54 protein-coding genes and 1 tRNA gene are annotated in these 56,541 nt (G+C 59.6%); 41 read left to right on the top strand and 14 right to left on the bottom strand.

Annotated features, from left to right (window positions below):
- The first annotated feature begins 229 nt into the window (after positions 1-229).
- From sppA to trmB, 27 genes are all read left to right on the top strand, one after another.
- On the top strand, positions 230-1,183 hold the full coding sequence (sppA, locus tag ACQZ5N_RS12535; protein ID WP_035259534.1) for a signal peptide peptidase SppA: 954 nt from the start codon (positions 230-232) through the stop codon (positions 1,181-1,183).
- Between the two features lie 2 nt (positions 1,184-1,185).
- Positions 1,186-1,512, top strand: a complete 327-nt coding sequence (locus tag ACQZ5N_RS12530; RefSeq protein WP_219256707.1) for an integration host factor subunit beta — start codon at positions 1,186-1,188, stop codon at positions 1,510-1,512.
- Between the two features lie 64 nt (positions 1,513-1,576).
- A complete protein-coding gene (locus tag ACQZ5N_RS12525; protein WP_448733066.1) occupies positions 1,577-1,918 on the top strand; it encodes a LapA family protein in 342 nt (113 codons plus the stop codon).
- A gap of 202 nt (positions 1,919-2,120) precedes the next feature.
- Positions 2,121-3,254, top strand: coding sequence for a class I SAM-dependent methyltransferase (locus ACQZ5N_RS12520; protein ID WP_448733065.1), 1,134 nt, complete (start codon positions 2,121-2,123; stop codon positions 3,252-3,254).
- Entirely contained in the window at positions 3,251-4,111 is an 861-nt protein-coding gene (locus ACQZ5N_RS12515; protein WP_448733064.1) for a TrmH family RNA methyltransferase, read from the top strand. Before ACQZ5N_RS12520 ends, ACQZ5N_RS12515 begins: the two co-directional genes overlap by 4 nt.
- A complete protein-coding gene (gene lspA / locus ACQZ5N_RS12510) occupies positions 4,111-4,599 on the top strand; it encodes a signal peptidase II (protein WP_448733063.1) in 489 nt (162 codons plus the stop codon). Before ACQZ5N_RS12515 ends, lspA begins: the two co-directional genes overlap by 1 nt.
- 55 nt (positions 4,600-4,654) lie before the next feature.
- Positions 4,655-6,901, top strand: a complete 2,247-nt coding sequence (locus ACQZ5N_RS12505) for an ATP-binding response regulator (RefSeq protein WP_448733062.1) — start codon at positions 4,655-4,657, stop codon at positions 6,899-6,901.
- A gap of 94 nt (positions 6,902-6,995) precedes the next feature.
- A complete protein-coding gene (olsB, locus tag ACQZ5N_RS12500; protein WP_003520073.1) occupies positions 6,996-7,877 on the top strand; it encodes a l-ornithine N(alpha)-acyltransferase in 882 nt (293 codons plus the stop codon).
- Between the two features lie 190 nt (positions 7,878-8,067).
- A complete protein-coding gene (gene mutS / locus ACQZ5N_RS12495) occupies positions 8,068-10,719 on the top strand; it encodes a DNA mismatch repair protein MutS (RefSeq protein ID WP_448733194.1) in 2,652 nt (883 codons plus the stop codon).
- 96 nt (positions 10,720-10,815) lie between these two features.
- The gene (locus ACQZ5N_RS12490; protein ID WP_448733061.1) at positions 10,816-13,644 is read left to right on the top strand and encodes a [protein-PII] uridylyltransferase; all 2,829 of its coding nucleotides are present in this window, start codon (positions 10,816-10,818) and stop codon (positions 13,642-13,644) included.
- 7 nt (positions 13,645-13,651) lie between these two features.
- On the top strand, positions 13,652-15,241 hold the full coding sequence (gene murJ / locus ACQZ5N_RS12485; protein ID WP_448733060.1) for a murein biosynthesis integral membrane protein MurJ: 1,590 nt from the start codon (positions 13,652-13,654) through the stop codon (positions 15,239-15,241).
- Positions 15,241-15,645 (top strand): VOC family protein, encoded by a 405-nt coding sequence (locus ACQZ5N_RS12480; RefSeq protein WP_448733059.1) that lies wholly within the window; start codon positions 15,241-15,243, stop codon positions 15,643-15,645. The genes murJ and ACQZ5N_RS12480 overlap by 1 nt, the downstream gene beginning before the upstream one ends.
- Before the next feature lie 103 nt (positions 15,646-15,748).
- Positions 15,749-16,813, top strand: coding sequence for a tryptophan--tRNA ligase (trpS, locus tag ACQZ5N_RS12475; protein WP_448733058.1), 1,065 nt, complete (start codon positions 15,749-15,751; stop codon positions 16,811-16,813).
- Between the two features lie 114 nt (positions 16,814-16,927).
- Entirely contained in the window at positions 16,928-17,419 is a 492-nt protein-coding gene (locus ACQZ5N_RS12470; protein WP_003503758.1) for a universal stress protein, read from the top strand.
- Positions 17,420-17,563: 144 nt separating this feature from the next.
- Complete coding sequence (locus tag ACQZ5N_RS12465; protein ID WP_059759355.1) at positions 17,564-18,127, top strand: NifU family protein; 564 nt, start codon at positions 17,564-17,566, stop codon at positions 18,125-18,127.
- 19 nt (positions 18,128-18,146) lie between these two features.
- Entirely contained in the window at positions 18,147-18,815 is a 669-nt protein-coding gene (tsaB, locus tag ACQZ5N_RS12460) for a tRNA (adenosine(37)-N6)-threonylcarbamoyltransferase complex dimerization subunit type 1 TsaB (protein WP_448733057.1), read from the top strand.
- Between the two features lie 52 nt (positions 18,816-18,867).
- Complete coding sequence (locus ACQZ5N_RS12455) at positions 18,868-19,362, top strand: GNAT family N-acetyltransferase (protein ID WP_059759360.1); 495 nt, start codon at positions 18,868-18,870, stop codon at positions 19,360-19,362.
- Between the two features lie 64 nt (positions 19,363-19,426).
- The gene (locus ACQZ5N_RS12450) at positions 19,427-19,855 is read left to right on the top strand and encodes a Fur family transcriptional regulator (protein WP_003503749.1); all 429 of its coding nucleotides are present in this window, start codon (positions 19,427-19,429) and stop codon (positions 19,853-19,855) included.
- Between the two features lie 30 nt (positions 19,856-19,885).
- Positions 19,886-20,680, top strand: a complete 795-nt coding sequence (olsA, locus tag ACQZ5N_RS12445; RefSeq protein WP_174035507.1) for a lyso-ornithine lipid O-acyltransferase — start codon at positions 19,886-19,888, stop codon at positions 20,678-20,680.
- A gap of 65 nt (positions 20,681-20,745) precedes the next feature.
- Positions 20,746-22,149, top strand: coding sequence for a tRNA (N6-isopentenyl adenosine(37)-C2)-methylthiotransferase MiaB (gene miaB / locus ACQZ5N_RS12440; RefSeq protein ID WP_065654573.1), 1,404 nt, complete (start codon positions 20,746-20,748; stop codon positions 22,147-22,149).
- Between the two features lie 40 nt (positions 22,150-22,189).
- Complete coding sequence (locus tag ACQZ5N_RS12435) at positions 22,190-23,245, top strand: PhoH family protein (protein WP_020812441.1); 1,056 nt, start codon at positions 22,190-22,192, stop codon at positions 23,243-23,245.
- Positions 23,246-23,254: 9 nt separating this feature from the next.
- Entirely contained in the window at positions 23,255-23,761 is a 507-nt protein-coding gene (ybeY, locus tag ACQZ5N_RS12430; RefSeq protein WP_448733056.1) for an rRNA maturation RNase YbeY, read from the top strand.
- Positions 23,762-23,776: 15 nt separating this feature from the next.
- A complete protein-coding gene (locus ACQZ5N_RS12425; RefSeq protein WP_448733055.1) occupies positions 23,777-24,922 on the top strand; it encodes a hemolysin family protein in 1,146 nt (381 codons plus the stop codon).
- Between the two features lie 221 nt (positions 24,923-25,143).
- Positions 25,144-26,733: an apolipoprotein N-acyltransferase gene (gene lnt / locus ACQZ5N_RS12420; RefSeq protein WP_448733054.1), complete on the top strand. Its 1,590-nt coding sequence runs from the start codon at positions 25,144-25,146 to the stop codon at positions 26,731-26,733.
- A gap of 133 nt (positions 26,734-26,866) precedes the next feature.
- Positions 26,867-27,286, top strand: coding sequence for a helix-turn-helix domain-containing protein (locus ACQZ5N_RS12415; protein WP_003520055.1), 420 nt, complete (start codon positions 26,867-26,869; stop codon positions 27,284-27,286).
- Between the two features lie 190 nt (positions 27,287-27,476).
- Positions 27,477-28,739 (top strand): methionine adenosyltransferase, encoded by a 1,263-nt coding sequence (metK, locus tag ACQZ5N_RS12410; RefSeq protein WP_003520054.1) that lies wholly within the window; start codon positions 27,477-27,479, stop codon positions 28,737-28,739.
- Between the two features lie 171 nt (positions 28,740-28,910).
- Positions 28,911-29,609 carry a tRNA (guanosine(46)-N7)-methyltransferase TrmB gene (gene trmB, locus ACQZ5N_RS12405; protein ID WP_448733053.1) on the top strand — a complete coding sequence of 233 codons (699 nt, stop codon included), beginning with the start codon at positions 28,911-28,913 and terminating at the stop codon, positions 29,607-29,609.
- A 12-nt stretch (positions 29,610-29,621) separates the two neighbouring features.
- Here the strand turns inward: trmB and ACQZ5N_RS12400 are convergent, their stop codons facing one another.
- Both ACQZ5N_RS12400 and ACQZ5N_RS12395 read right to left on the bottom strand, forming a co-directional pair.
- Positions 29,622-30,521: a ribokinase gene (locus tag ACQZ5N_RS12400; protein WP_448733052.1), complete on the bottom strand. Its 900-nt coding sequence runs from the start codon at positions 30,519-30,521 to the stop codon at positions 29,622-29,624.
- A gap of 53 nt (positions 30,522-30,574) precedes the next feature.
- Entirely contained in the window at positions 30,575-31,768 is a 1,194-nt protein-coding gene (locus ACQZ5N_RS12395; RefSeq protein WP_162935936.1) for a DNA recombination protein RmuC, read from the bottom strand.
- 148 nt (positions 31,769-31,916) lie between these two features.
- Between ACQZ5N_RS12395 and def the strand changes: the two genes are divergently transcribed.
- The 3 genes from def to truA are packed head-to-tail and all read left to right on the top strand — an operon-like array spanning position 31,917 to position 34,213.
- Positions 31,917-32,429, top strand: a complete 513-nt coding sequence (def, locus tag ACQZ5N_RS12390) for a peptide deformylase (RefSeq protein ID WP_003503724.1) — start codon at positions 31,917-31,919, stop codon at positions 32,427-32,429.
- 45 nt (positions 32,430-32,474) lie between these two features.
- Complete coding sequence (gene fmt / locus ACQZ5N_RS12385) at positions 32,475-33,410, top strand: methionyl-tRNA formyltransferase (protein ID WP_080852739.1); 936 nt, start codon at positions 32,475-32,477, stop codon at positions 33,408-33,410.
- Positions 33,410-34,213 carry a tRNA pseudouridine(38-40) synthase TruA gene (gene truA / locus ACQZ5N_RS12380; protein ID WP_080852738.1) on the top strand — a complete coding sequence of 268 codons (804 nt, stop codon included), beginning with the start codon at positions 33,410-33,412 and terminating at the stop codon, positions 34,211-34,213. The genes fmt and truA overlap by 1 nt, the downstream gene beginning before the upstream one ends.
- Positions 34,214-34,235: 22 nt before the next feature.
- Here the strand turns inward: truA and ACQZ5N_RS12375 are convergent, their stop codons facing one another.
- From ACQZ5N_RS12375 to dapD, 3 genes are read right to left on the bottom strand one after another with little or no spacing between them, the layout of a single operon-like run.
- Entirely contained in the window at positions 34,236-34,832 is a 597-nt protein-coding gene (locus ACQZ5N_RS12375) for a hypothetical protein (protein ID WP_448733051.1), read from the bottom strand.
- Entirely contained in the window at positions 34,816-36,012 is a 1,197-nt protein-coding gene (gene dapE / locus ACQZ5N_RS12370; RefSeq protein WP_003520046.1) for a succinyl-diaminopimelate desuccinylase, read from the bottom strand. The genes ACQZ5N_RS12375 and dapE overlap by 17 nt, the downstream gene beginning before the upstream one ends.
- A 15-nt stretch (positions 36,013-36,027) precedes the next feature.
- Positions 36,028-36,882, bottom strand: coding sequence for a 2,3,4,5-tetrahydropyridine-2,6-dicarboxylate N-succinyltransferase (gene dapD / locus ACQZ5N_RS12365; protein WP_059759385.1), 855 nt, complete (start codon positions 36,880-36,882; stop codon positions 36,028-36,030).
- 138 nt (positions 36,883-37,020) lie between these two features.
- Here dapD and ACQZ5N_RS12360 point away from each other — a divergent pair, with 138 nt between their 5' ends.
- On the top strand, positions 37,021-37,887 hold the full coding sequence (locus ACQZ5N_RS12360; RefSeq protein ID WP_003520044.1) for an LOG family protein: 867 nt from the start codon (positions 37,021-37,023) through the stop codon (positions 37,885-37,887).
- A 166-nt stretch (positions 37,888-38,053) separates the two neighbouring features.
- Positions 38,054-40,387: a methyl-accepting chemotaxis protein gene (locus ACQZ5N_RS12355; RefSeq protein ID WP_448733050.1), complete on the top strand. Its 2,334-nt coding sequence runs from the start codon at positions 38,054-38,056 to the stop codon at positions 40,385-40,387.
- A 71-nt stretch (positions 40,388-40,458) separates the two neighbouring features.
- Here the strand turns inward: ACQZ5N_RS12355 and ACQZ5N_RS12350 are convergent, their stop codons facing one another.
- Positions 40,459-41,403 carry a nucleoside hydrolase gene (locus ACQZ5N_RS12350; RefSeq protein WP_448733049.1) on the bottom strand — a complete coding sequence of 315 codons (945 nt, stop codon included), beginning with the start codon at positions 41,401-41,403 and terminating at the stop codon, positions 40,459-40,461.
- 206 nt (positions 41,404-41,609) lie between these two features.
- Here ACQZ5N_RS12350 and ACQZ5N_RS12345 point away from each other — a divergent pair, with 206 nt between their 5' ends.
- On the top strand, positions 41,610-42,035 hold the full coding sequence (locus ACQZ5N_RS12345; RefSeq protein WP_080791469.1) for an Hsp20 family protein: 426 nt from the start codon (positions 41,610-41,612) through the stop codon (positions 42,033-42,035).
- Positions 42,036-42,091: 56 nt separating this feature from the next.
- Positions 42,092-42,349: a BQ00720 family protein gene (locus tag ACQZ5N_RS12340; RefSeq protein WP_003520040.1), complete on the top strand. Its 258-nt coding sequence runs from the start codon at positions 42,092-42,094 to the stop codon at positions 42,347-42,349.
- Positions 42,350-42,390: 41 nt separating this feature from the next.
- Here ACQZ5N_RS12340 and ACQZ5N_RS12335 read toward each other — a convergent pair whose 3' ends face one another.
- Together ACQZ5N_RS12335 and ACQZ5N_RS12330 are read right to left on the bottom strand one after the other, a co-directional pair.
- The gene (locus ACQZ5N_RS12335; RefSeq protein WP_448733048.1) at positions 42,391-43,008 is read right to left on the bottom strand and encodes an EF-hand domain-containing protein; all 618 of its coding nucleotides are present in this window, start codon (positions 43,006-43,008) and stop codon (positions 42,391-42,393) included.
- Positions 43,009-43,108: 100 nt separating this feature from the next.
- Positions 43,109-43,822, bottom strand: a complete 714-nt coding sequence (locus ACQZ5N_RS12330) for a pyrimidine 5'-nucleotidase (RefSeq protein WP_448733047.1) — start codon at positions 43,820-43,822, stop codon at positions 43,109-43,111.
- Between the two features lie 106 nt (positions 43,823-43,928).
- Here ACQZ5N_RS12330 and ACQZ5N_RS12325 point away from each other — a divergent pair, with 106 nt between their 5' ends.
- The gene (locus ACQZ5N_RS12325) at positions 43,929-44,846 is read left to right on the top strand and encodes a DMT family transporter (RefSeq protein ID WP_137452434.1); all 918 of its coding nucleotides are present in this window, start codon (positions 43,929-43,931) and stop codon (positions 44,844-44,846) included.
- Positions 44,847-44,892: 46 nt separating this feature from the next.
- On the opposite strand, the gene argB is transcribed toward ACQZ5N_RS12325, so the two are convergent.
- Positions 44,893-45,777 (bottom strand): acetylglutamate kinase, encoded by an 885-nt coding sequence (argB, locus tag ACQZ5N_RS12320; RefSeq protein WP_003503698.1) that lies wholly within the window; start codon positions 45,775-45,777, stop codon positions 44,893-44,895.
- A 271-nt stretch (positions 45,778-46,048) separates the two neighbouring features.
- Between argB and ACQZ5N_RS12315 the strand changes: the two genes are divergently transcribed.
- Complete coding sequence (locus ACQZ5N_RS12315; protein ID WP_020812283.1) at positions 46,049-46,426, top strand: hypothetical protein; 378 nt, start codon at positions 46,049-46,051, stop codon at positions 46,424-46,426.
- A 12-nt stretch (positions 46,427-46,438) separates the two neighbouring features.
- On the opposite strand, the gene yihA is transcribed toward ACQZ5N_RS12315, so the two are convergent.
- Genes yihA through rpmH form a run of 4 tightly spaced genes read right to left on the bottom strand, consistent with a single transcriptional unit; the run spans position 46,439 to position 49,448 of the window.
- Positions 46,439-47,092, bottom strand: a complete 654-nt coding sequence (gene yihA, locus ACQZ5N_RS12310; protein WP_035263945.1) for a ribosome biogenesis GTP-binding protein YihA/YsxC — start codon at positions 47,090-47,092, stop codon at positions 46,439-46,441.
- Positions 47,089-48,891: a membrane protein insertase YidC gene (yidC, locus tag ACQZ5N_RS12305; protein WP_448733046.1), complete on the bottom strand. Its 1,803-nt coding sequence runs from the start codon at positions 48,889-48,891 to the stop codon at positions 47,089-47,091. The genes yihA and yidC overlap by 4 nt, the downstream gene beginning before the upstream one ends.
- The gene (gene rnpA / locus ACQZ5N_RS12300) at positions 48,891-49,274 is read right to left on the bottom strand and encodes a ribonuclease P protein component (RefSeq protein ID WP_003520031.1); all 384 of its coding nucleotides are present in this window, start codon (positions 49,272-49,274) and stop codon (positions 48,891-48,893) included. The genes yidC and rnpA overlap by 1 nt, the downstream gene beginning before the upstream one ends.
- A gap of 36 nt (positions 49,275-49,310) precedes the next feature.
- Positions 49,311-49,448, bottom strand: a complete 138-nt coding sequence (gene rpmH, locus ACQZ5N_RS12295) for a 50S ribosomal protein L34 (RefSeq protein WP_003493611.1) — start codon at positions 49,446-49,448, stop codon at positions 49,311-49,313.
- Positions 49,449-49,799: 351 nt separating this feature from the next.
- Here rpmH and ACQZ5N_RS12290 point away from each other — a divergent pair, with 351 nt between their 5' ends.
- The 5 genes from ACQZ5N_RS12290 to ACQZ5N_RS12270 all read left to right on the top strand — a co-directional run bounded on the left by ACQZ5N_RS12290 (position 49,800) and on the right by ACQZ5N_RS12270 (position 56,033).
- The gene (locus ACQZ5N_RS12290) at positions 49,800-51,848 is read left to right on the top strand and encodes a methyl-accepting chemotaxis protein (protein ID WP_448733045.1); all 2,049 of its coding nucleotides are present in this window, start codon (positions 49,800-49,802) and stop codon (positions 51,846-51,848) included.
- 250 nt (positions 51,849-52,098) lie between these two features.
- Positions 52,099-53,517 (top strand): ATP-binding protein, encoded by a 1,419-nt coding sequence (locus ACQZ5N_RS12285; RefSeq protein ID WP_035263949.1) that lies wholly within the window; start codon positions 52,099-52,101, stop codon positions 53,515-53,517.
- A 217-nt stretch (positions 53,518-53,734) separates the two neighbouring features.
- Positions 53,735-53,811, top strand: a tRNA-Arg gene (locus ACQZ5N_RS12280).
- 368 nt (positions 53,812-54,179) lie between these two features.
- Positions 54,180-55,112 (top strand): STM4504/CBY_0614 family protein, encoded by a 933-nt coding sequence (locus tag ACQZ5N_RS12275; RefSeq protein WP_448733044.1) that lies wholly within the window; start codon positions 54,180-54,182, stop codon positions 55,110-55,112.
- Positions 55,113-55,142: 30 nt separating this feature from the next.
- Complete coding sequence (locus ACQZ5N_RS12270; RefSeq protein ID WP_448733043.1) at positions 55,143-56,033, top strand: DUF2806 domain-containing protein; 891 nt, start codon at positions 55,143-55,145, stop codon at positions 56,031-56,033.
- Between the two features lie 235 nt (positions 56,034-56,268).
- Here ACQZ5N_RS12270 and ACQZ5N_RS12265 read toward each other — a convergent pair.
- Positions 56,269-56,541 (bottom strand): hypothetical protein (locus tag ACQZ5N_RS12265; RefSeq protein WP_448733042.1); only part of this gene is annotated, 273 nt, incomplete at its 5' end.

Here is a 56,541-nt window from a genome sequence, read left to right as displayed (position 1 = left end):
TGGGTCCGGAATGCTTCTAGGGCGCCATTCTGGCGCACAATCGAAGCTTGTGTCTCTATCTAAATGTCTTTGGCATGAGTGCTTTGTCCTGCCAATATGGTTTTTGTCTGGAGAGGTGCAAGGGAAATGCGAATTTTATCGTAATTCTGGTTTCCTTATTGTTTCCTTGCGGCTTCGCGTTAGAAGAACCATATGGCCTGAAGCGCAAAAGCGGATGACAGAGGTTTTTATGGACAATATGGCGATAGCGGATCGCAGGCGGTTGCGCCGCAAGCTGACTTTCTGGCGGATTGCCGCCGTTCTCCTGCTTGTCGCCGGCGCTTTCGGTCTTTACCGGTTTTTATGGGATGGACCGCAGCAAAGTGCGAAGCCCCATATTGCCCGCGTCGAGGTCTCCGGCCTGATCACCGACAATACCGAACTTCTCGAGCGGCTCGACAAGATCGCGAAGAGCGAGAATGTCAAAGGGCTGATCGTGTCGATTTCCTCGCCAGGCGGCACCACCTATGGCGGTGAGCGCATCTTCAAGGCCATTCGAGGCGTGGCGGAAAAGAAGCCGGTTGTCTCGGATGTGCGCACGCTCGCCGCTTCTGCAGGTTATATGATCGCATCGGCAGGCGATGTCATCGTCGCTGGCGAGACCTCGATCACCGGCTCGATCGGCGTGATCTTCCAGTACCCCCAGCTTGGCCAGTTGATGGAAAAGCTCGGCGTTTCGTTGCAGGAAATCAAGTCGTCGCCGATGAAGGCGGAGCCTTCGCCGTTCCACGAGGCGCCGGAGGAAGCGAAGACGATGATCCGCGCCATGGTGATGGACAGCTACGGCTGGTTTGTCGATCTTGTGGCTGATCGCCGCAAGTTGCCGCGCGAAGACGTGCTGAAACTGGCGGATGGATCGATTTTCACCGGCAGGCAGGCGCTCGCCAACAAGCTGGTCGATACGCTGGGCGGCGAAAAGGAAATTCGCAGCTATTTCGAAACACGCGGTGTTGCCAAGGATTTGCCGATCGTTGAATGGCGTGCGCCGTCGTCCCGTTCGCCTTTTGCGGTTTTCAGTGTTGCGCAAATAGCGAAGTTTCTGGGATATGACGATTTAATTCCCTTCGCAGGCCCCGGCCAGCTCGGTACGGACAAGTTGTTTCTTGACGGTCTTGTTTCCGTTTGGCAGGTTGAGCCGCGTTAAAAATCCAATTCTTTCAGGGGGCAACCGTGATCAAGTCTGAACTGGTGCAGATCGTTGCTGCGCGTAACCCGCACCTTTATCACCGTGACGTGGAAAACATCGTCAATGCGGTGCTGGATGAAATCACCGACGCCCTGGCGGCAGGAAATCGTGTCGAGCTTCGTGGCTTCGGCGCATTTTCGGTGAAAAACCGTCCGTCACGTTCCGGTCGGAACCCGCGCACGGGTGAGTCGGTTTTTGTCGAAGAAAAATGGGTGCCTTTCTTCAAGACGGGCAAGGAACTGCGCGAGCGCCTGAATCCCGGCATGGGTGACGAAGAAGACGATTGATCGTCCTCACTGCCCGCGCCGGAAACGGAGCTAGCGGAGCCCCGCAGCGATGGAGTATTCTCGGATGTCGAAAAAAATCATCAACCTCATCATCCTGCTTCCGCTGGCGATTATTCTCGTCATCCTGTGCGTGGCCAATCGTCAATCCGTGACGCTGGCGCTCAATCCGTTCCGACCGGAAGATGGCGTTCTGTCCTTCACCGCGCCGTTTTTCGTATTCCTGTTTCTGGCGGTCATTTTCGGTGTGCTGCTGGGATCGGCGGCCACATGGTTCGCCCAGGGCAAACATCGCAAACGCGCCCGTATCGAGGCGAAAGAAGCGGCTCGCTGGCATAACGAGGCCAACCGGCAGAAAGCCGCTGCGACAGGTCATCTTCCAAATGCCGGTCAACTCCCGGCAAAGTGATGTAGCCGACATTCGTTCCGGCTCCCGGTCCTGATGACTTTAGGCCGGAATGGCCTAAAGTCATCAGGACCTAAATCAAAGAACTAGGGCGGGATTTCAGGCGAAAACCGCTTACACTTTTCGCCATCCCGCCCTAGGCGAGCGGCGCATGGAATGCTATTTGCTGCGCCATAAGACGCGGGCAGAAGCGGAAAGATTTCCATTGAAGAAAAAAGACAGTCGGCCGGGCAATCGTGCACGTGCCGGGAGCGAGAAAAAACAGGTTCATGCCGCAAAGCCGGCACGGCGGGCGGAAGTGGCACCGAAAAAGCGCGAGCCGGACGCTGTGCGCAGCGCGCCAAAACCTGCGCCGAGGGAAAAGGTTACTCCGGCGGCAGCCGTTGAGCAGGTGCCCGCGCGGCCGCTCAAGCCTCGCACCGGCGAACGTCCCGCAGAGCAGGTTCCGGTCATTCTGGAATCGAGCGGCGCGGGCGATTTTCACCTGATCGACAGCGGCAACGGCCTGAAGCTTGAACAATACGGCGAATACCGCGTCGTCCGTCCCGAGGCGCAGGCGCTGTGGCAACCGTCGGTTCCCGACCGCGTATGGCAGAATGCCGACGCCATTTTCACGGGTGATACCGATGAGGACGGCATGGGCCGCTGGCGTTTTCCAAAGGCGGCGCTTGGCGAAACCTGGCCACTATCCCTGCTCGGGGTCGATTTTCTTGGCCGTTTCACCGCTTTCCGTCACGTTGGTGTCTTTCCGGAACAGATCGTCCATTGGGAATGGCTGAAAAACGCCGTCGAGACCGCCGACCGGCCGCTGAAAGTGCTGAACCTGTTCGGTTATACCGGCGTTGCTTCGCTGGTCGCGGCTGCTGCGGGCGCCGAGGTTACCCATGTCGATGCTTCCAAGAAAGCGATCGGCTGGGCAAAGGAGAACCAGGCGCTTGCCGGGCTCGAACAGGCACCGATCCGCTGGATTTGCGAAGACGCGATGAAATTCATCCAGCGTGAGGAACGTCGCGGCAGCACATACGACATCATCCTCACCGACCCGCCGAAATTCGGCCGTGGCACCCATGGCGAAGTCTGGCAATTGTTTGACCATCTGCCGCTGATGCTGGATATCTGCCGTGAAATCCTGTCGCCCAGGGCACTCGGCCTTGTGCTGACGGCCTATTCCATCCGTGCCAGCTTCTATTCGATGCACGAACTGATGCGCGAAACCATGCGTGGCGCCGGTGGCGTCGTCGCATCCGGCGAACTCGTCATTCGCGAGGCCGGTCTTGATGGCAAGACGCCGGGTCGTGTGCTTTCCACATCGCTATTCAGCCGCTGGGAGCCGAAATGATGAAAGATATGCGCGAAAACACCACGCGCCGGGTTGGCCAGGTCAAGGAAGTGACCAGCCTTGCCAATCCCATCATCAAGGATATCAAGGCGCTCACACAGAAAAAGGGCAGGGAAGAGACCGGCACCTTCATGGCGGAAGGCCTGAAGCTGGTCATCGACGCGCTCGAACTGGGCTGGACGATCAAGACGCTGGTTTATGCCAAGGCCGCTAAGGGCAAGCCGCTGGTGGAGCAGGCGGCGGTGAAGACGGTCGCATCGGGCGGTCTGGTGCTCGAAGTCAGCGAAAAGGTTATCGCCTCGATCACCCGCCGCGACAATCCGCAGATGGTCGTCGGCATTTTCGAGCAGAAATGGAAGCCGCTGAAGGATATCCGCCCGGAAAAGGGCGAGACCTATATCGCGCTCGACCGGGTCCGCGATCCCGGCAATCTCGGCACCATCATCCGCACCGCGGATGCGGCGGGTGCTTCGGGCGTCATTCTCGTCGGGGACTGCACCGATCCGTTTTCGCTGGAAACGGTGCGCGCCACCATGGGGTCGGTTTTCGCCACGCCCGTCGCCCGCGCTTCGGTCGAGGAATTCCTGTCCTGGAAAAAATCGGCGCAGGTCAGCGTCGTCGCCACCCATCTCGCCGGCTCAGTGGATTATCGAAAGATCGACTATGCCGGAAAGCCGGTCGTGCTCCTGATGGGCAATGAACAATCCGGCCTGCCGCCGGAACTCGCCGGCAAGGCCGACCAGCTGGCGCGCATTCCCCAGCAGGGCCGCGCCGACAGCCTCAATCTCGCCATCGCAACTGCCGTCATGCTGTTTGAGGCACGGCGACATCTCCTCGAACTCGAACCGGTGACGTAATGGCCAAAGCGGCTTTGTTCTCGAAATTCGGTCCGGCCTTTGCGCTGATCATCGCCGCACTGGTGCTGGACCAGATCGTCAAGCAGCTGGTCGAAGCCTATCTGCCGCTGCAGGAGATGGTTCCCGTTGCCCCGTTCCTGGCGCTTTATCGCACCTACAATCTCGGTGTGGCCTTTTCGATGCTGGAGGACATGCACGGCTGGTTCATCGTCAGCATGCGGCTCGTCATCGTGGTCTTCGTCTTATGGCTGTGGCGCAAGACGGCGGCGGACCGCACCTTTGCCCATCTTGGTTTTGCCTTCATCATCGCGGGTGCAGCCGGCAATCTGCTCGACCGTTTTTTTTATGGACATGTCATCGACTATATCCTGTTTCATACGCAGACATGGTCTTTCGCGGTCTTCAATCTGGCTGACAGTTTCATAACCATCGGCGCAGCCTGCGTCATTCTCGACGAGTTTTTGCACGCCCGGACGGCTAAAAAGTAAAATTTTAGGGTTTCAGCCAAACATATCAAAACCGCTGCCGTGGTAGCGGTTGCCTATGAGCGAACTGGCAAGACTTCGGCAAAAAGTTTCAGATGAGCTGGGCCTAGCCGCCACGGCGGCGCAGCCGACGGATCGTATCGAGACAACAACGCCCCATGCGGATGAAGAACATGCGACCGATACCAGGTCGATTGCGCTCTATGTCGCCGTGTCGTTATCGGTCGGGGCTTTTTCCGCAGCCCTGATCGCGCTTGCTGTGCCTTATGCGGTTACCGTTACGCTTGCGACCTTCTTTGGCGCCGTGCTCGTTGGTGTCCTGCTCTATGCGCTCTTTGATGAATCTTTCCATCAGCCCACCGCGCGGGCTGCGGATTCCGATCTTCGGCTGCGGCAAACGCAAAACCGCTCTCTGATTGCCGAGATGCAGGAATTCATGGGCGATATCGTCGTGATCCGTGACATGAACCGGCGCATTGTCGAAGCGAACCGGGTCTTTCGCGAAATGACCGGCTGTGCGGCCCCCGAAGGGTTGAGCTGCGAGGAAATCGGCATCGCTTTCCGTCCGGGCGAAAAGGTTCATGCCTATGATGTCGAGATCGCAACTCCGTTCGGTCAGCGCATCTTTTCCTGGCATGATGTCGTGACCCGCGATCTGGCAAGCAGCCGTCTTCTCATCAGCAGCATCGCCAGAGACGTGACCGAAGAGCGGCTTGCGCTCGGCGAGCGCGAAGACGCCCGCCTGCGCGCCGAAAAGGCCGACGCCGAAAAGGCGAGGCTGCTTGCCACCGTAAGCCATGAAATCCGCCTGCCGCTTTCCGGTATGCTGGGCATGAACCATCTTCTGTCGCAGACGAGGCTCAACGAGGAGCAGCGAAATTATCTCGATGGCATGCGGCAATCCGGCCAGTCACTGGTGCAGCTTGTCGAGGATCTGCTGGATTATTCGACCATGGAGGCCGGCCGCTTCAGGCTCAACCCGCGCGCGGAAAACCTGCGCCGGCTGATCGAGAGCATCGTGGAGATGCTGGCCCATCGCGCCCACGAAAAAGGCATAGAAATCACCTCCTTCGTTGCGCCGAATGTGCCCGATCATCTCGATTTCGACCCGGCGAGGCTACGTCAGGTCCTCTTCAATCTCCTCGGCAATGCCGTCAAATTCACGCAGGAAGGCGGCGTCGTCATCCGGGCGCGCATGGCCGACGACGAATTGCACATTGCCGTCGAGGATACCGGCCCGGGCATGAGCCGGGCGGAACAGGCCCGTATTTTCGGGGAATTCGAACAGGCAGGCCCGTTGTCGCAGCGAAGTGCCGGCACGGGCCTTGGACTTGCGATCTCCGCCCGTATCGTGCGGGAATTCGGCGGCCGCCTCACGGTTTCCAGCCGCAAGGGCAAGGGCAGCACTTTCAAACTGGCGTTTCGCCCCGCGGGCGCGCCTGCCGAAATGGCGGATCCGGCAAGGCGTCATTGCCTGCGGCATACAAATGTCGTGCTCATCGCACCAAAGGGCGTGGCGGCGGCGGTGACGATGGAGGCGATCGAGGCTTTCGGCGGTCAATGCACTCTCATCCATCAGCCTGAAGATCTGGAAAAGCTGAGGAAGGGTTCTGCCGCACGGGCGGCTGACCTTACCGATATCATCGTCGACCGGCGCATTTCGCCGCTGTTCAGGGACGCCCTGAAGGATTGGCCGCAACAGAATGTCCGCCGCACGCTACTGGTCAGCCCCGAAGAGCGGCCGTCGACCATGCATGTGGCCTTCGACGCCTGGTTGATCCGGCCATTGCGGGAAAAATCCCTGATCGACGTCCTGTGCGGCCGTCTGCGCGGGATTGAGAGGCGCGACGCCATCAACGACAACCACCCGGATGTGGGATTTTCCTCACGGGTGGCAGAAGGGGCGAGCGGTATCGAGATACTCGTGGCCGAAGACGATGCCGTCAATCAGCGCATCATCCGCGCCGTTCTGGAAAAAAGCGGTTATATCGTCCGCGCTGTCGAGGATTTTGAGGCGTTGCGGCAATCTGTGGAGCCGGGCGCATCCCGCCTGCCTGACCTCATCGTCTCCGATCTCAACATGCCGGGCGGCGAGGGGCTCGATGTGCTTCCCGACCTTCTCCATACGCTGAAGGGCGAAAGAAATATTCCCGTCATCGTGCTCAGCGCAGATGCGAGTGACGCGACCGCCGAAATCCTGCTTGGGGCCGGTGTCGGTGCGGTTTTGACCAAGCCTGCCGACCCGCGACGGCTGGTTGAGGAAATTCGCCGTCTGCTGGAGGCGAAACGCCTGTCGCTATCATAACTTGACAGACTCGCGCTGGCGGCATTTTGTCACTATTCTGTCGTCAATTAGTGATTTATGACAGGAAAATTCTTTGGTGGCGGAGCGATTCCCCATGGTTGCCGAAATCCTCAATCACGACATTTGTGAAAACAATGTTGTCATTAATCCTCGTCCCGAGGCAGCTCAGGACAATGAGGGTCTTTTCGGCCGTATCGGCACGCTGGAAACACGGCTCGCCAGAAATGAACGCGAGATCGATGCCGCGCAATCCGTGCGTTACCGGGTTTTCGTCGAGGAAATGAAGGCGCGGCTTCCCGCGGAAGCCATGCGCCGCAAGCGCGACATCGACGCCTGGGACAGCGTCTGCGACCATCTGCTCGTGCTCGACAAGGCGATCGAAGGCGACAGCGAAGACCAGATCGTCGGCACCTATCGCCTGCTGCGGCAGGAAATCGCGCTTGCCAATAACGGTTTTTATTCCGCCAGCGAATTCGATATCGCCGGTCTCGTCGCGCGCCATCCGGGCAAGCGCTTCATGGAGCTTGGCCGTTCCTGCGTGCTGCCCGAATATCGCACCAAGCGCACCGTCGAGCTTCTGTGGCAGGGCAACTGGGCCTATGCCGTGAAACACCGCATGGATGCCATGATCGGCTGCGCCTCCTTCCCCGGCGTTCAGCCGGAAGCCCACGCGCTTGCCCTGTCTTTCCTGCACCATAATTGCGTGGCCAAGGGCGAGTGGGAAGCCTCCGCCCTTCCCGAGCTTTACCATGAGATGGACCTCGTTCCGGCAGAGGCGCTCAACGCCCGCAAGGCGCTGAACGCCATGCCGCCGCTGATCAAGGGCTATATGCGCCTTGGCGCCATGTTCGGTTCCGGCGCGGTCGTGGACCATGCCTTCAACACCACCGACGTCCTCGTGGTCCTGCCGGTTTCGTCCATCGCCGGCCGTTACATCAGCTATTATGGCGGTGAGGCCGAGCGCATTAACGGCTGACCGGGTTTTGGCGCAGCCGGACGGGATGTTCCTGTGGGCAGCGTCCCTGCGCGTGTTGTCTTAAGGTGGAGATTGCCGCTAGTGTCGGCCCTTCTTTTCCGCAACACGATATGACATCGGCAGGCCATTGACGGACGTTCTGACAACCGCTTCCCTGATCTCGGAAGAGAGCCGCGCGACGGCCACTCCGATGATGGAGCAATATATCGAGATCAAGGCGAACAATCCCGGTTCGCTGCTGTTCTACCGCATGGGCGATTTTTACGAATTGTTCTTCGACGATGCGGTCGAAGCCTCCCGCGCTCTCGGCATCACGCTGACGAAGCGCGGCCAGCATATGGGTCATGATATCCCCATGTGCGGCGTTCCTGTCCACGCGGCGGATGACTATCTCCAGAAACTCATCCTGCGCGGTTATCGCGTCGCCGTCTGCGAGCAGGTGGAAGATCCGGCGGAAGCCAAGAAGCGCGGTTCTAAATCCGTGGTCAAGCGTGATGTGGTGCGGCTTGTCACGCCCGGCACGCTGACCGAAGAAAAACTGCTGTCGCCGACGGAATCCAACTATCTGATGGCGCTTGCCCGCATTCGCGGTAGTGCCGAAGCGCAGTTTGCGCTGGCCTGGATCGATATTTCCACCGGCGTCTTCCGTCTGGCGGAAACCACGCTGACGCGGCTTCTGGCCGATATCTGGCGCATCGATCCGCGCGAGCTGATCGTCGCCGACAGTCTGTTTCACGACGAAGAGCTGAGGCCGGTTTTCGATGTGCTTGGCCGCGTGGCGGTGCCGCAGCCGGCAATCCTCTTCGACAGCGCCACGGCGGAAGGGCGCATCGCCCGTTACTTCAACGTTTCGACACTGGATGGTTTCGGCACCTTTTCGCGGGTGGAAATGGCCGCCGCCGCCGCTGCCGTCGCCTATGTCGAAAAGACCCAGATCGCCGAGCGCCCGCCGCTCGGCGCACCGGAGCGCGAAAGTGCTGCCTCCACGCTTTTCATCGATCCCGCCACCCGCGCCAATCTGGAGCTTGTGAAGACGCTGTCCGGCGAGAGAGATGGATCGCTGCTGCATGCCCTGAACCGCACGGTAACAGGCGGTGGCGCGCGGCTTCTGGCCGAGCGGCTGATGTCGCCCTTGACCGACCCGGAAAGGATCAATGCCCGCCTCGATGCCGTCGCTTATCTCATCGATGACGTTTCGCTGTGCGACGGCCTGCGTGATGCGCTGAAACAGGTTGCTGATATGCCGCGTGCGCTTTCGCGTCTGGCGTTGGAGCGCGGTGGGCCACGCGATCTCGGCGCCATCCGGCTGGGGCTGGTTTCCGCCGAAAAAATAGCGGCCATTCTCGATGACGGCTTGTTACCGGATGAGCTGGCAACGGCTCTGAAAGATTTGAAAGCCTTGCCCGGTGGTCTGGAAGCCATGCTCGGCTCGATGCTTGCCGACGATCTGCCGCTTCTGAAACGTGATGGCGGTTTCCTGCGTGAAGGCGCCAATCCCGAACTCGATGAGGTGCGGGCGCTTCGCGACCAGTCGCGTCGGGTGATTGCGGGTCTGCAACTGAAATATGCCGATGAGACCGGCATCAAGTCGCTCAAGATCAAGCACAATAACGTTCTGGGTTATTTCATCGAGGTGACGGCCGGCAATGCTGATGTGATGATGGCGACGGACGAGGCCAAGGCGCGCTTTATCCACCGCCAGACCATGGCGGGCGCCATGCGCTTCACCACCACCGAGCTTGCCGATCTCGAAAGCCGCATCGCCAATGCCGCTGCGCAGGCTTTAACCATGGAACTGGAAGCCTTCGAGCGCATGGTCAAGGCTGTTGTGCAGCAGGCGGAAGCGATCAAGGCCGGCGCACTGGCGCTTGCGGTGATCGATGTCGCCTCGAGCCTTGCTTATCTCGCCACCGAACAGGCCTATTGCCGACCGATCGTTGATGCTTCCATGACCTTTGCGATCAAGGGCGGGCGGCATCCGGTGGTGGAGCAGGCGTTGCGGCGGCAGTCTGCCGGGCCCTTCATCGCCAATAATTGCGATCTGTCGGCCGTCAACGACGGCAAGAACGGCGCGATATGGCTGCTCACCGGCCCGAATATGGGCGGTAAATCGACCTTCCTGCGTCAGAATGCGCTGATCGCCATCCTCGCGCAGATCGGCTCCTTCGTTCCGGCGGAGGCCGCCCATATCGGCGTCGTCGACCGGCTGTTTTCCCGCGTTGGTGCCTCCGACGATCTGGCGCGCGGCCGCTCGACCTTCATGGTGGAAATGGTGGAAACCGCCGCCATTCTCAATCAGGCGACGGATCGCTCGCTGGTCATTCTGGACGAGATTGGCCGTGGCACGGCGACCTTTGACGGTCTTTCCATCGCCTGGGCGGCGGTGGAGCATCTGCACGAGGTCAATCGCTGCCGTGGTCTCTTCGCCACCCATTTCCACGAATTGACCGTGCTGTCGGAAAAACTCGGCCGCCTTTCCAATGCCACGATGCGGGTGAAGGAGTGGGAAGGTGACGTCATCTTCCTGCACGAGGTCGGACCGGGCGCTGCGGATCGCTCCTATGGCATTCAGGTGGCGCGGCTTGCGGGGCTGCCTGCCTCGGTGGTGGAACGCGCCCGCGAGGTGCTGACAAAGCTCGAAGATGTCGACCGCAAGAACCCGGCGAGCCAGTTGATCGACGATCTGCCGCTGTTCCAGATCGCGGTTCGCCGCGAGGAAACCCGCAAGGCCGGACCATCGAAGCTGGAGGAAACTCTGAAAGGCTTCAACCCCGACGAAATGACGCCGCGTGAGGCATTGGACGCGCTCTATGCGTTGAAGAAAGAACTTGGCAAGGCTTGAAGGGATAGATTGCCTGTCCATCGCCTTTAAAACTCGCTATAGGACACTCCCATCGCAAGTGGTGGGATTTCCCACAGGACATGGATACCGGCATAGATGGCCATCAAGGACCTGGATTTTTCCGACATTCTCGATGTATCGGCGCTAAAGCGCGAATGCGACATCATCTTCAAGGAAGACGGCAAACGCATTGCCGATATTCGCTCCGATCTGCTGCCGATCTTTCGCAAGGCCAGCACGGAAGGCCGGGAAAAGGCTAGAGAATTATTAAAAGCCGATGGCAGCGGCATCGATTGCGCCAGACGCATCTCCTGGCTTCAGGATCGGCTGATCGAAATCCTCTACGATCTCGCCTGCCAATATGTCTATCCGAAAGATACGCCGCAGATCGCGGTTGCCGCAGTCGGCGGTTATGGTCGTGGCACGCTCGCGCCCGGATCGGACATCGACCTCCTGTTCCTGCTGCCGGCCAAGAACACACCTGACATGCATAAGGCCGTGGAGTTCGTGCTCTACCTCCTCTGGGATCTCGGTTTCAAGGTCGGCCACGCCACCCGCACGGTGGATGAATGCATCCGCCTCTCCAAATCCGATATGACGATCCGCACCGCCATTCTGGAAGTGCGGGCGATCTGCGGCAAAAAATCCCTGACCGATGATCTCGAAAAACGCTTCGAGTCGGAAGTCGTCACCGGTACCGGCCCGGAATTCATCGCCGCAAAGCTCGCCGAGCGCGACCAGCGCCACCGCAAGGCGGGTGACACCCGTTATCTGGTGGAGCCGAACGTCAAGGAAGGCAAGGGCGGGTTGCGCGACCTGCACACGCTGTTCTGGATCGCCAAATATTATTATCACGTCCGCGATACGGCCGATCTGGTGAAGCTCGGCGTCCTGTCGCGGCGCGAACTCAGGCTGTTCGAAAAGGCCGATGATTTTCTCTGGGCCGTCCGTTGCCAGATGCATTTCATCACCAACAAGGCCGAAGAGCGCCTTTCCTTCGACATTCAGCGCGAAATCGCCGATGCGCTGGGGTATCAGCCGCGCCCCGGCCTTTCCGCCGTCGAGCGCTTCATGAAGCATTATTTCCTCGTGGCGAAGGATGTCGGCGATCTGACCCGCATCGTCTGCGCCGCCCTTGAAGATCGGCAGGCGAAGGACGTGCCGGGTCTTTCCGGCGTTCTCAGCCGCTTCGCCCATCGTGTTCGCAAGATTCCCGGCTCGGTGGAATTCGTCGAGGATCGCGGCCGTATTGCGCTCGCCAAGCCGGACGTCTTCAAGAACGACCCGGTCAATCTGATCCGGCTGTTCCACATTGCCGATATCAACAATCTCGAACTGCATCCCGATGCGCTGCGTGTCGTCACCCGCTCGCTGTCGCTCATCAATGACGAGCTGCGGGAAAACGAAGAGGCAAACCGGCTTTTCCTGTCGATCCTGACGTCGCGGCGCGATCCGGCGCTGACGCTGCGCCGCATGAACGAGGCCGGCGTTCTCGGCAAGTTCATCCCCGAATTCGGCAAGATCGTCGCGATGATGCAGTTCAACATGTATCATCACTATACGGTGGATGAGCATCTGATCCGCTCCGTCGGCGTGCTGTCGGAAGTGGACAAGGGAACGGCCGTCGATGCCCACCCGCTCGCCAACCAGCTGATGCCGAGCGTCGAGGAACGCGAGGCGCTTTATGTCGCCGTGCTGTTGCACGATGTGGCAAAGGGCCGGCAGGAGGACCACTCGATTGCCGGCGCGCGTGTCGCCCGCAAGCTCTGCCAGCGTTTTCGCCTCACCGGCAAGCAGACCGAAACGGTGGTCTGGCTGATCGAGCAGCATCTCTTGATGTCCATGGTCGCCCAGACGCGCGATCTGCACGACCGCAAGACCATTACCGATTTCGCCGACAAGGTGCAGTCCATGGAGCGGCTGAAGATGCTGCTTATCCTCACGGTCTGCGATATCCGCGCCGTTGGCCCGGGTGTGTGGAACGGCTGGAAGGGACAGCTGCTGCGTTCGCTTTATTACGAGACCGAACTGCTGCTCTCGGGCGGCTTCTCGGAAGTCTCCCGCAAGGAGCGCGCGCAGATCGCCCGGCAGGCGCTTTACGACGCACTCGACGATTGGGGCCAGAAGGCGCGGCGCAAATATACCAAGCTGCATTATGAACCTTATCTGCTGACGGTGGCGCTCGAAGACCAGGTGCGCCACACCCGCTTCATCCGTGAGGCCGACAAGCAGGAAAAAGCGCTGTCGACCATGGTGCGCACCCATTCCTTCCATGCCATCACGGAAATTACCGTCCTGGCGCCGGACCATCCGCGCCTGCTGTCCATCATCACCGGCGCCTGTGCGGCGGCCGGCGCCAATATCGCCGATGCGCAGATTTTCACGACGTCCGATGGGCGGGCGCTGGATACGATCCTGATCAACCGCGAATTTCCGATCGATGAGGACGAGACGCGGCGCGGCAACAATGTCGGCAAGCTCATCGAGGAGGTCCTGTCCGGCAAGCAGCGCCTGCCGGAAATGATCGCCACGCGCACCAAAAGCCGCAAGAAGAAGAGCGCCTTCACCATTCCGCCCTCCGTCATCATTTCCAACGGGCTGTCGAACAAGTTCACCGTCATCGAAGTGGAATGCCTCGACCGGCCGGGGCTTCTGGCGGATATGACGGCTGTGATCGCCGACCTGTCGCTCGATATTCACTCCGCCCGCATCACCACCTTCGGTGAAAAGGTCATCGATACCTTCTATGTGACGGATCTCTTCGGCCAGAAGGTGACGAATGACAACCGGCAGGCCAGCATCGCCACGCGCCTGAAGGCGGTGATGAGCGAGCAGGAAGACGAATTGCGAGACCGTATGCCGAACGGCATCATCGCCCACCCAGACGTGGCGGCCCTGCCGGCCGCGCGCACGGCAAAGGCTTGAAGCGACCATGAGTCTGATCGGCAAGTTCGCCACCGTCGGCACGGCCACGCTCGGCAGCCGCATCTTCGGCTTCCTGCGCGAAACCCTGATGGCCGCCGCCGTCGGCACCGGCCCGGTGGCTGACGCCTTCAACGCCGCTTTCCGTTTCCCCAATACCTTCCGGCGGCTGTTTGCCGAAGGTGCGTTCAACTCGGCTTTCGTGCCGCTTTTCGCCAAGGAAATCGAGGCGAACGGCATGGAGGGCGCAAGGCGCTTTTCCGAGGAAGTCTTCGGCGTCCTGTTCACCGTGCTTCTGGCTCTGACGATCCTGATGGAACTGTCGATGCCGTTCATCGTGCGCACGGTGATCGCGCCGGGCTTTCTGGAAGACCCGGTGAAATTCGAAAACACCGTCCATCTCGCCACCATCATGTTCCCCTATCTCGCCTGCATGTCTCTGGCGGCAATGATGGGCGGCATGCTGAACTCGCTGCATCGTTATTTCGCAGCCGCAATTGCTCCCGTTTTCCTCAACATCATCCTCATCGGCGTACTCGCTTTGGCCTGGTGGAAAAATTACGATCCGCTTCAGGTAGGTTATGCGCTCTCCTGGGGCGTGATGGCGGCGGGCCTGGTGCAGCTTGCCATCGTCTGGATCGCCGTGCGCAATGCCGGCATGCGCATCGGTTTCCGCAGGCCCCGGCTGACAAAGAATGTGCAGCGCCTTCTGGTTCTTGCCCTGCCGGCAGCGATTACCGGCGGCATCACCCAGATCAATCTGCTGATCAACACCAATATCGCCTCTGCCGGCGAAGGCGTGATCTCCTCGCTTGCCTATGCGGACCGCATTTACCAGCTGCCGCTCGGTGTCGTCGGCATTGCGGTGGCAACCGTGCTTCTGCCGGAGCTGGCGCGGGCTTTGCGCGGCGGGCATATGGTGGAGGCGGGAAGCCTGCAGAACCGCTCGGTCGAATTCGTGCTGTTCCTGACATTGCCGGCTGCCGCAGCACTTCTCGTCATGGCGGAACCTATCGTTCGTTTTCTTTATGAACGCGGCAACTTTTCGCCTTCGGCCACCATCACCGTCGCGCAAATCCTCGGTATCTATGGTCTTGGTCTGCCGGCTTTCGTGTTGATCAAGGCCTTCATTCCGGGCTTTTTCGCCCGCGAGGATACCCGCACGCCAATGATCTTCGCAGCGATTTCCGTCGTCGTGAACGTCTCCCTGGCGCTGACGTTGTTTCCGCGTCTCGGAGGCCCGGGCATCGCCATTGCCGAAATCACCGCCGGCTGGGTGAATGCCGCCCTGCTGTTCGGCATGCTCCTGTGGCGCGGTCACTGGCATGTGGATATTCCGCTGCTCACCCGCATTCCGCGTTTGCTGCTGGCTGCGGCCTTGATGGCAGGTTTCGTGCATTATGCGCTGACCTGGCTGACTTTCGAACTGTCTTCCGCCTCGTCCATTTTCGTGCGTGCGGGCACCATCATGGCTCTCGTTTTCGCAGCCATGCTGGTTTATTTCGTGCTCGCTTTCGTTTCCGGCGGTGCCGATATCGGCATGGTCAAACGAGCCATCCGCAAGCGCGGCAAAAAGAACGTCGAAACGGAGGCGGGCTGATGTCCTTTGCCGAAAAACGCCGCATCGCGCTTGTTACGCTTGTCGTGGATAACTACGATCGGGCAAAAGCGTTTTATTGCAATGTTCTCGGGTTCGAGTGCCTGTCCGATCAGCCGCTTGGTGATGGCAAGCGATGGCTGGTGGTGAAACCTGAAGGCAGCGATGGCGGTGCCCTGCTGCTTGCCCAGGCGGATGGTGAGCCGCAGAGGCTTGCCATCGGCAACCAGACGGGCGGCCGTGTCGGGTTTTTCCTGCACACTGACAATTTTCAACGCGATTACGAGACCATGCTCGCCCGCGGCGTGCGCTTTCTGGAAGAACCGCGCCACGAGGTTTACGGCTCCGTTGCGGTCTTTGTAGACCCTTATGGCAATCGCTGGGATCTTCTGGAACCGCGCGGCTGACATGCCCTGAAACCGCTTGATTGCTGGGGGCTGCGGGTGCATAAGCGCGCGTGCAATTCCAACCATGGGGCGGGGCCCTCCACAAGCCTTTTCGAGGACGACAATGAACGCATTCAAGCCGCTGGTTTTCTCGGGTGTCCAGCCGACCGGCAATCTGCATCTTGGCAATTATCTCGGCGCTATCCGCAAATTCGTGGCTTTGCAGGAAGATAACGACTGCATCTATTGCGTCGTCGACATGCATGCCATCACCGCGCAGCTCGTTCATACGGACCTGAAGGCGCAGACCCGCTCGATTGCGGCCGCCTTCATCGCCGCGGGCATCGATCCCGTAAAACATATCGTCTTCAACCAGTCGGCCGTGCCGCAGCATGCGGAACTGGCATGGGTGTTCAACTGCGTGGCGCGCATCGGCTGGATGGAGCGCATGACGCAGTTCAAGGACAAGTCCGGCAAGAATGCCGAGCAGGTGTCGCTCGGCCTGCTCGCCTATCCGAGCCTGATGGCCGCCGACATTCTCGTCTATCGCGCCACGCATGTTCCCGTCGGTGACGACCAGAAGCAGCATCTGGAACTTGCCCGCGATATCGCCCAGAAATTCAATATCGATTTCGGCGATCATATCCGCAAGGCCGGTCTCGGGCTCGATATCACCGTGGGCGATGAGCCGGTGCACGCCTATTTTCCGATGGTGGAGCCGTTGATCGGCGGCCCGGCGCCGCGCGTGATGTCGCTCAAGGACGGCACCAAGAAAATGTCGAAGTCCGATCCTTCCGATCTGTCGCGCATCAACCTGATGGATGATGTCGACGCGATCTCGAAGAAGATCAAGAAGGCGAAGACCGACCCGGACGCGCTGCCGAGCGAAGTGGAGGGCCTGAAGGGCCGTCCCGAGGCCGAAAACCTCGTCGGCATCTATGCCGCGCTGTCCGACAGGACCAAGGCGGATGTTCTTTCCGAATTCGGCGGACAGCAGTTCTCGGCCTTCAAGCCGGCCCTCGTCGAGCTTGCCGTCAATGTTCTGGCCCCCGTCAACAACGAGATGCGCCGCCTTCTCGATGACCCGACCCATATCGACGCCATCCTCAAACAGGGCGGCGAGCGGGCTCGCGCGATCGCCGAAAAGACGATGAACGAGGTGCGCGACATCATCGGCTTCCTGCGCTGACAGGTCGCTGCTGCGCGAATGCGGCGGGCGGTTTGCGCCTGCCGTGATTTGATATAATCTCCGCCCGAACCGTCGGGCGGTTTCTCGGATCACGGCGGATTGAGGGAGTGCGGAATGGTTTCAAAACGGCTATCGCGTCTGGAAGGGCATCGTCGCAAATTTCTCGCTGTTATCGATGACACACCGGAATGCGAAAGGGCCGTGCACTATGCCGGTCGTCGCGCCAAGAACTCCAATGGCGGACTGGTGCTGCTCTACATGATCCCGGAAGGCGATTTCCAGCAATGGCTGGGTGTCGAACAGATCATGCGGGCCGAGGCGCGTGAGGAGGCGGAAGCCACGCTTGCCAAGATCGCCCAGAAGGTGCGCGAGACCATCGGCATCGAGCCGGAAGCGGTGATCCGCGAAGGCAGTGCCACCGAGCAGATTCACGGGCTGATCGAGGAAGACCGCGATATAGCCATTCTGGTGCTCGCGGCTGGCTCGACGAAGGAAGGGCCGGGACCGCTTGTTTCCTCCATCGCCGGGCGAGGGGCGGCTTTCCCCATTCCTGTCACCGTGCTGCCGGATACATTGTCGGATGAGGAAATCGACGCGCTCTGCTGATCCGGGTCCCGGACAAGATTTAGGGGCTGACGATTTCTTGAATGTAATTATCATGTCAGGGCTTGAAGTGAAGCTTCGCCGGGCGTATTTTTTGGAAAAGTTCTAAATTGCGGGGCGTGAACGGCGACCTCGAAGGAGAAGACGATGTTCATTCAGACGGAAGCCACGCCGAACCCGACGACGCTGAAGTTCCTGCCGGGCAAAGTGGTGCTGGAAAGCGGTACGGCTGAGTTTCTCAACCCGTCGCAGGCGCAGGCTTCGCCACTGGCGGAACGCCTCTTCACCATTCCGGGCGTGACCGGCGTTTATTTCGGTTTCGATTTCATCACCGTCACCAAGGACGGCGCGGAATGGCAGCATCTGAAGCCCGCCATTCTGGGCTCCATCATGGAACATTTCATGTCCGGCCGCCCAATCATGGGCACGGCAATCGCTGCCGAAGTCTCGGATGAGGAAGGCGAGTTCTTCGAAGAAGGTGACGAAACCATCGTCGCCACCATCAAGGAACTGCTGGAAACCCGCGTCCGCCCCGCTGTGGCGCAGGATGGCGGCGACATCACCTTCCGCGGTTTCCGCGATGGTACCGTGTTCCTGAACATGAAGGGCGCCTGCTCGGGTTGCCCGTCCTCCACCGCCACGCTGAAGCATGGCGTTCAGAATCTGCTTCGCCATTTCGTGCCGGAAGTGCGCGAAGTCGAAGCGGTATAAAAGCGCAAGCCAGGCCATCATGATTGTTCTCGCACTCGACACCTCAGGTGTGGATTGTTCCGCCTGCGTTTATGACAGCGCCTCCGACAGGGTGCTCGGCGAGGTATGCGAAACGATCGGCAAGGGCCATGCCGAAAGGTTGATGGCGGTGGTCGACGGTGCTCTGGAGCAGGCGCAACTCTTGCTCCAGAATGTCGGGCGTATCGCCGTGACCATCGGGCCGGGGTCTTTCACCGGTATCCGCGTCGGGGTCGCCGCCGCGCGCGGTTTTGCCCTGTCGCTCGGCGTCGAGGCCGTGGGCGTTACCACGCTTGAAACGCTGGCGCTTCATCATCTGCTTGCAAATCCCGGTCAGCCCGTGGCCGTCGGGCTGGATGCCAAACGCGGCGAAGCCTATCTCCAGACATTCGGTGCGGATGGATCGCCGCTCCGCGAAGCTGCACTTCTGTCTCTGGACGACGCCAAAACGGTCACTACTGGTTTCGATGGCGTTGTCATCGGTTCAGCCGCACCGCTTTTGGCGGGGTTGGAGGCGGGTTCGGGACCGGATCACTTCCCGATTGCCTCGGTCGCGCGTGCTGCTGCGCGCAAGCCGGCTGGCCAGCCGAAACCCGCGCCGCTTTATCTGCGCGGGCCGGATGCCCGGCCGCAAACCGGTTTTGCGCTGGCACGTCAGGGCGTTGCCTGATAGGGCATTCGTCAGCCTGTGCGAATGATTCCTGTGATGCCCGATTCTTGCTATGTTTGACGAATACCTGAGCTGGAAGCCCTATTTCGAGATCGTGCCGATGCAGCATGAGGATTGCGCCGCGGTGGCGGAGCTGCATGCGCTGCGCTTTCCGCGCCCTTGGAACGACGGGGAGTTTTCCGGGCTGCTGACGCAAGGGGCTGTTTTCGGTGCTGTCGCACGCCAGACCAACGCCTTTTTCAGCAAGCCGCTCGGTGGTTTCGTGCTGGCGCGGGAAGTGGCGGGCGAAGCGGAAATCCTGACCGTTGCCGTGGCCGACAAGTTTGCACGCGCCGGTCTCGGCTGGCGTCTGATGCAGTCGGCCATCCGCGAGGCGATGATGCGCGGCGCCGAAACCATGTTTCTTGAGGTGGATAATAATAATGCCTCCGCGCTGGGGCTTTACAGGAAGCTAGGCTTCAAAACCGTCGCGGAACGCAAGGCCTATTACACCGCAAAGGATGGAACGAAGTCGACGGCGCTTGTCATGCGCCGCGATCTTCGCTAGTTCCCTGCGACAGGCATTTTTTCGGCGAAAGCCGCAAACCGGAATTCTCAAAAGGCCAGAAGACGTGACAGACCTTTCGAAAACGCTGGAGGAGCTTTGTGCCGAACGCGGCATGCGGATGACGGATCAACGCCGTGTCATCGCCCGCGTCCTTCAGGAGTCAGCCGACCATCCCGATGTCGAGGAGCTTTACCGCCGTTCCTCCGCCGTGGATCCGCGCATCTCGATTTCCACCGTCTACAGAACGGTGAAGCTGTTCGAGGATGCCGGCATCATCGAGCGTCACGATTTTCGCGACGGCCGTTCGCGCTACGAGACCGTGCCCGAAGAACATCACGATCACCTGATCGACCTGAAGAACGGCGTGGTCATCGAATTTCATTCGGCCGAGATCGAGGCCCTTCAGGAAAAGATCGCCCGGGAACACGGCTTCAAGCTCGTGGATCACCGGCTGGAACTTTACGGCGTGCCGTTGAAGCCCGGCGAACACTGAGACGCCGGTGAGCAGACGGGCGTTCCAATCATGATGTGGCTCCGGACAGCCTATATCGCGGTCGTTCTTCTGATCGTCACGCTCATATTGCTGCCGCTGCAACTATTGGGCCTTGCCTTCGACTGGCGGCTTCGCCGCCGCATTCCGCGCATCTGGCATCGCATCGCCTGCCATGTTCTCGGCATCCGTGTGCATGTGCATGGCGATGTGGAGCGGGCGAAGCCGCTGATGCTGGCGGTCAATCACGCCTCGTGGAAGGACATCCTCGTTTTGGGCAGCATTGCCGACGTGGTGTTCATCGCCAAGACGGAAGTGCGGGACTGGCCGGTTTTCGGTTGGCTCGCCCGCTTGCAGAAAAGCATCTTCGTTCAGCGTGAGCAGAAGCGCAGCACCGGCGCGCAGGTGAGCGAGATCGCCAGCCGCATGGCCGATGGCGAGATCGTCGTTTTGTTTCCCGAAGGCACCACCTCGGACGGCAACCGCATGCTTGCCGTCAAATCCTCGCTGTTCGGCGCGGCCTCCACCGCCGCTGAACAGGTGCCGGGCAAGCTGGTTTATGTGCAGCCGGTCGCCATCGCCTATACTAGGGTGCAGGGCATGGCCATGGGGCGCTATCATCGCGTCATCGCCGCCTGGCCGGGCAGCATCACGCTCGTGCCGCATCTGCTCGGCATCATCAGGGCCGGCGCCATCGATGTCGACGTGACATTCGGTGACAGCGTTCCGTTTCACAGCACGGATAACCGCAAGCGCCTGGCGACCGATATCGCCGCCTCCATCCGCTCCATGCTGGCCTTCAGCCTGCGCGGCGGGTGGCGGAATTAGCGAGATCGTAGTTTTCCCGGCATTTTTCTGTTTAATCTGGCCGTGAAAAACACTAGATAGCCGCCATGACCCAGGAAACGCTTGGCCTTGACGCCCCACCCATGATCGCCCGCGAGGGTTCGAACAGCAGAAAGGTCTTCATCAAGACCTACGGCTGTCAGATGAACGTCTACGATTCCGTCCGTATGAGCGATGCGCTGGCGAAGGACGGTTACGTTCAGACGGAGGATATGGGCGAGGCGGATCTGGTTCTGCTGAACACCTGTCATATCCGCGAAAAGGCGGCTGAAAAGGTCTATTCGGCGCTTGGCCGCCTGCGCGACATGAAAAAATCGCGCGAAGAGCAGGGTCGCGAATTCATGATCGGCGTTGCCGGCTGCGTTGCGCAGGCGGAAGGCGAGGAAATCCTTCGCCGTGCGCCCGCCGTCGATGTCGTCATCGGCCCGCAGACCTATCATCGTCTGCCGGACGCCCTGAAGCGGGTGCGCGGCGGCGAGCGTGTCATCGAAACCGAATATGCGGTCGAAGACAAGTTCGAGCACCTGCCCGTGGCCGAAAAGGCGACGCTGCGCACGCGCGGCGTAACAGCGTTTCTGACGGTGCAGGAAGGTTGCGACAAGTTCTGTACCTTCTGTGTCGTGCCCTATACGCGCGGTTCGGAAGTCTCCCGCCCCGTGCGCCAGATCGTCGATGAGGCGATGAAGCTCGTCGATGCCGGCGTGCGCGAGATCACGCTGCTGGGCCAAAACGTCAATGCCTGGCAGGGCGAAGGCCCGAAGGGCGAGAAATGGGGTCTGGCCGAACTGCTTTACCGGCTGGCGGAAATTCCCGGCCTCGCACGGCTTCGTTACACCACCAGCCATCCGCGCGACATGGACGAGCGCCTGATCGGCGCGCATCGCGATCTGCGCATCCTGATGCCCTATCTGCATCTGCCGGTGCAGTCCGGTTCGGACCGCATTCTGAAAGCGATGAACCGTCGACATACGGGTGAGGAATATATCCAGCTTATCGAAAAAATCCGCGCCGCCCGCCCTGATATTGCCATGTCGGGAGACTTTATTGTCGGTTTCCCTGGTGAGACGGATCGCGATTTCGAAGATACGATGGCGATGGTCGAGACGGTGAAATATGCGCAGGCCTTCTCGTTCAAATATTCCACCCGTCCCGGCACGCCGGGAGCCGATCTCACCGATCAGGTTGCGGAAGAGGTGAAGGCTGAGCGACTGGAAAGATTGCAGGCCCTGTTGCTGCGGCAGCAGAAGGAATTTGCGGAATCGCTGGTCGGAAAAACCATGGATGTGCTGCTGGAAAAGCCTGGCCGCATGCCTGAGCAGTTGATAGGTCGCTCTCCATGGCTGCAATCCGTGAATCTTGATGCAAAGACTTTGAAAATCGGTGACATTGTTAATGTACGAATCACCGCAACGGGTCCAAACAGCTTGTTTGCCGAGGTGGCAGGGAGTTAGAGTGAGGAGCCGACACTGATTGGGACAGGAGCCTGACCGCTTGAACGCACACGAATTGGTATCAAATTCATCGCGCCAGCCACGCCAAGCCGCGACCGACGCCAATCACTTCGTCCTCACGTTCGAGAATAACAGGATAGCGGGAGAGCTATTCGGTCAGTTCGATCAGAACCTGAAGCTTCTGGAACAGCGCCTCAATATCGACGCTCGCCCGCGCGGCAATTCCGTTGCCATCACTGGCGATGTCGTTGCCACCAATCAGGCCCGTCGGGCGCTGGATTTCCTTTATGAACGGCTGCTCAAGGGCGGAACCGCCGAGGTTTCCGATGTCGAAGGCGCGATCCGCATGGCCATGGCCGCAGACGACCAGCTGACCTTGCCGACGATGGAACGCAAGGCGAAGATTTCCATGGCGCAGATTTCCACACGCAAGAAGACCATCGCTGCCCGCACGCCGACGCAGGACGTCTACATGCGGGCACTGGAACAGTCCGAACTGGTTTTCGGCGTCGGCCCCGCCGGCACCGGAAAGACCTATCTTGCCGTCGCTCATGCGGCGCAGCTTCTGGAGCGCGGCGCGGTTGACCGCATCATCCTGTCGCGCCCCGCCGTCGAAGCGGGTGAGCGTCTGGGCTTCCTGCCGGGCGACATGAAGGAAAAGGTCGATCCTTATCTGCGTCCGCTTTATGACGCGCTTTATGACATGATGCCGGGCGACAAGGTGGAACGCGCCATTCAGGCGGGCGTCATCGAAATCGCGCCGCTGGCCTTCATGCGTGGCCGCACGCTTGCCAATGCCGCCGTCATTCTGGACGAAGCCCAGAATACCACGACCATGCAGATGAAGATGTTCCTGACCCGCCTTGGCGAGAACGGCCGCATGATCGTGACCGGCGACCCGAGCCAGGTGGATTTGCCGCGCGGCGTGAAATCCGGTCTTGTCGAGGCCCTGCAAATCCTTGGCGATGTCGAAGGCGTGTCCGTCGTGCGCTTCAAGGATGTCGATGTCGTTCGTCATCCAATGGTGGCGCGTATCGTCCGGGCTTACGAATCCCACACGGCCGTGCCGGATGAAAGCCTCGTGAAGGGCAGCTGACGTAAAGCAATGACAGCTCTGGATATTCAAATCAGCGTCGAGGCCGAAGGCTGGTCCTCGGAAGAGGACTTGGCTGCTTTTGCCACCACGGTGCTGGATGCGGCGGTCGATTTCCTGAAGCGGGAAGAGGACCAACCCTTCCCGAAAATGCCGGTGGAACTGTCGCTGGTCTTCACCGACGACGAAAATATTCGCGAAATCAACGCTGAGTGGCGCGACAAGGACAAGGCAACCAATGTCCTGTCTTTCCCGGCTTTTCCGCTGGAGCCGGGCGGAATGCCGGGCCCGATGCTGGGCGATATCGTCATCGCGCGCGAGACGGTTGAACGCGAGGCCCTTGAACTTGAGAAGAGTTTCGGGGATCATCTGACCCATCTGCTCGTTCATGGGTTCCTGCATTTGTTCGGTTACGACCACATGGACGAGGAAGAAGCGGAAGAAATGGAGTCGCTTGAGACTCGCATTTTGGCGGTGCTTGGCCTATCTGATCCTTACGCGGGTCAGGAACCGCTTTAAATATTGTCTGGAGCCATGAACGAACATTCTGCACGACCTGCCAGTGAGGGCAGAGAAAACGGCGAGCAGTCCTCTTCGGAGGAGGGCAGTAGTCACTTACGTCAAGACTTCACTGCAAAGCCGAGATCGACGATCTGGTCGCGTATCGCGCGGTTGCTGAAACCGTCACAGGGCGAGCGCCTGCGCGAGGATTTGACCGACGCGCTGATGGACGACACCGAAATCGGTGCGGCCTTTTCGCCTGAAGAACGGGCGATGCTGAACAATATCCTGCGTTTCCGCGAGATTCGAGTCGAAGATATCATGATCCCGCGTGTGGATATCGACGGTCTCGATGAGAATATGACGATTGGCGATGCGCTGATCCTCTTCGAGGAAACCGGGCGTTCCCGCATGCCGGTCTATGACGAGACGCTGGATAATCCGAGGGGCATGATCCATATTCGCGATCTGCTGGCCTATGTCGCCAAGCAGGCCCGCAACAAACGCCGGGCCGGTTCGCGAAGCGTCGCTTATGGTGAGGTGAAGGCGCCGCGTTCACCGCGGCCGAATTTCGACCTGGCACGTGTCGATCTGGAGCAGACGGTCGCCGCTGCCGGGCTGGTGCGCAAAATTCTTTTCGCACCGCCCTCCATGCTGGCCTCCGACCTTTTGAAGACGATGCAGGCGCAGAGAACCCAGCTTGCGCTGGTGATCGATGAATATGGCGGCACCGACGGTCTCGTCAGCCACGAGGATATCGTCGAGATGGTCGTGGGTGACATCGATGACGAGCACGACAAGGACGAGGCGATGTTCTCCCGTCTTTCCGCCGATGTGCTTGTCGCGGATGCGCGCGCGGAACTCACCGAACTTGCCGAGGCGATCGGGCCGGAATTCGATGTTCGTGAACATCTGGAGGAAATCGATACGCTCGGCGGTCTCATCTTCTTCGCGCTCGGCCGCATTCCGGCCAAGGGCGAGGTGGTCCGGGCCGTGCCCGGTTTCGAGTTCCAGATCCTCGATGCGGACAGCAGGCGTATCAAGGGCGTTCGTATCGTCCGGGATCACGGTTCCGAAGGTGAGGATGATCGCGCTCCGGGCGAAGCGGGCGCCAATGAGGTGATTGCGCTGCCTGCGCCGGATGTCCGCCTTATCACGCACCAGCAGAACGCCGATTAAGGAAGGTCGACGGGGTTTTCTCCGTCGCTTCCACCTTTCGACATATCAATCCGACAGGTATGAATGCCCGTGTTCGGCGTCGAAAACAACACATGGCGCTTCGGTCGCCATGCGTCCTGTGGACTGCGAATCTTTTTTCCTTTACGTCGGGTCTGAGGGGAAATTCCGTGACGCGGCCTTGCCGGCGGCGGGCTTTTCCGGACGCGATAAACGGAGATGGCATGGAGCGTCTTGCAGGCAGGGTAATGCTGGCCGGCGGCATGAGCCGCGCAGTTATGGCGATTGCCGCAGGTGCGGTCGGGGCGCTCGCTTTGCCTCCATTCGGCTTTTTCGCGGCGCTGTTTTTGTCTTTCACCCTGCTTGTCTGGCTCGTGGATGGCTGCACCGGCAAGCCGGGCGGCGGCCTCTTCAGCCGCATCCTGCCGGCCTTCGGCATCGGCTGGTGTTTCGGGCTCGGTTATTTCGTCGCGGGCCTGTGGTGGCTTGGCAATGCTCTCCTGCTGGAGGCCGATGAATTCGCGTGGGCGCTGCCGCTCGCCATTCTTGGCCTTCCCGCTTTTCTGGCGTTGTTCTACGGTTTTGCGGTTGCCGCAGCCAATCTCCTCTGGTCGGAGGGCCTCGGCCGTATCGCTGCACTTGCTGCCGCATTCGGCTTTTCGGAATGGCTGCGCAGCTTCCTGGCCACCGGCTTTCCCTGGAACGCCATCGGCTATGGCATCATGCCCATCCCGATCATGATGCAGTCGGCACATCTGCTTGGCCTTTTCAGTATAACGACGCTTGCGGTTTTCATCTTCGCCTCGCCGGCGCTGATAGGCACGAAAAAAGGCATGTGGCCGGGTCTCGCCTTGGCAGGGCTGCTGCTGGCCGGCCATTTCGGTTATGGCTTCTACCGTCTCCAGATGCCGGCGGAATTGCCCGCAGACGCACTGACCGTTCGGATCGTGCAGCCTTCCATCGATCAGTCACGCAAGATGCTGAACGCAGACAGGGCGGAGATTTTTGGCGAGCATCTACGGCTCTCTGCTCTGCCGCCCGGCGAAGGGAAAAAGCGCCCTGATATCATCGTCTGGCCGGAAACCTCCGTGCCGTTCATTCTGACGCAAAACCCGGATGCTCTGGCGGAAATCGCCAAAACGCTGGAGGATGGGCAGGTGCTGTTCACCGGCGCCGTCAGAATGGAAGATCAGGGGGCAGGCCGCCCGCCGCGTTATTACAATTCGGTCTATGCGATCGACAGCCAGGGCGAGATCATCGGCGCGACCGACAAGGTGCATCTGACCCCCTTTGGCGAATATGTTCCCTTTGAAGGCATCCTGCGGGAATTCGGCATCGACAATGTCATCGCCCTGCCGGGGGGCTTTTCCGCCGCTTCCTCGCGCACGCCGCTCACGCTTCCTTCAGGCAAGACCTTCTATCCTCTCATCTGTTACGAGATCATTTTCCCGGGTGAGATGACGCCGGGGCTGGCCGGCTCGGCCGCCATCCTGAATGTGACCAATGATGGCTGGTTCGGCGATACGCCCGGCCCCTATCAGCATTTTCTGCAGGCGAGAGTCCGGGCCGTTGAGACAGGCGTGCCGGTGATTCGCGGTGCCAATACCGGAATTTCCGCCGTCATAGACCCTTATGGCCGCATTATTGCGGGGCTCGACTACGGTCGGGTGGGAATTGTTGACGCCACTTTGAGTGGTGGGTCAAACGACGCATTTACTTACGACACACATCGGACGTATTTCTGGTTGATTTTTTCTATCTTGATGATCGTTGCGGTATTTCCCGCCTTGAGTTTCGCTCGGCGCCAGAATTGACCGGGAACCCCTGTAATTGCATAGTGAATACGTCAGTCGTAAAACAAGTTTAGACGCTGTCGAATTGCCGACTCATTTCTTCGAATAGTAATGAAGCGAGATATCAACCCTTTCCGAGTGTCAGGACCGCATGATGACCGAGAATAAGAAAAAGCCTAACCCCATCGACATTCATGTCGGAAGCCGAATTCGCCTTCGCAGAACCATGCTCGGAATGAGCCAGGAGAAGCTGGGTGAAAGTCTCGGAATTACCTTTCAGCAAATCCAGAAATATGAAAAAGGCACGAACCGCGTTGGCGCCAGTCGCCTCCAGAATATTTCCGCGATCCTCAATGTGCCCGTTTCCTTTTTTTTCGAAGATGCACCCGGCGATCAGGCTGGCGGCACACCCGGCATGGCAGAGGCGTCGAGCTCCAATTACGTGGTCGACTTTCTGTCCTCGGCTGAAGGTCTGCAGCTGAACCGCGCCTTCGTGAAGATCGCCGATCCGAAGGTTCGCCGCCGCCTCGTCGATCTCGTCAAGGCGCTCGCCGCCGAAGGTGACGCCGAGTAAGCGCAGCCCGCGCGACGCAGAAAATTTCCGGCACGGGATGCCGGGCACTCAACGGTCCGCAAGGACCGTTTTTTTGTGCTCGATTAGAAAGGAATTCTCACATAAAGATATATTTATGTGGTTGTGTCCTTGTTTTTCACGGCCGAAATGACTAACAAACTCCAAGACCGTTCTTTGAGGGGAATCCCGCATGCGTGCCAATTATCTGTTCACCAGCGAGTCCGTGGCCGAGGGTCATCCGGACAAGGTTTGTGATCGTATTTCCGATGAAATCGTGGATCTCATCTATCGTGAAGCGTCCAAGACGGGCGTTGATCCCTGGACCGTGCGCATCGCATGCGAAACGCTTGCGACGACCAACCGCGTCGTTATCGCCGGTGAGGTTCGGGTTCCCGATACGCTTCTGAAGAAGGACAAGGACGGCAAGGTCCTCAAGGACGCCGCTGGCCATCCGGTCATCAACCCGTCGAAGTTCAAGTCCGCCGCCCGCAAGGCGATCCGCGACATCGGCTACGAGCAGGATGGTTTCCACTGGAAGACCGCCAAGATCGACGTTCTCCTGCATCCGCAGTCTGCAGACATCGCGCAGGGCGTGGACAACGCCTCCGACAAGCAGGGCGACGAGGGCGCCGGCGACCAGGGCATCATGTTCGGTTACGCCTGCAAGGAAACGCCGGACCTCATGCCGGCTCCCATCTATTATTCCCACCGTATCCTGCAGCTGCTCGCCACCGCCCGTAAAAGCGGCGAAGGCGAAGCGGCAAAGCTCGGCCCCGACGCCAAGAGCCAGGTTACGGTTCGTTACGTCGACGGCAAGGCGGCGGAGGCCGTGTCCATCGTTCTGTCCACGCAGCATCTCGATGCAAGCTGGGATTCGAAGAAGGTTCGCGCCGTTGTCGAGCCCTATATCCGCGAAGCTCTGGGCGACCTGAAGATCGCTGACGATTGCCAGTGGTACATCAACCCGACCGGCAAGTTCGTCATCGGCGGTCCCGATGGTGATGCCGGCCTGACGGGTCGCAAGATCATCGTTGACACCTATGGCGGCGCTGCGCCCCATGGCGGCGGTGCATTCTCCGGCAAGGACACGACCAAGGTCGACCGTTCCGCCGCCTATGCCGCTCGTTATCTCGCCAAGAACGTCGTGGCTGCCGGTCTTGCCGAGCGCTGCACGATCCAGATTTCCTACGCGATCGGCATCGCCCAGCCGCTGTCGATCTATGTCGATCTGCATGGCACGGGCAAGGTTAGCGAAGACCAGGTCGAGGCCGCGATCCGCAAGGTCATGGACCTTTCGCCGTCGGGCATTCGCCGTCATCTCGATCTCAACAAGCCGATCTACGCCAAGACGTCTTCCTACGGCCATTTCGGCCGCAAGGCCGGCCGTGACGGCTCCTTCTCCTGGGAGAAGCTCGACCTGGTGAAGCCGCTCAAGGAAGCTTTGAGCGCTTGAAGCATTTCCAGTAAAATTGCGTAGCGGTTTTACGTCCGGAAAATGCGTCAACCAGATATCGCGCTTGTTATTTGACGGCGATTGAGAGATACCGTCACCAACTTTTGTAACCCGCACAGCGCCTCATGTGGCGCTGTGCGGGTTAAGTCTATTTGTTCTTGAGAGTATGAGATGACGGAAGAACGGCGTTCGCGCGCGACGGAAGCGTTTTTTGGCAGACGCAAGGGCAAGCCCCTGCGCAATCAGCAGGTCGATACAATCGAGAACCTGTTGCCTTTGCTGAAAATCGATCTGGAAAGCGCCCCGCCGCAAAATCTCGCTGCTCTTTTCCCCGCGGATGTGCGGTCGATCCGTCTGGAGATCGGTTTCGGCGGCGGCGAGCATCTCGCCCACCGCGCGGTTGAAAACCCGGAGACGGGTTTCATCGGCGTGGAACCTTTCGTTAATTCCATGGCCAAGCTGCTCGCCGCCGTGCGCGAACGCGAGTTGATGAATATCCGCCTTTACGACGATGATGCGACGCAATTGCTGGACTGGCTGCCCGAGGGGTCGATCGATCATATCGACCTTCTCTATCCTGACCCGTGGCCGAAGAAGAAGCACTGGAAGCGTCGTTTCGTTTCAGACGTCAACCTTGCCCGCTTCCATCGCGTGCTGAAACCCGGCGGAAAGTTCTGCTTCGCTTCCGATATCGATACCTACGTCAACTGGACGCTGCAGCATTGCGCCCGCCGTGGTGGTTTCGAATGGACGGCGGCGAGCGCTGATGACTGGCGCACGCCATACGCCAACTGGCCGGGCACGCGCTATGAGAACAAGGCGAAAAGAGAAGGCCGCAGCTCGGCCTATCTCACCTTCATTCGTCGTTGAGCGACTGATCCCTTAGAGTGCCGCATCCACTTCCGCAGCAAGCGGAATGGAAGGCTGGGCGCCGGCGCGGGTGCAGGCGAGCGAACCTGCGACGGCGGCGCGCTTCAGCGCCCTTTCGAAATCCATACCCTGATCGAGGCTCGCGGCGAGATAACCGCAGAAGGTGTCGCCCGCACCGACCGTATCGACCGGTTCGATCTTGAGGCCGGAAGCCCGGAAAACCTTGCCGTTGCGCATGGCGATCACGCCATCGGCACCAAGCGTCACGATCAATGTCTGGCCGGTGCTGTCATGCAGGGCTTTCAGTTCGTTTTCCCGCTCAGAACCGGAAAGTCCGTTCTTTCCGATCAACAATTCGAACTCGGTTTCGTTGGCGATGACGATATCGGCAAGGCCTGCGAGGCGCGGCCCATCGGCGGTCAGTGGCGCAGTATTGATGACGGTGGTGACGCGCTTTGCCTTCGCAGCCGTCAGCGCCGCTTCGATAGCGGATGCGGGTATCTCGAACTGCAGCATCAAAATATCGCCCGCCGACATTTCCGCCAAAGCTTTCGCGGCGTCGGATGCGGAGACTTCACCATTGGCGGCGGGAATGACCGAGATCATGTTTTCCCCGCCTTCGCCGATAAGGATCACTGCCGTCCCCGTAGGGCCGGGCGTGGTCTTCACCAGTGAGAGATCGGTGCCGGCGTCGCGCAGCAATGTCAGCGCCGGCGCGGCAAAGGTGTCATCGCCCGCAGCTCCTGCCATCTTGACCGTGGCGCCCGCACGCCGTGCGGCCAACGCCTGGTTGGCTCCCTTGCCGCCGGCGGCCGTGGAGAAGGTCTCGCCCGTCACGGTTTCACCGGGCTTTGGCAGGCGTTTGGCGGTGGCGACGAGGTCCATGTTGATGGAGCCGAAAACAGTAATCATGGAGGGCGTATCCGTATAGAATTCAAGCAAGGCGGCGACTTTGCCCGAGCGGATCACTCGTCGTCAACCACCCGCAACTTTGCCGTTCCCGCCCTGTTCTCGGCAAAGCGTCGAGCCTGCTCGATTTCCCCATGCGAAGTCTCTTTTTCCGTCGGTGAAAAATCGAGACCTTCGATTTTCTGGCCGCGCGCCAGCACCTTGTCGGAGGAGATCAGCATCATGTCGATATCTTTTTGGGCCAATCCAAAATGGGCCTGCAGCTTGCGCGTCCGGTCGTCCAGCCGCCGCACATCGTCCATGAGCAATGCAACTTCACCCTGAATGAGATGTGCCTGCTCGCGCATGCGCTGATCCTTGAGTACGGACTGGATGACCTGTACCGACAGCATCAGCAGCGATGGCGAAACGATGACGACACGGGCGCGGTGGGCGCGTTGCACCAGATATTCGAAATGCTGGTGGATATCGGCGAAGATCGATTCGGACGGCACGAAGATGAAGGCCGTATCCTGCGTCTCGCCGCGGATGAGGTATTTCTCGGCCACATCGCGAATATGCACTTCCATATCGCGGCGGAACTGCTGCACGGCGGCGCGTTTGGTTTCGGGTGTTTCGTCCGCCTTGATGGCGTTCCATGCCTCCAGCGGAAACTTGGCGTCAATGACGAGCGGCGGAGCATTGTTGGGCATCTTGATGGTGCAGTCCGGCCGATAACCGTTCGAAAGCGTCGGCTGCAACTGGAAGGCCCCGGCCGGAAGCGCATCGGCAATCAGCGTCTCCATGCGGGCCTGTCCGAAGGCGCCGCGCGTCTGCTTGTTGGAAAGGATGGCCTGCAGCCCGACGACGTCCTTGGCCAGATCCTGAATATTGCCCTGCGCGGCGTCGATGACCGCGAGGCGCTCCTGCAGGCGGCTCAGATTCTCATGCGTCGACCGGGTCTGCTCCGTCAGTGTTTCGCCAAGGCGCTGCGACATGCCGTCGAGGCGCTGGTTCAGCGTCTGGCTCATCTCGGTCTGGCGGGTGCCGAGCGTTTCCGCCATGGCGGCAATGCGGCCATGCAGTTCGGACTGTGTTTTGAGGAGATCGGAGATTTCGCCGTCGGCTCCCGCTTTTTTCCCACGGCTCGCCGTCACCAGCCAGGTGGTGACCAGACCGAAAACCAGGGCCGCGAGCAGCGCGCCGAAGCTGATGTCGACGGAGCCGGCCCGTAGCGCGGGATCGAGGAGAACGGAGAAATCGATGCTCATGATTAAATCTAGCAGGTTTCTTGTGATTCGGAAGATCAAAACAAGAACATTCCTGCGGCGGAAATGAGTCGGGCGGGGCGGATGCCGGAGGCGGTTTGAACCTCGTGTTTTTTATTTCCTCCGCGCAAGAGATACGTTATGGGAAGCCATGACCATCAAACCGCTTATCATTTTGCCAGATCCCGTGCTGCGCCAGCAATCGAAGCCCATCGAAAAGGTGGATGCCGAGGTGCTGCGTCTTGCCGACGACATGCTGGAAACCATGTATGATGCGCCGGGTATCGGCCTCGCCGCCATTCAGATCGGCGTGGCGCGCCGCATGCTGGTGATCGACGTTGCGCGTGAAGGCGAGGAAAAGACCCCGATCGTCTTCATCAATCCGGAAATCCTCAAAGTGTCGGACGATGTCTCGACCTATGAGGAGGGCTGCCTCTCCATCCCCGATTATTACGCCGAGGTCGAGCGTCCCGCGTCGCTCACGGTGCAATATGTCGGCCGTGACGGCAAGCAGCAGACGGTCGAGGCGGATGGCCTGCTCGCCACCTGCCTGCAGCATGAGATCGATCACCTGAACGGCGTTCTCTTCATCGACCATATTTCGCGGCTGAAGCGCGACATGGTCATCAAGAAATTCACGAAAGCGGCCCGCGCAAAGATCTGATCGGTCCTCTCTGGACCGGAATGGACGACAGGGCAGGGGGCGACGATGGCTCTTCGCATCATTTTTATGGGTACGCCGGATTTTTCCGTTCCCACCCTGCGTGCACTGGTGGAGGCCGGCCACGAGATCGTTGCGGTCTATACCCAACCGCCGCGCCCCGGCGGCCGTCGTGGCCTCGATCTGCAGAAGTCACCGGTGCATCAGGCCGCCGAATTGTTGGGCCTGCCTGTGCTGACGCCGGTGAACTTCAAGGCAGAGGAGGACCGCCAGCAGTTGCGGGATTTCAATGCCGATGTCGCGGTTGTGGTGGCTTACGGTCTGCTGCTGCCGGAAGCGATCCTCAGCGGCACGCGCCTTGGCTGTTATAACGGCCATGCCTCGCTGCTGCCGCGCTGGCGCGGCGCTGCCCCCATTCAGCGGGCGATCATGGCCGGCGATGCCGAGACCGGCATGATGGTCATGAAAATGGAAAAGGGGCTCGATACCGGCCCCGTCGCGCTGACCGCCAAGGTCGCGATCGATGAGAACATGACCGCGGGAGAATTGCACGACAGCTTGATGCTGGCCGGCGCGCGGCTGATGCGGCAGGCTATGGACAAGCTGGAATCCGGCGACCTGCCGCTCGTCACGCAGGCGGAAGAAGGCGTGCTCTATGCCGCGAAGATCGACAAGGGCGAGACCCGCATCGATTTTTCGAGGCCGGCGCAGGACGTGCATAATCACATTCGCGGCCTTTCGCCGTTTCCCGGCGCATGGCTGGAAATGGACATCGGCGGCAAGGCGGAACGCGTGAAGGTTCTGGCCTCCGAACTGGCAAGCGGCATGGGAGAAGCGGGCGCGGCGCTCGATGACGCCCTTACCATTGCCTGCGGCAGCGGCGCCGTGCGGCTCACCCGTCTTCAGAAGGCGGGCGGTAAGCCGATGTCGGCGGCCGATTTCGTGCGCGGCACACCGGTTCCGACCACAACGAGGCTCGGCTGATGCCACGTTTCCGCATGACCGTCGAATATGACGGCACGCCTTATTATGGCTGGCAGAGACAGGATAACGGCCCCTCGGTTCAGGGTGCGCTGGAGGCTGCGGTTCGCTCGTTGACGGGAGAGAGCGTCTCCATTCGCGGCGCCGGCCGCACCGATTCCGGCGTGCATGCCGTCGGGCAGGTCGTCCACGTCGATCTTTCCCGAGACTGGGAGCCCTACAAGCTTCGCAACGCTCTCAATGCGCATCTCGCCATGGCGGGCGAAGCCGTGGCCGTCCTCGATACCGCCTCCGTGACCGAGGATTTCGACGCCCGGTTTTCCGCCCTTCGTCGGCACTATCTCTACCGCATCATCTGCCGCAAGGCCCGGCTGGCGCTGGAGCACAAGCGGGCATGGTGGGTGTCGAAGGACATGGACCATGAGCGCATGCATGAAGCCGCCCAGATGCTTGTCGGCCGGCATGATTTCACGACCTTCCGCTCCGTGCATTGTCAGGCGAACAGCCCGGTACGCACGCTCGACCGGCTGGATGTGACGCGCACCGGCGATCTCATCGAGATACGTGCGACCGCGCAGAGCTTCCTGCATAACCAGATACGCTCTTTCGCGGGCACGCTGAAACTGGCGGGCGAAGGCACGATGACGCCGGAGGATGTGCGCGCCGCACTGGAGGCGCGGGATCGCAAGGCCTGCGGCCCGGTCGCACCGCCGGACGGTCTCTATTTCATGCAGGTCGATTATCCCGACGTCATTCCGCCGCGTCGCAGGTACCCTGAAGCCGATATGGCTGAGGACGCAGACTGACCGCTAAAACCCAGGCCGGTTCTCAGGCCGGATAAACGCCGAGAAAACGCTGCAGCGCTTCCGATAGAAGCATGCCGGGCACCAGCAGCGTCATGACGATGGCCGAGACGAGTAGCGACTGGTCGCGGATGAAGAACCGCACAATTCGCGAGAAGGCGAAGACCAGCGACAGAAGCAGCGCCAACCAGAGAATGGCGATCAGCCCCTGCAAGGGCGGCAGGAAGAATGCGATCAGGATCAGAACCGCATAGGCGTAGGAAAATGGCAGGGACAGCCAGTTCATCGTGGTGACGAGCGGCGCGAATTTTTCCCGTGCGCCGAAGGCAAAGAGCAGCATGCCGATCAACAGCAGCGGCACGATCCAGCAGATGGCCTCGACCATCGCCAGACGGAAGAAGAAGATGAAGCCCGTTCCGGTGCCCGGCGGATAGCTGGCGAGGAAGGCGGCGCGCAGCCACAGCCAGGAAACCAACATGGCCGGCAGGCACCAGAGGGCGGAATAGAAGGATCGCCACATGCCGCGCTCTGAAAGGTCCAGATAACGTGCGCCTTTATGGTCGCCGAGCAGCAGAAGCCACAGGCCCGTCAGATAAAGCCTTATTTCACTTGCCGTCGGCATGGGCGAACCAGCGTTCGATAAAGGTCTCGTAAATGCGCGTCAGCGTCTCGAGATCGGCAACCGCCACACGCTCATCGACCATATGCATGGTCTGCCCGACGAGGCCGAATTCCACCACCGGGCAATAATCCTTGATGAAGCGCGCATCCGAGGTGCCGCCGGTGGTCGAAAGCTTGGGTTCCTTGCCCGTCACGGCTTCCACCGCGCCGGAAAGCGACGAGATGAGGGCATTGTTCCGGGTAAGAAAGACATGGGCCGGGCGGTCGGCCCAGACGATATCGTATTTCACCGGCGCACGGTCGGGGCGAAGCTCGCCTTCTGCTGCGGCGGCATCGAGGCGGCGGACGATTTCCGCGCGCAGGCTCTCTGCAGTCCACGTATCGTTGAAACGGATGTTGAAGGAGGCCGTCGCCCGCGCCGGGATTACATTGGTGGCGGCATTGCCGGTATCGACTGTCGTTACTTCCAGATTGGAGGGCTGGAAATTGTCGGTGCCATGATCGAAGGGCGGATGCATCAGCGCATGGGTGAGTTGCAGCAGACCGCGAATGGGATTGTCGGCGAGATGCGGATAGGCGGCATGTCCCTGCACGCCATGGACCGTGATGCGGCCCGAAAGCGATCCCCGGCGGCCGATCTTGATCATGTCGCCAAGCTGGTCGGGATTGGTCGGCTCGCCCACCACGCAGGCGTCCCATGTCTCGCCCTTGGCGGCCGCCCATTCCAGCAGCTTGGAGGTGCCGTTGATCGACGGGCCTTCCTCATCGCCTGTAATCAGGAAAGAAACGGAGCCCTGCGGTTTGCCGTGTTTTTCGATATGGCGGGCAATGGCGGCAACGAAACAGGCGATGCCGCCCTTCATGTCCACCGCACCGCGACCGAACATTTCGCCGCCGGCGATTTCGGCCGCAAAGGGCGGATGGCTCCATGCGGCCTCATCGCCCACCGGAACGACATCCGTATGGCCCGCAAACATCAGATGCGGGCCCTCGGTGCCGAGCCGGGCATAAAGGTTCTCCACGTCAGGCGTTCCCGCCTCGCTCGCCACCATCCTGTCCACCTGGAAACCAAGCGGCGAAAGCAGGGTGTCGAGCAGGGAAAGCGCGCCGCCTTCCGCAGGCGTCACCGAAGGGCAACGGATGAGGGCGGCGAGATTGGCAACGGGATCGGTCGTGGTCATGGCAGTCGCTTTATATCAGTCGCGCAGAAGCTCGTTGATGCCGGTCTTGGAGCGGGTCTTTTCATCGACGCGCTTGACGATGACGGCGCAATAGAGGCTCGGGCCCGGTTCGCCGTTCGGGAAAGGCTTGCCCGGCATGGTGCCGGCAACGACGACGGAATAGGGCGGCACTTCGCCATAGGTGATCTCGCCGGTGGCGCGGTCGACGATCTTGGTGGACTTGCCGATGAAGACGCCCATGCCGAGAACCGCGCCTTCACGCACGATGCAGCCTTCGACGACTTCCGAACGGGCGCCGATGAAGCAATTGTCCTCGATGATCGTCGGGCCCGCCTGCAAGGGCTCCAGAACGCCGCCGATGCCGACACCGCCGGAGAGGTGCACATTCTTGCCGATCTGCGCGCAGGAGCCGACAGTTGCCCAGGTGTCTACCATCGTGCCTTCATCGACATAGGCGCCGAGATTGACGAAGGAAGGCATCAGCACCACGTTCTTGGCGACATAGGCGGAGCGGCGCACGACGGCGTTCGGCACGGCGCGGAAACCGGCGGCACGGAACTGGTTTTCACCCCAGTTTTCGAATTTCGACGGCACCTTGTCCCACCAGGTGGATTCGCCCGGTCCGCCGGTCACGATTTCCATGTCGTTCAGGCGGAAGGAGAGAAGAACGGCCTTTTTCAGCCACTGGTTCACCTTCCAGTTTCCGTCAGCCTGCTTTTCGGCCACGCGTGCCTTGCCGCTATCGAGAAGTTGAAGAGATGTGTCCACGGCGTCGCGAACCTCGCCCTTCGTCGATACGTTCACACCATCGCGGTTGTCGAAGGCGGTTTCGATGATGGTTTCGAGGGAGGTGAGATCCGTAAGGCTCATGGAAAATTCCTTAAAGTCGCGTGGTGTTCGTGGTCACGGATGGTCCCGCGCCGCTGGAAGGCTTTGGTCATTTGATCTAAGGGAGTGTTGGAAAGGCGTCAATGTGATTTGGGTGATTTGGCGCGTCAGACGAAAGGCATGGAAATGACACGACTGAAAAACGGCAAGTTGCGGCGCAAGGACGGGGTATGGGACCCGTTGAAGCGCAGTGCCGTGGACAAGCAGCAGGCCGAGGTCGTTCAAAAAACACCGCAGTCGGATTCCCCGTCCTATCGCCTCGCCTATGTGGACATGGATTTCCTCTGCCGTGAGGAATTGCGCCCCGTCAGGCTGCAGCTGGAACTCCTGAAGACGGAAATGGCGCTGACCGAGCGCGGCATCAAATCCACCGTCGTCATGTTCGGCGGCGCCCGCATTCCGGAACCCGGCGGCGAAGCCTGGGCGGCGCGCAACGAGACGCAGAAGCGCAATCTGGAGCAATCCTCGGTCTATTACGAGGAAGCGCGTAAATTCGCCCGTCTCTGCACCGACTATGCCGCGAAATCCGATCACCTCGAATATGTCGTGGTCACCGGCGGCGGTCCCGGTGTCATGGAAGCGGGCAATCGCGGCGCTGCCGATGCCGGCGGCCCGTCTATCGGCCTCAACATCGTCCTGCCGCACGAGCAGGCGCCGAACCCCTATGTGACGCCGGAGCTGAGCTTCAACTTCCACTATTTCGCCATTCGCAAGATGCATTTCCTGATGCGGGCGAAGGCGGTGGTGATCTTCCCCGGCGGTTTCGGCACGCTGGACGAACTTTTCGAGGCCTTGACGCTCATCCAGACGAAACGCATGGAGCCCATTCCGCTCATCCTGTTCGGTGAGAAATTCTGGCGATCGGTGATCAATTTCGAATTCCTGGCGGATTTCGGTACCATCGCGCCTGAAGATATGAATCTTCTTCATTTTGCCGAAACAGCCGACGATGCATGGAAAATCATCTCGGCCCACTACGAACACTGATTATGCTTGGCGCGACGAAGTAATTTTAGGGCTTAATTAGCAATCTTCTTCTAATTTTGCCCCGTCGCGCTGCAGCGCACTGTCCCCTGCGGACGGGCCTCCATGACGGAGATTTATCATCCGTTGACGTCAGCCTTTTCGGGCGGGCGATTTGATCGAGGCCAAAATGTTCAATTTCCAAGTGAAGTCGCTTGCGACCAAGCTGATCCTCGTAACCGGCTGCGCCATCACCACGGTTCTTGTCGCATCGAATTCCTTCCTCATTTCGCAGACGAGTGAGCGCGTGCACGCGCTGACCATGGATCAGGCCAATACCGAAGCGCGCGCCATCGCCAATGTCATCGCTGCCGATGTCGGTGAACTCGGCAGCGCCGCGCGCTCCATGGCCGGTGTCATCGGCCGTGCGCATCAGGCGAAATCGATGGATCGCTCCGGCATCGTCAACATCCTCAAGGCCAATGTCGAGCAGAATACCTTTGCTTTCGGAAGTTGGTTCTGCGAGCAGCTGGGCCTCTTTGACGGACAGAGCAAGGAGATTGCGGGCAGGCTCGATCTCGGCACCAATGAAAACGGTGCGTTTGCGCCCTATTGGTCGAAGACCCAGAAGGGCGACATCCAGTTCTCGACCTTCAAGAATGATTATGCGGCGGAATGGTATGCGCTCGCCTCCAAATCCGGCAAGGGCGCTATCACTCAGCCCTATCTCGCGGAAGGCACGGAAGTACCCACAACCATGACCTCGCTTGCCTATCCGGTCATGTCGGACGGCAAGATGATCGGTGTGGCGGGTGTCGATATCTCACTGGCCTCGCTGTCGCAGAAGCTGCAGGCGCTGCATCCTTTCGAGACCGGCCGCGTGACGCTCGTTTCGCAGGGCGGCCAGTGGCTGGTGCCGCAGACGCCCGCGCAGAATATGAAAGCCTATGATGGAGACGGTGCAAGCACCGTTCAGGCGGCGATCACCTCCGGCAAGCAGGGCCTCATCGAAAATCTCGGCCTCGATACGGACGCGCCCTATAACCGTCTCGTTTATCCCTTCGCCGTTCCGGGCCTCAACGCGACCTGGGTGGTGCTGGTGGATATTCCCCATCAGGCCCTGAACGCACCGGTTCAGGAACAGACCTACATGATGATCATCGGCGCGATCGTCATTCTCGCCGCCGTCATCACCGCGCTTTATTTCGCCGTGCGCCATTTCGTCCGCAATCCGCTTGCCTCGCTGGTTTCCGACGTCAGGACGCTGAGCGACGGTCGCTACGATGTGCCGGTTTCCGGACAGGAGCGCCGGGATGAGACGGGTGCGGTGGCTACCGCGCTTGAAGGTTTCCGCGCGAAGCTTGCCGGCATCCGCGAGATGGAGGCCGAAGCCGAGGCCCAGCGTGGTCACGCGGAAACGGCGCGCCAGCGCTCGGAATCCGAGCGTACTGAAAACAGCCGCATGCAGCAGCACATTGTCGGCGTGCTGGGTGCGGGCCTCAATGCGCTTTCGCAGGGCAATCTCACCTACCGTATCGAGGACGAGTTCCCCGGCGAATATGCGAAGCTGCGCGAGGACTTCAACTCGGCGCTTGCGAGCCTCGAGGAAACCGTTTCCACCGTCAACGCAACCGTCGTCAGCATCGGCAACGGCACGGGCGAGATCACCCGCGCCGCCAGCGATCTTTCGCACCGCACGGAACAGCAGGCCGCAAGCCTGGAAGAAACCGCTGCCGCCCTCAATGAGCTGACCGCGCAGGTTAATTCCAGCGCGGAAAACGCCGCAGAGGCGGCCGGAGCCGTCAGCCATGCCTGCGACGATGCGGGCAAGTCGGGTGAGGTCGTGCAGCAGGCCGTAAACTCCATGGAAGGCATCGCGCAATCATCGGCCGAAATCTCGCGCATTATCGGGGTTATCGACGAGATCGCCTTCCAGACCAATCTTCTGGCACTGAATGCCGGCGTGGAAGCCGCCCGCGCCGGTGATGCCGGCAAGGGCTTTGCCGTCGTCGCACAGGAAGTGCGCGAACTGGCGCAGCGGTCCGCCACTGCCGCCAAGGAGATCAAGGGCCTCATCAACACCTCGGCCATGCAGGTGGGCGAGGGCGTCCAGCTGGTTGGCAAAGCCGGTGAGACGATGAAAAAGATCGCCGATCAGGTTCTGCAGATCAACCAGCTGATACGGCAGATTTCCGCTTCCGCCAGCGAGCAGGCAGTCGGCCTGAAGGAGATCAATTCCGCCGTTACCCAGATGGATCAGGTTACCCAGCAGAATGCGGCGATGGTGGAAGAAACTACCGCTGCGAGCGTAACACTGAACAGCGAGGCCGAAACGCTGAAGTCGCTCGTTGCCGGTTTCTCCGTTTCCGGCGGCCATTCCAGCCAGCAACTGCGCGCCACGGCGGCGGCAATGCGCGCACCCGCCGCTCCGGCGCAGGCGTCGGGCCGCCCGGCCGCGCCCCGCGCCCGCCCGAGAACCAGCGGTGCAAACGCTTTGGCGCAGGATGACTGGACGGAATTCTGACGCGCCATTTCAGCCTCAAATGAAAAGGGCCGCTGGTATCGCCAGCGGCCCTTTTTTAATGTCCGCTTCCATCAGAGACGGGCGAAACGTTCCGTCAGCAACTCGAAGAAGCCGTCGGCATCCACATTGCGCATCACGCGGGCATTGCCGGGCCGTTCGGTAACATTCCACCAGTCCACCACGGTCATGCCCATGGTGAGTTCCGAATGGACCTCGATTTCGACATTGCACTCGCGACCCTGAAACAGTTCGGGTTTGACGAGATAGGCAATGACGGTCGGATCATGCAGCGGGCCGCCGTCCGAACCGTATTTCTCGATGTCGAAACGCTCGAAGAATTCCAGCATTTCCGCCATGGCTATGGCCGGCCGCGTGCCAATGTCGCGAATGCGGCTGACTCGAGCCTTGGTCGTCAGCAACTGATGGGTGACATCGAGCGGCATCATGACGATCGGCATACCGGAGCGGAAGACGATATCGGCGGCCTGCGGGTCGACATAGATGTTGAATTCCGCCGCCGGGGTGATGTTGCCGCCCTCGAAGAAGCCGCCGCCCATCATCACCAATTCCTTGACGCGGTCGGCGATCTCAGGCGTCTTCAGGAGCGCCAGCGCCACATTGGTCAGCGCACCGAGCGTGCAGAGCGTTACGGTGCCGGCGGGTTCCCGCATCAGCGTTTCGATGATGAAATCGACCGCATGCTGCTTTTGCGCTTCCATGGTCGGCTCATCGAGAACCGGGCCGTCGAGGCCGGTGCTGCCGTGAACGTGCTCGGCGGTGATGGGCTTGCGCACCAGCGGCTTCTCGGCGCCCTCATAGACGGGAATATCGGTGCGGCCGCACAATTCACTGATGATGCGGATATTGCGGCTGGTCAGCTTCAGCGGAACGTTGCCGGCGACGGCGCACAATCCGAGAATGTCGATTTCCTCCGGGCTTGCGAAGGCGAGCATGATTGCCGCCGCGTCGTCCTGGCCAGGATCGGTGTCGATAATGATTTTTCTGCGTTCTGCCATGTCTTGCCCGCCGTTGAGATGAGCGCTTTTTTCGAGCGGCGGGTGCTCACTTGTCAAGCCTCATTCCCCGGTGTCCCCTTTGCTCGTTGCCGCGTCTTGCGTATTGCGGTTGTGCTTCCCATATTGCAGGGGCCGGTGCGATTGACCGGCGAGGTTGCCGGAAGCGGGACCGCGAAACGTCGCTTGGTTGCAAGGACAAAAGAGACATGAGCCGCATGACGCCATTCACCCACCCGCTTTTGCTGGGTTTTGATGCCATGGAAAAAACGCTGGAGCGCATGGCGAAGGCCAATGACGGCTATCCTCCCTATAATATCGAGCGCCTGCCGGGCAGTGACGATGTGCCGGAACGCCTGCGCATCACCATCGCGGTTGCCGGTTTTTCGCAGGACGATCTGGATGTGACGACGGCCGATAACCAGCTCGTCATTCGCGGACGCCAGCAGGAACAGGAGAAACGCGATTTTCTCTATCGCGGCATCGCGGCGCGCCAGTTCCAGCGGGTTTTCGTGCTTGCCGATGGCATGCAGGTCAGGGAAGCGCGCCTGCGCAACGGCCTTCTTTCCATCGATCTGGTCCGGCCGGAAATTTCAAACGTGGTGAAGAAAATTAATATTTCCGTCTCAGAGTAGAACGTGAACGCCGGAATCCGACACGAATCGCTCGGCGTGAAGAAGGAGGCTGAAATATGCTGTTGAAAGAAGCGCATGCGCGTCTCACCCAATCCCAGCTCGCCCATATCGGCGAAGGAGAAGTGGGATATATCCGCAAGATCCGCGCGGAAGACGTCAGCCGCTGTTTCCCGGAAGCGCCCGATCTCGATCCGCAATTGGACCTTTGGGCGCTGTTCGGTGCAGATGGTACGCCGATCCTCCTGACGGACAACCGGTCCAGTACGTTTTTCAAGGCTGCCGAAGACGATCTCCAGACCGTCAGCCTGCATTGAAGAAAAAAGCCCGCTTTTGAGCGGGCTTTTTCTTTAGCGGGTTAAAGGAACGGGCGGTCCGGCATGTCGTCGATGGAGATGACGCCGTCCTTGTTCTTGTCCAGCCGTTCGAACATCTTTTCGCCGGCGGCGGTGAATTCGGCCTTGCTGACCTGACCGTTCTCGTCGGTATCGGCCCAGCGGATCAGCGCGAAACCTGCGCCCTTGCCGCCATGCTTGCCCCAGCCCTGATGGCCGAAACGGCCGCCATGTTCGCGCTCGGCATGTCTTTCGGCGCGCTTGCCCTCGGGGCCCTTGCCGTCTTCGGCTTTGGCGTCCTCACGCTCGGGGCGCGGATTGGCGGCGCGGAAAGCTTCCATCTTCGCCTGGCGATACTCACGCATTTCCTTCGGCGTGATCGAGCCGTCCTTGTCCTTGTCGATCTCGGTGAAGAGCGCGTCCTGACGGGCGACGAATTCCTCCTTGGAAATCTTGCCGTCCTTGTTGCTGTCAGCCACCTTCAGCAGGTGAACGAAGGCCGCTTCCTGGCGGATCGGCATGCGCTCGCCATGGCCTTTGCCCGGAGCGGGTGGGGCGGCAAAGCTTGCCGTCGCGGCCGTGCCGATCAAAAGGGCTGCGCCAAGAGCAGACAGGGCGATTTTTCGTGTGGTCATCGTCATTACCTTTCTTTGGTGTCCCTGAAGAGAAGATAGTGACGTCCAGCACGCCTCACCACTTAAACATCCGTAAGGTGGATGAAGCTTCGGTAATGTTCGCTGCTCAGCCTGCGATGGTTTTCGTCAGGAAACCGGTCAGGTCGTCGGTGATGTAGTCGATATGCGCATCCGTGACGGCGGGGATTTCCCAGCGTTCCATGATGATGCCCTCGAGATTGGCGGGGACGAGCAGAACGGTCTTCATGCCGAGCGCTTTGGGCGCCGCGAGATTGCGGGGTAAATCCTCGAACATGGCGGCTTTTTGCGTGTCGAGTTTCGCAAGCGCCGCGAACTTCTCATAGGTCGCGCTGGCCGGTTTCGGCAGATAGCCCGCGGCGACGATATCGAAAATATCCTCGAAGTAATCGAGAATGCCGAGCGCACCGGCCGCCGCCTGCGCATGTTTGACGCTGCCATTGGTAAGGATGAATTTGCGGCCCGGCAAAGCCTTGATTGCCTCGCCGAGTTCCGGATGCGGCTTCAGCGCCGAATAATCGATGGCATGGGCGCGTTCCAGAAACTCGTCCGGGCTGATGCCGTAGTGGATCATCAGGCCCTGAAGCGTCGTGCCGTGGTCATGATAATAGCGTTTCTGCAGTACCCGGGCCTCGTCGGGATCGAGCTTCAGAAGCTCCGCCACATAGGCCGTCATGTTACGGTCGATCTGCGAAAACAGATTGATGTGATGCGGATAGAGCGTGTTGTCGAGATCGAAGACCCATTCGCTCACATGGTCGAAATCGGCGACTTCGGGCAGGTTTTTCGGCTTTGTGTCCATGGGCTGCTTTATGCCCGTTTCGAAGGCCGAAGAAAATCGAAAAGACGACGATTGATCAGAAAATCGGGCTTGGCTGCGGCCTCCGGTGCATGATACCGCCAAGGCCATGGAACTCTGGATAGGCATCACTTTCGCAAGCGCGTTCTTGCAGAACCTGCGCTCGACCCTGCAGAAGCACCTCAAGGGCATGATGGGCACCACGGGCGCGACCTTCGTGCGCTTCGTGTTCGGCATGCCTTTCGCTCTCGCTTATCTTGCTTTCCTGCATTTCGGGCTCGGTCGCCCTCTGCCGGTGCCCAACATGTCCTTTGCCGTGTGGGCGACGGTCGGCGCCATGGCGCAGATTGCCGCCACCTTCCTGCTGGTGCACCTGTTCTCGTTTCGCAATTTCGCGGTTGGAACGGCCTATTCCCGCACAGAACCGGCGCAGGCAGCACTGTTCGCGCTTATCTTCATCGGGGAAAGCGTCAATGGCGGCACATTGGCGGCCATCGCCATCTCGGTCGCCGGCGTCATGCTGATTTCGGTGGCACGCACGGAAGTCACGCCCGCTTCCTTCTTCACCTCGATCTTCAGCCGGACGGCGGGTATCGGCCTTGCCTCGGGCGCTTTCTTCGGCCTGTCATCGGTCGCCTATCGATCGGCGTCGCTCGCGCTTGCGCCGAGCCTTCCCGCTCCGGACGCGATGATGCAGGCAGGCTTTACCCTCGTTGTCGTCATCGTCATGCAGACGGTGTCGATGTTCCTGTGGATCGTCTGGCGCGAGCGGGAAGAGTTGCGGCGCATCGCCAGGGTGTGGAAACCGTCGCTTGCGGTCGGTTTCGTGGGCGCTACGGCCTCGTTCGGCTGGTTTACGGCGATGACCCTGCAGCAGGCCGCCGTGGTGAAGGCATTGGCGCAGGTTGAGATGCTTTTCGCCTTCGCTTCGACCGTGCTTTTCTTCAAGGAGAAGATCAACCGGCTCGAACTGTCCGGCTGCCTGCTGATTGTCGTGGGCGTGCTGTCGCTTCTGGCATTCGGCTGAATGCCTGTCGTGGCGGACAGGCTTGCCGTCCGCCACCTGAAACCTATCAGGGCACGATGAGCGTGCCGGCGCCTTCCGTGAAGATTTCCAGAAGGACGGAATGCGGCGTCTTGCCGTTGAGGATCACCACGCCCTGAACACCGGCCTTGATGGCGTCGATGCAGGTCTCGACCTTCGGGATCATACCGCCGGAAATCGTGCCGTCCTTGATGAGCGCACGCGCCTGCGAGACGGTGAGTTCCTTGATGAGTTCCTTGTTCTTGTCGAGAACGCCGGGAACGTCGGTGAGAAACAGCAGACGCGAGGCGTGAAGCGCACCCGCAATCGCGCCGGCGAAGGTATCGGCGTTGATATTGTAGGTGGCACCATCGCGGCCAGGCGCGACCGGGGCGATGACCGGGATCATTTCCGACTTGGCGAGCAGGTCGAGCAGGGTGCGGTCGACTTCGGTGACTTCGCCGACGAAGCCGAGATCGAGCACACGTTCGATATTGCTGTCGGGATCGATGACGGTCTTTTTCGCCTTTTCGGCGAAGACCATGTTGCCGTCCTTGCCGCACAGGCCGATGGCCCATTCACCCGTCTGGTTGATGAGGGCGACGATTTCCTTGTTGATCGAGCCGGCCAGAACCATTTCGACGATCTCGACCGTCTTGGCGTCTGTGACGCGCAGGCCGCCCTCGAATTTCGATTCGATGCCCATCTTGGTCAGCATCGCGCCGATCTGCGGGCCGCCGCCATGTACGACGATGGGGTTAATGCCCGATTGCTTCAAAAGGGCGATGTCTTCCGCGAAAGCCTTGCCGAGCGTGGAATCCCCCATGGCGTGACCGCCATATTTCACCACGATGGTCTTGTTCTCGTATTTCTGCATGAAAGGCAGAGCCTGTGCGAGCAGCCGCGCCTGAGTTTCGCTTTCGGAAGACGTCATCTAAAAACCTCGGTCTGTGGTTGCGGCCGTTGAAAGCCTGTCACCGCTCTAAAGCAAGTCTTTGACGGATGAAATAACCTCCTGGCCTTATTGTGTCGGCAGCGGTCAAATTTCTTTTTTTTGGCTGTCCCGGCCCCGTAATGAGATTGACATAAAGGCCCAATGGGACCAGCCTTGCAGAGGAAAGGGGAGGGGTTAATTCAGGGCGACGTGGGATGTCGCGCGCCGCGGGAGCGATGCTGACCTGAACGACCGAGGAGCGAGAGACCACATGACGGCACCCGATCGAGACAAGCAAAGCGGTTTGCGGGATGAAGTCCTTGCGGGCGAATATGTGCTGGGTGCCCTGCCGCCGGAAAGCATGGCGGAACTTGCCAAGCGCGTCAAACGCGACCGCCAGTTCGCGGCCATGGTCAGGCGCTGGCGGGACAATCTGGCGGAAACCGAATATCGCGAAAACGCGACCGTCGCCGCGCTGCTGGAACGGGACCCAAGCCGCTCCGGCCTGCCATTCAGGGGCCAACCGCTGCGGGGTGGCAGCATGTTCGCAGCCATGCTTTCGGAGGTCTGGCATTCCGTGCGCTTCTGGCGCCTTCTGGCGTTGACGGCGACGCTCTGGACCGCCGTTCTGCTTTTCACCATCGCCTGAGAGGCGTGTCTCTCAAAGAGAGATCGTTCTGACGATCTCGGCCCGCAGGCTATCCAGCCCGAATGATTTTTCCGAGGATGTGGCGAGAACTTCCGGATAGGCGGCGGGACGCTTGCGGATTTTCTCCAGCGTTTCGCCGATCAGCCGCGGAACGCCGGCATCCTTGATCTTGTCGGTCTTCGTCAGCACGATCTGGTAGGAAACGGCCGCCTTGTCGAGCAGGGTCAGAACCTCCTCGTCGTTCTTTTTCACGCCGTGGCGGGAATCGATCAGCACGTAAACACGCTTCAGCGTCGCACGGCCGCGCAGATAATCGAAGACGAGCTTCGTCCAGGCATCGACCTGATCCTTCGGGGCCTGCGCATAACCGTAACCGGGCATGTCGACCAGCGCCATCGGCGGCAGATCGCCCGCTTCGCCGGAATAGCCATCCGGAACGAAATAGTTCAGTTCCTGCGTGCGTCCGGGCGTATTGGACGTGCGGGCAAGCCCCTTGTGGCCCACCAGCGCATTGATGAGCGAAGACTTGCCGACATTCGAACGGCCGGCGAAGGCAATCTCCGGCGGGCCTTCGGGCGGCAGGAATTTCATTGCGGGAACGCCGCGAATGAAAATCCAGGGTCGCCCGAACAGGGGCTTTTCGGTTGCCGTGCCGGTCTCACTCATTTCGATTGCACCGGCTTTCGCTTGAACAGCCCCTTGATGTTATCGAACAGCTCGATCTTGGCGCCCTGGCGCTTCATGATGACGGCCTGCTGGGTGATGGAGAGGGTATTGTTCCATGCCCAGTAGATGACCAGACCGGCCGGGAAGGAGGCCAGCATGAAGGTGAAGATCAGCGGCATCCAGTTGAAGATCATCGCCTGCGTCGGATCGGGCGGCGTCGGGTTCATGCGCATCTGCAGGAACATGGTGATGCCCATGACAAGCGGCCAGACACCGATCATCAGGAAGTGCGGAACATCATAGGGCAGAAGGCCGAAGAGGTTGAACAGCGACGTCGGATCCGGCGCGGAAAGGTCGTGAATCCAGCCGAAGAACGGCGCATGCCGCATTTCGATGGTGACGTAGATGACCTTGTAGAGCGCGAAGAAGACCGGGATCTGCAAAAGCATCGGCCAGCAGCCGGCAACAGGATTGATCTTCTCTTCCTTGTAGAGCTGCATCATCGCCTGCTGCATGGCCATGCGGTCATCGCCATGCTTGGCCTTCAACTCTTCCATCTTCGGCTGCACGCGCTTCATGTTCGCCATGGAAGCATATTGCTTGCTGGCGAGCGGGAAGAAGAGAGCCTTGACGACGATGGTGGTGAGCAGGATCGCCACGCCGAAATTGCCAAAATAACGGAAGAAGAAATCCATCAGTTTGAACATCGGCTTGGTGATGAAGTAGAACCAGCCCCAGTCGATCAGAAGGTCGAACTTCGGAATGGCGTAGGTCGTCTCGTAACGATCGACCAGCGGCACTTCCTTGGCGCCAGCGAAAACGAGGCTCTTCAGCTCGATCGATTGGCCAGGCTCGACCGTCAGCGGGTCGCTCTTGAAATCGGCCTGATAGCTCGGCTGATTGCCGGTAATGTGCGAATAACGGGTTTCGAACGGCGTCGTCTGCGGCGGAACGATGGCCGCGGCCCAATACTTATCGGTGATGCCGAGCCAGCCGCCGGTCGCCTTGGCAACCGTTACCGGTGCTTCTTCGACGTCCTTGTACTTTTCTTCCGTCAGGCTGCCGTCTTTGCCCGAAACGCCGAGGAAACCTTCATGGATGACGAAGACCGGGGGAATTGCGGGCTTGTTGTTGCGCGTCACACGGCCATAGGTGGCGAAGGAGATCGCCGCCTGTCCGGGGTTTTCCACCTTGTCGGCGACCGAGATCATGTAATGCTCATCGATCGAAACCGTGCGGGAGAAAATCACGCCCTTGGAATTGGTGTAGGTGAGGGTGACCGGGGTGGTTTCCGTCAGCTTGTCGCCGCTTGCCAGCGTCCACACGGTGGTCGGGCCGGGAACGCCGCCGACTTCCTGTGCTGCAACGTAACCGAGTTCGGTGAAGTAGCCGTCCTTGGTGTCGGAGGGCGAAAACAGCGTGATGATCGGGCTCGAGTCATCGACGGTCTCATGGTAGTCCTTGAGCCGGATGTCATCGAAGCGGGCGCCGGTCAGGTTGATCGAGCCGGCGATGGCGTTGGTCTCGATGGCGACGCGCTGGGTTCTCGCAATCGACTCTTCGCGGGTCGCCGTGGCGGCAGTCTGCGGCGAAGAGGCGGGCGGTGCGCCTTCAACGGCAGCACCTGGTGCGGCGCCCGGCGCCGGCTGCTGTTGCTGCGTCGTCTGCTGTTGCGCCTGGCGGGCCTCTTCGGCGCGGCGCTGCTGCTCGATACGCGGATTCATGTAAAGGAATTGCCAGGCGAGGACGATGACAACCGAAAGGGCTATCGCGATGAAGTAATTACGGTTCTTTTCCATCATTCTTTCCTGGAGCGGGTCTCCTGGGACCGTTTCGGTTTCGCCGTTCCTTCAATTCGCTCGTTAAGGAGAGACTGAAGTTTCGGGAAGGCCGTATCGAGCACGTCCCTGCGGGCGACAATCACATAGTCATGACCGGGCTTCATTGCGAATCCGGCAGAAAGCCTGACGGCTTCCTTGAGACGGCGGCGCATGCGATTTCGCTCGACCGCGTTGCCTTGTCTTTTCGTTACGGTAAAACCGACGCGAGGCTCGGTTTCCGGGGCTTTCCGGTCAAGCACTTCCAGAAGAAAGGTGCCTCCCCGCCGTTTTTCTCCTGCCTGAACGGCAAGGAAATCCGACCGGTTTTTAAGCCGGCCGGGCAGTTTTCCTGTCTTACTCATGTGCCCGCGACTTTCACCGGGTCACAGAGGCGGCAATTAAGCCGAAAGACGAGCGCGGCCGCGCGCACGGCGGGCTGCGAGAACCTTGCGGCCGCCGGCGGTAGCCATACGGGCGCGGAAGCCATGGCGACGCTTGCGGACAAGCTTGGACGGTTGGTAAGTACGCTTCGACATTTATTTAATACCGCGGTGTGCGGCCCTTCTTGAATTTGCAATAATTTGCAAGAGCGTTTCGTTTTTTGCACGGCTAACCCCGCCTGGGCGAGCTTTCAATGGCCGAGCGTGCGCGGCTTATAAGGGCATAGGCCGAGCAAAGTCAATTGCCGAAGGGGTTTTCGCGCTTCACCTTTTGCGGAAAACGCACCGCCATCTCCTTCGCCGACCGCCGATAGAGGACGATTCCGGCGCGCAATCGATAAAATCTGAAATTCTTTCTTAACGCAGCATTGATAAATCTTGTGACGCGAAAAGTTATGCCAGCTTCCCATTTTCATCGCGCGGCTGGTTTTTGTTGGGGGAACGAAGTTGAGAATTCGCGGTCGTATCAATCTACTTGTCGGGCTGATGAGCCTTGTAGCCTGTACCATTGGCGGGCTGTCCATCTATGCGATCAACGAATTCCGGGTTCGGTCGCATCATTTCGAGGAAACCGCCGAGAGGGCTTACAAGGGCGAGGCGCTCAACCGTCTGGTAACGGCAGTCGTCATGGAGGCGCGCGGTGTCTATGCGGCAGCCGATGTGGCGGCAGCCACCCCCTTTGCCGACGGCATGGTCAAAAACCTCGACGCCATGGAAAAGCTCATTGCCAGCTGGGCGCCGCTCGTGCCGGCGGAACAGCAGGCGAGTTTCGACAAGCTTGTCGGTCGGTCCAAGGAATTCCGCACCTTCCGTCTGGAAACCGTGCGGCTGGCGAAGGAAAACGGGCCGCAGGCGGCCAGCCAGCAGGGCAATAACGAGGCGAACCGCGCCAACCGCAAGGCCTATCAGGCGGAGATCGACGGCGTCGTGAAAAACGACCTTGCCGAGCTCGAAGTCGTGAAGGCGGGAGTCGATTCTTTCAGCACCGCCATATTCTGGGTGATCGTCGCGGTGACGGTTGCAGGTGTCGGCGCGGGAGCCGCCTTCGGCCTCTACATCGGAACACGGCAGCTCAGCGCGCCGATCCGCAGGGTTTCGCAGGTGATGAATGCCGTGGCCGATGGAAATCTCGACGCGGACGTCCCCTATCTCGGCCGCAACGACGAAATCGGCGAAATGGCTGCGGCCGTCGAGGTCTTCAAGAAAAACGGCAGCGAAGTGCGTCGCATGAATGCGCAGGAAGCCGCCATGCGCGCCAAGAGCGACGATCTGCAGGCCGGCATGGCCATCGTCGTCGACGCTGCGGCCCAGGGCGATTTCAGCCGCCGCATCAACAAGGATTATGGCGACGACAACCTCAATCGTTTCGCCGCGACGATCAATTCGCTCCTCACCGGTGTCCATAATGGCGTATCCGAGACCAGCCGCGTCATCGAAGGCCTTGCGCGGGGCGATCTGACGGAGAGAATGGATGGCGAGTTCCGCGGCGTTTTCGCCGAACTTCAGGGGAACGTCAACCAGACGCTGACGAAGCTGCGCGAGACGATGCGCGAAGTGCGCGGTAGCACGGAAGGCATCAGCGGCAACGCAAACGAATTGCGCTCGGCGGCCGACGACCTGTCGAAGCGGACCGAACAGCAGGCGGCGGCGCTGGAGGAAACCTCCGCCGCTCTGGATGAGATTACCGCCGTTGTTCGCAATTCGACCGACCGTGCGCAGGAAGCCAGCGCCATGGTTGCCGAAACGAAGCAGAAGACGGAAGAGTCCGCCAATGTCGTGCGCGATGCCGTGTCCGCCATGGACCGCATCGAGCACGCCTCGCGCGAAATCAGCCAGATCATCAACGTCATCGACGAAATCGCCTTCCAGACGAACCTGCTGGCGCTGAATGCCGGCGTGGAAGCCGCCCGTGCGGGTGAAGCGGGCAAGGGCTTTGCCGTCGTCGCTCAGGAAGTGCGAGAACTTGCGCAACGATCCGCAACGGCCGCGAAGGACATCAAGGCGCTGATCACCAAATCCGGCGAGGAGGTCGGGCGTGGCGTATCGCTGGTACAGAGAACCGGCGGCGCACTGAGCGAGATCGAGACCCGCGTTCTGGCAATCAACGAGCACATCCATTCGATCGCCACGGCAGCCAGGGAACAGTCCACCGGCCTGCATGAGGTGAATACCGCCATCAACCAGATGGACCAGGTAACGCAGCGCAACGCCGCCATGGTGGAGGAGACCTCGGCCGCAACCCACAAGCTGAGCAGCGAGGCCGACCATCTCGTGACGCTCGTGGCGCGCTTCAACGTCGGCGCGGAGAATGTGCAGCGCAGCCCCCGCATCGAGCAGCCCGCAAGGCCGATGACGGCCTCCGCTGGACCGGTGGCAGTCTCCGGCAGGACGCAGGCGGTGGCGTCTCCGGCCCGCAAATTGATGAACAGCGTCAGCCGCGCCCTCAATGCCCAGCCTGCGGCGGCACCCGCGCACGGTGACTGGCAGGAGTTCTAGGCGACCAGCGGTTCGCTTCAAAACCGGCTTACCTTCGAACGCCGCCCCTGCCGGGCGGCGTTTGTTTTTCCGGCGATGAAAACCTTTATTTTGCAGCGCATTGGAAAAATATCCATTAGGTCCTATTATCATCGCTGCATATAAACCGAGCCGTTCCACGCAAGCAGCGGCGCGCATACAGGATCATGGCCCGGTGTTTTCTAAAGGCGTAGACAGCTTGGACCGCACGCAAGACGATCCGGTGCATTGCATGCCGGGATTGACCGCCGGTCTTTCGGGACGGCTGCTGCTGCTCACGGTCATCTTCGTGATGATCGCCGAAGTGCTGATCTTCGTACCTTCCGTCGCCAATATGCGTCTTTCATGGTTGCGCGACCGTCTGAATACGGCTGCGGCCGCCGGCGCTGTCATCGACGGCCTGCAGGCCGAACTGCCGCGAAGCGTGCAGAACGACACGCTGATGGCAACCGGGGCGAAGCTTATCGCGCTGCGCAAGGACGGCACCTCACGCCTGCTCGCCGTGGCGGAAACGCCGCCGGGTGTCGATGAGCAATATGATCTTTCCGACGTTTCGCAGGTGGCGGCGGTGCGGGATGCCTTTTCCACCCTGCTGTTCGGCGGCAACCGCGTCATCCGCGTTTTCGATGTCGTCGGCGACAGCGACACGATCATCGAACTGGTGCTCGGCGAAAACAAGCTGCGGGCGGCAATGCTTGCCTATGCCCGCAACGTTTTCCTGATTTCCATCGTCCTGTCGCTGATCACCGCAGGCCTGATCTTCATCTCCATCAACCGCATCATGATCCGGCCGATACGCCGGCTGACGCTCGGCATGCAGAACTTCTCGGAGGATCCGGGCAATCCCGAGCGGATTTTCGTCCCCGAGCAGGGGGCAGACGAACTCGCGGTTGCGGGCCGCCACCTCGCCGACATGCAGACCGAACTGCAGAAAACCCTGCGCCAGCAGAAGAACCTCGTGGATCTCGGCCTCGCGGTCTCCAAGATCAATCACGACATGCGCAACATCCTGTCCTCCGCGCAGCTCATGTCGGACCGCCTGGTGGATGCCAAGGATCCGATGGTCAGGAGCTTCGCGCCGAAACTGCTGCGCACCATCGACCGCGCCGTGGCCTATACCGGCGAGGTTCTGGCCTATGGCCAGGCGACCGAAGGCGCACCGAAACGCAAGATGGTGCAGTTGAGCCTTCTGGTGCGGGATGTGCGCGATATTCTGGCGCTCGATCCGGACAGCGGCATCGAGTTTCAGGACAGCGTCCCATCCGACCTCACGGTCGATGCGGATTCAGAGCAGCTTTTCCGGGTCATCCACAATCTCTGTCGCAATGCCGTTCAGGCCCTGCAATCGGATACCGCGAATGCCGGGCTTCGGCATCTCTCCATCTCGGCCCAGAGGGCCGGCAGCGTCGTCAGCATCGTCATCGACGACAATGGGCCGGGAATGCCGCGCAAGGCCAAGGAGAACCTGTTTTCCGCTTTCAGGGGTTCGGCCCGCTCCGGCGGCACGGGCCTCGGGCTGGTCATTGCCCGCGAACTCGTGCTTGCCCATGGAGGCACGATCGCGCTCGTCGAAAAGCCCGGTCCCGGCACGCAGTTCCGCATCGAGATCGCCGACCGCGCCGCCTCCGTACAGGCGGCCAGAACCGCCTGAAAAACCTGCTCCGCAGCCGGCTAGCGCAATCATTATGCCTGCCCAAACGGACATGGTATCTGGCCCGTGGAAAATGATCCGCATAGAATTTCCAATATAATCAATTGGATACATGAATTGCTGCGGAAAAATGACAATTTCGAAGCGAAATCGCTTGCATTCGGAATGAGGACGTTTTAGAGGATCGCCACGCCACCGGAAACGACCGGAACGGCACGCACCCGTAGCTCAGCTGGATAGAGCACCAGACTACGAATCTGGGGGTCAGGAGTTCGAATCTCTTCGGGTGCGCCATTTCTCCTTTCTGTTGCAATACGTTAGTCTCTTGGGCCTGTTTCTGCTCGTGATGGTACGCAGGAAATGTAATGACCCTGTAATAACAATCCCTTCGGCACTGCCAAATCCTCCAAGCCACTCGAATGGACGAGCGAAGCTCTTAAGAACCTCCGGTTCCCTATGGACGTTAGATTTCTTCGGCTCTTGGTCTCGCCCCCTAGGGAACCCGGTAGGAGGGGGAATGGGGGTGTCTAGAGCAGTAGTGTATTATACCCAAAGATTTTCTCAGAAAAATTCCTGATTTTCGGGGGACGGGAGAGATACCGCCTTACGCTTGGATTTCAGTAAGCTAATATATCCCCTGCGATTCTATGTCGGTGGATGATATGGCTGTAGTTGATCTTTATTCAAAGCGTCAAAAGCGCGTTAGGGGGGAAATCTCCGACGTCTACACATATGATGAGTTACCTAAAACGCTTAGAATTCAAATCGAGTACCTAATAAAACAAGGACTCAATCCCAGAGCGGATTTAAGTAGAGGTCGTGTTTACTCAACTTTTAAAATGATTGTTGATACGTTATGCAAAGAATATGGGGTTTACCGTCTTGCGGGGAAGGATTATCGCAGACTTGATCCGGATGAGGAAATATATAAATTTTCAATAAGTGAGCCAGATACTGAACGTTGCCTCGATGTTGTAGAGCTTTCCATGAGAGCAATCGACAGGCTTACCAGAACCATCGAGTATAGTAGTTACCATCGCTACAATGAGAACGCAGATGCCGTTCTTGATGAGTTGAATACCCGTTTCAAAGAAAACGGGGTCGGCTACCAGTTCGTAGACGGAGAAATAATCAGGGTAGACTCTGAACTCGTCCATACAGAGGCTGTGAAACCAGCCATCCGGCTCCTGAATACAAAGGACTATGCAGGACCCCACGAGGAGTTTCTGTCAGCCTATGAACATTACAGGCAAGGTAATAATAAGGAAGCCTTGAACGATTGCCTAAAGGCGTTTGAATCGACCATGAAGGCCATCTGCGACAAGAGGGGATGGACGTACAAGACGACTGACACGGCAAAGGCATTGATTGACGTATGCCTGTCCAACGGTCTTATTCCCCCATTCTGGCAACAACAGATGACCTCGCTGAGAAGCCTTCTCGAAAGCAGCATTCCGACTGGGCGGAACAAACTAAGTGGTCATGGGCAAGGTGCGGTTCCCCAAGAGGTTCCAGACTACCTCACTGCCTATATGCTCCATATGACGGCCTCTACACTTGTCTTCCTGACCACAGCAGAGAAGGAATTTAAGTGAACGGGTGTGATCGGATTTGTTGGAGGCTACGTGGATATTAAGGACATTGCAGGTCTGGAGAAACCAGCCACTGAATTGATCAACCGCGTTTCTGACGCTGTGGGTGGAATTGCGAAACCTTGGCAGATGAAACGGGTCGCAAAAGCTGAAGTCGAGATAAAGAAGCTTCATGCTTTGGCTGACATTGAGATAACCGAGCAGAGGGAACGCGCCTTGAAGCGGATGATTCTCGAAGAGGAAAAGAACCAAGAGAACATTGAAGCGGTTACCGCAAAGGCTATTCCGCACCTTAAGGGTGATTCCAAGCCACATGATTTAGACGAAGATTTCCTTCGCTTTCTTTTTGAGAGAGCCAAGTTCGTCTCCAACGCCGATATGCAGCAACTATGGGGAAGGATTCTAGCGAGTGAGGCTAATTCCAGCGGGACTTTTTCACGGAGAACGATGGATATTGTTGCCCAAATGAGCCGGGACGATGCCTCGCTCTTTCTTAGGTTTTGCCAAAATGTCTGGTGGATCGGAAGCGCCATGCCGATGATTTCGGAAGAGTGGCCTTTGGAAAGTCAAGGAGGCCATGTTCTCTCATTTCAAGAGTTAGCCCATCTCGATGACATGGGTCTGATAAATTTCGATAACTTTTCGGGGTTTGTAACTAAGAAGCACGCGCAAAAAGAAAGATTCCACTATTACGGATGTGTCGTTGAAATCGAGTTCGGAGAATCCTCCAAAGAGGATGAGCGTGAGGTACGACTTGGCCCTGCGGTCTTAACGAGGTCTGGCAAGGAGCTTATCTCAGTTGTCGAGGTCGAGAAGTCTAAAGATGCATTCGAATGGGGAATGCAGTCGTTAGTCAAGCAAGGGATAAGAGTTTCTCTTCCGATTGAGAGTAAGGGGAAATATCCGGGCGGGGCGTCAAGCTAGTTCAAGAGAAAGGTGATGGTAGCTACAGCATCCCTAGGTCTATCATTGGTTTCCTATAGTCAGAACTTTTGGCTAGTGATGTCTCCATAAGGGGTTTCTTCTATATGGACGTTTGACTAGCTAAATTACTCATTTTTCCTTTGTACTAACCCTACGCCCCCACCTGACTAGCTAAGATTAGAAGGGTAGCTGCTGTCTAGATGTCTGGGCTGTGAATGGCAGATACCGTTTATTCCTAATCACCGGGACAGACCGTCCGATACCCTTCTGATACTCGATACCCTCTATCCTCAATCCCGCCGCGGCAGCAATCGAAGCGCGGCATGGCGGTGGCGCGGTTGCCGCGAAAATTCAGGCGCATGTGATTCTCGCCGCCGTTTAAACCGGCGCTGCCGGCCCGGTTCTCAGCTGACCTTGCCCCGTTGAAATAATCCATTTTGAAGTAAGCTCTGGCCCATTGAGAGGACCAGGGAATGAAGCGCAATCGTTTTACAGACGAACAGATCAT

Source organism: Agrobacterium sp. 22-221-1 (assembly GCF_053522445.1).
This window is presented reverse-complemented; position numbering and strand designations above follow the sequence as displayed.

Bases quoted from the DNA above. Each gene is read 5' to 3' on its own strand.
- ACQZ5N_RS12490 (WP_448733061.1), top strand. From the start codon at position 10,816: ATGGCCATCAAGGACCTGGATTTTTCCGACATTCTCGATGTATCGGCG.
- ACQZ5N_RS12470 (WP_003503758.1), top strand. From the start codon at position 16,928: ATGGTTTCAAAACGGCTATCGCGTCTGGAAGGGCATCGTCGCAAATTT.
- ACQZ5N_RS12285 (WP_035263949.1), top strand. From the start codon at position 52,099: ATGCCGGGATTGACCGCCGGTCTTTCGGGACGGCTGCTGCTGCTCACG.
- def (WP_003503724.1), top strand. From the start codon at position 31,917: ATGACCATCAAACCGCTTATCATTTTGCCAGATCCCGTGCTGCGCCAG.
- yidC (WP_448733046.1), bottom strand. From the start codon at position 48,891: ATGGAAAAGAACCGTAATTACTTCATCGCGATAGCCCTTTCGGTTGTC.
- ACQZ5N_RS12275 (WP_448733044.1), top strand. From the start codon at position 54,180: ATGGCTGTAGTTGATCTTTATTCAAAGCGTCAAAAGCGCGTTAGGGGG.
- ACQZ5N_RS12355 (WP_448733050.1), top strand. From the start codon at position 38,054: ATGTTCAATTTCCAAGTGAAGTCGCTTGCGACCAAGCTGATCCTCGTA.
- ACQZ5N_RS12425 (WP_448733055.1), top strand. From the start codon at position 23,777: ATGAACGAACATTCTGCACGACCTGCCAGTGAGGGCAGAGAAAACGGC.
- ACQZ5N_RS12400 (WP_448733052.1), bottom strand. From the start codon at position 30,521: ATGATTACTGTTTTCGGCTCCATCAACATGGACCTCGTCGCCACCGCC.
- olsA (WP_174035507.1), top strand. From the start codon at position 19,886: ATGATGTGGCTCCGGACAGCCTATATCGCGGTCGTTCTTCTGATCGTC.
- sppA (WP_035259534.1), top strand. From the start codon at position 230: ATGGACAATATGGCGATAGCGGATCGCAGGCGGTTGCGCCGCAAGCTG.
- murJ (WP_448733060.1), top strand. From the start codon at position 13,652: ATGAGTCTGATCGGCAAGTTCGCCACCGTCGGCACGGCCACGCTCGGC.
- ACQZ5N_RS12525 (WP_448733066.1), top strand. From the start codon at position 1,577: ATGTCGAAAAAAATCATCAACCTCATCATCCTGCTTCCGCTGGCGATT.
- ACQZ5N_RS12395 (WP_162935936.1), bottom strand. From the start codon at position 31,768: ATGAGCATCGATTTCTCCGTTCTCCTCGATCCCGCGCTACGGGCCGGC.
- ACQZ5N_RS12480 (WP_448733059.1), top strand. From the start codon at position 15,241: ATGTCCTTTGCCGAAAAACGCCGCATCGCGCTTGTTACGCTTGTCGTG.
- ACQZ5N_RS12375 (WP_448733051.1), bottom strand. From the start codon at position 34,832: ATGCCGACGGCAAGTGAAATAAGGCTTTATCTGACGGGCCTGTGGCTT.
- ACQZ5N_RS12315 (WP_020812283.1), top strand. From the start codon at position 46,049: ATGACGGCACCCGATCGAGACAAGCAAAGCGGTTTGCGGGATGAAGTC.
- metK (WP_003520054.1), top strand. From the start codon at position 27,477: ATGCGTGCCAATTATCTGTTCACCAGCGAGTCCGTGGCCGAGGGTCAT.
- yihA (WP_035263945.1), bottom strand. From the start codon at position 47,092: ATGAGTGAGACCGGCACGGCAACCGAAAAGCCCCTGTTCGGGCGACCC.
- rpmH (WP_003493611.1), bottom strand. From the start codon at position 49,448: ATGTCGAAGCGTACTTACCAACCGTCCAAGCTTGTCCGCAAGCGTCGC.
- ACQZ5N_RS12325 (WP_137452434.1), top strand. From the start codon at position 43,929: ATGGAACTCTGGATAGGCATCACTTTCGCAAGCGCGTTCTTGCAGAAC.
- rnpA (WP_003520031.1), bottom strand. From the start codon at position 49,274: ATGAGTAAGACAGGAAAACTGCCCGGCCGGCTTAAAAACCGGTCGGAT.
- trmB (WP_448733053.1), top strand. From the start codon at position 28,911: ATGACGGAAGAACGGCGTTCGCGCGCGACGGAAGCGTTTTTTGGCAGA.
- ACQZ5N_RS12340 (WP_003520040.1), top strand. From the start codon at position 42,092: ATGCTGTTGAAAGAAGCGCATGCGCGTCTCACCCAATCCCAGCTCGCC.
- lnt (WP_448733054.1), top strand. From the start codon at position 25,144: ATGGAGCGTCTTGCAGGCAGGGTAATGCTGGCCGGCGGCATGAGCCGC.
- ACQZ5N_RS12515 (WP_448733064.1), top strand. From the start codon at position 3,251: ATGATGAAAGATATGCGCGAAAACACCACGCGCCGGGTTGGCCAGGTC.
- argB (WP_003503698.1), bottom strand. From the start codon at position 45,777: ATGACGTCTTCCGAAAGCGAAACTCAGGCGCGGCTGCTCGCACAGGCT.
- ACQZ5N_RS12360 (WP_003520044.1), top strand. From the start codon at position 37,021: ATGGAAATGACACGACTGAAAAACGGCAAGTTGCGGCGCAAGGACGGG.
- ACQZ5N_RS12345 (WP_080791469.1), top strand. From the start codon at position 41,610: ATGAGCCGCATGACGCCATTCACCCACCCGCTTTTGCTGGGTTTTGAT.
- truA (WP_080852738.1), top strand. From the start codon at position 33,410: ATGCCACGTTTCCGCATGACCGTCGAATATGACGGCACGCCTTATTAT.
- ACQZ5N_RS12350 (WP_448733049.1), bottom strand. From the start codon at position 41,403: ATGGCAGAACGCAGAAAAATCATTATCGACACCGATCCTGGCCAGGAC.
- fmt (WP_080852739.1), top strand. From the start codon at position 32,475: ATGGCTCTTCGCATCATTTTTATGGGTACGCCGGATTTTTCCGTTCCC.
- miaB (WP_065654573.1), top strand. From the start codon at position 20,746: ATGACCCAGGAAACGCTTGGCCTTGACGCCCCACCCATGATCGCCCGC.
- olsB (WP_003520073.1), top strand. From the start codon at position 6,996: ATGGTTGCCGAAATCCTCAATCACGACATTTGTGAAAACAATGTTGTC.
- ACQZ5N_RS12465 (WP_059759355.1), top strand. From the start codon at position 17,564: ATGTTCATTCAGACGGAAGCCACGCCGAACCCGACGACGCTGAAGTTC.
- tsaB (WP_448733057.1), top strand. From the start codon at position 18,147: ATGATTGTTCTCGCACTCGACACCTCAGGTGTGGATTGTTCCGCCTGC.
- lspA (WP_448733063.1), top strand. From the start codon at position 4,111: ATGGCCAAAGCGGCTTTGTTCTCGAAATTCGGTCCGGCCTTTGCGCTG.
- ACQZ5N_RS12505 (WP_448733062.1), top strand. From the start codon at position 4,655: ATGAGCGAACTGGCAAGACTTCGGCAAAAAGTTTCAGATGAGCTGGGC.
- ACQZ5N_RS12335 (WP_448733048.1), bottom strand. From the start codon at position 43,008: ATGACGATGACCACACGAAAAATCGCCCTGTCTGCTCTTGGCGCAGCC.
- mutS (WP_448733194.1), top strand. From the start codon at position 8,068: ATGATGGAGCAATATATCGAGATCAAGGCGAACAATCCCGGTTCGCTG.
- ACQZ5N_RS12455 (WP_059759360.1), top strand. From the start codon at position 18,868: ATGTTTGACGAATACCTGAGCTGGAAGCCCTATTTCGAGATCGTGCCG.
- trpS (WP_448733058.1), top strand. From the start codon at position 15,749: ATGAACGCATTCAAGCCGCTGGTTTTCTCGGGTGTCCAGCCGACCGGC.
- dapE (WP_003520046.1), bottom strand. From the start codon at position 36,012: ATGACCACGACCGATCCCGTTGCCAATCTCGCCGCCCTCATCCGTTGC.
- ACQZ5N_RS12330 (WP_448733047.1), bottom strand. From the start codon at position 43,822: ATGGACACAAAGCCGAAAAACCTGCCCGAAGTCGCCGATTTCGACCAT.
- dapD (WP_059759385.1), bottom strand. From the start codon at position 36,882: ATGAGCCTTACGGATCTCACCTCCCTCGAAACCATCATCGAAACCGCC.
- ybeY (WP_448733056.1), top strand. From the start codon at position 23,255: ATGACAGCTCTGGATATTCAAATCAGCGTCGAGGCCGAAGGCTGGTCC.
- ACQZ5N_RS12415 (WP_003520055.1), top strand. From the start codon at position 26,867: ATGACCGAGAATAAGAAAAAGCCTAACCCCATCGACATTCATGTCGGA.